At 61.9% G+C, this 54,231-nt stretch carries 61 protein-coding genes and 1 pseudogene (2 of these 62 running past the window's edge); 47 read left to right on the top strand and 15 right to left on the bottom strand.

What is annotated here, in order from left to right; genetic code table 11:
* The 10 genes from FHT76_RS10390 to FHT76_RS10345 all read left to right on the top strand — a co-directional run.
* Positions 1-2,330: the 3' portion of a putative monovalent cation/H+ antiporter subunit A gene (locus tag FHT76_RS10390; protein WP_183859664.1), read on the top strand. 49 nt of this gene lie to the left of the window's left edge; only the last 2,330 of its 2,379 coding nucleotides appear in the window; the start codon falls outside the window, past its left edge; it ends in the stop codon at positions 2,328-2,330.
* Positions 2,327-2,746, top strand: coding sequence for a Na+/H+ antiporter subunit B (locus tag FHT76_RS10385; RefSeq protein WP_113574883.1), 420 nt, complete (start codon positions 2,327-2,329; stop codon positions 2,744-2,746). Before FHT76_RS10390 ends, FHT76_RS10385 begins: the two co-directional genes overlap by 4 nt.
* Positions 2,746-3,123: a Na+/H+ antiporter subunit C gene (locus tag FHT76_RS10380; protein WP_112660994.1), complete on the top strand. Its 378-nt coding sequence runs from the start codon at positions 2,746-2,748 to the stop codon at positions 3,121-3,123. The genes FHT76_RS10385 and FHT76_RS10380 overlap by 1 nt, the downstream gene beginning before the upstream one ends.
* On the top strand, positions 3,124-4,680 hold the full coding sequence (locus tag FHT76_RS10375) for a Na+/H+ antiporter subunit D (RefSeq protein ID WP_183859662.1): 1,557 nt from the start codon (positions 3,124-3,126) through the stop codon (positions 4,678-4,680).
* Entirely contained in the window at positions 4,677-5,150 is a 474-nt protein-coding gene (locus tag FHT76_RS10370; protein ID WP_183859660.1) for a Na+/H+ antiporter subunit E, read from the top strand. Before FHT76_RS10375 ends, FHT76_RS10370 begins: the two co-directional genes overlap by 4 nt.
* On the top strand, positions 5,147-5,524 hold the full coding sequence (locus tag FHT76_RS10365) for a cation:proton antiporter (RefSeq protein ID WP_183859658.1): 378 nt from the start codon (positions 5,147-5,149) through the stop codon (positions 5,522-5,524). The genes FHT76_RS10370 and FHT76_RS10365 overlap by 4 nt, the downstream gene beginning before the upstream one ends.
* Positions 5,521-5,853 carry a monovalent cation/H(+) antiporter subunit G gene (mnhG, locus tag FHT76_RS10360; protein WP_016553259.1) on the top strand — a complete coding sequence of 111 codons (333 nt, stop codon included), beginning with the start codon at positions 5,521-5,523 and terminating at the stop codon, positions 5,851-5,853. Before FHT76_RS10365 ends, mnhG begins: the two co-directional genes overlap by 4 nt.
* A gap of 443 nt (positions 5,854-6,296) precedes the next feature.
* Positions 6,297-6,728, top strand: a complete 432-nt coding sequence (locus tag FHT76_RS10355) for a MucR family transcriptional regulator (RefSeq protein WP_016553260.1) — start codon at positions 6,297-6,299, stop codon at positions 6,726-6,728.
* A 216-nt stretch (positions 6,729-6,944) separates the two neighbouring features.
* The gene (locus FHT76_RS10350; RefSeq protein ID WP_183859656.1) at positions 6,945-7,373 is read left to right on the top strand and encodes a helix-turn-helix domain-containing protein; all 429 of its coding nucleotides are present in this window, start codon (positions 6,945-6,947) and stop codon (positions 7,371-7,373) included.
* Entirely contained in the window at positions 7,366-8,166 is an 801-nt protein-coding gene (locus FHT76_RS10345) for a DUF6456 domain-containing protein (RefSeq protein ID WP_259185584.1), read from the top strand. Before FHT76_RS10350 ends, FHT76_RS10345 begins: the two co-directional genes overlap by 8 nt.
* A gap of 115 nt (positions 8,167-8,281) precedes the next feature.
* Here the strand turns inward: FHT76_RS10345 and FHT76_RS10340 are convergent, their stop codons facing one another.
* Both FHT76_RS10340 and FHT76_RS10335 read right to left on the bottom strand, forming a co-directional pair.
* The gene (locus FHT76_RS10340) at positions 8,282-8,704 is read right to left on the bottom strand and encodes a SufE family protein (protein ID WP_183751876.1); all 423 of its coding nucleotides are present in this window, start codon (positions 8,702-8,704) and stop codon (positions 8,282-8,284) included.
* A gap of 205 nt (positions 8,705-8,909) precedes the next feature.
* Positions 8,910-9,398 carry a DUF5330 domain-containing protein gene (locus FHT76_RS10335; protein WP_183859652.1) on the bottom strand — a complete coding sequence of 163 codons (489 nt, stop codon included), beginning with the start codon at positions 9,396-9,398 and terminating at the stop codon, positions 8,910-8,912.
* A 461-nt stretch (positions 9,399-9,859) separates the two neighbouring features.
* On the opposite strand from FHT76_RS10335, the gene FHT76_RS10330 reads away from it, so the two are divergent.
* Genes FHT76_RS10330 through FHT76_RS10320 form a run of 3 tightly spaced genes read left to right on the top strand, consistent with a single transcriptional unit; the run spans position 9,860 to position 12,699 of the window.
* Positions 9,860-11,392 (top strand): HAMP domain-containing sensor histidine kinase, encoded by a 1,533-nt coding sequence (locus FHT76_RS10330; RefSeq protein ID WP_183859650.1) that lies wholly within the window; start codon positions 9,860-9,862, stop codon positions 11,390-11,392.
* The gene (locus FHT76_RS10325) at positions 11,364-12,293 is read left to right on the top strand and encodes a peptidoglycan-binding domain-containing protein (protein ID WP_183859648.1); all 930 of its coding nucleotides are present in this window, start codon (positions 11,364-11,366) and stop codon (positions 12,291-12,293) included. The genes FHT76_RS10330 and FHT76_RS10325 overlap by 29 nt, the downstream gene beginning before the upstream one ends.
* 49 nt (positions 12,294-12,342) lie before the next feature.
* Positions 12,343-12,699, top strand: a complete 357-nt coding sequence (locus FHT76_RS10320; protein ID WP_183859646.1) for a DUF1491 family protein — start codon at positions 12,343-12,345, stop codon at positions 12,697-12,699.
* Positions 12,700-12,705: 6 nt separating this feature from the next.
* On the opposite strand, the gene FHT76_RS10315 is transcribed toward FHT76_RS10320, so the two are convergent.
* Positions 12,706-13,719 carry a DUF2336 domain-containing protein gene (locus tag FHT76_RS10315; protein ID WP_183859644.1) on the bottom strand — a complete coding sequence of 338 codons (1,014 nt, stop codon included), beginning with the start codon at positions 13,717-13,719 and terminating at the stop codon, positions 12,706-12,708.
* A 200-nt stretch (positions 13,720-13,919) separates the two neighbouring features.
* Complete coding sequence (locus FHT76_RS10310; RefSeq protein WP_016553269.1) at positions 13,920-14,126, bottom strand: hypothetical protein; 207 nt, start codon at positions 14,124-14,126, stop codon at positions 13,920-13,922.
* A gap of 519 nt (positions 14,127-14,645) precedes the next feature.
* Between FHT76_RS10310 and FHT76_RS10305 the strand changes: the two genes are divergently transcribed.
* On the top strand, positions 14,646-14,813 hold the full coding sequence (locus FHT76_RS10305) for a hypothetical protein (RefSeq protein ID WP_016553270.1): 168 nt from the start codon (positions 14,646-14,648) through the stop codon (positions 14,811-14,813).
* 10 nt (positions 14,814-14,823) lie between these two features.
* Here FHT76_RS10305 and FHT76_RS10300 read toward each other — a convergent pair whose 3' ends face one another.
* Both FHT76_RS10300 and FHT76_RS10295 read right to left on the bottom strand, forming a co-directional pair.
* Entirely contained in the window at positions 14,824-15,378 is a 555-nt protein-coding gene (locus FHT76_RS10300; RefSeq protein WP_016553271.1) for a DUF1254 domain-containing protein, read from the bottom strand.
* The gene (locus FHT76_RS10295) at positions 15,371-15,958 is read right to left on the bottom strand and encodes a DUF1214 domain-containing protein (protein WP_183751860.1); all 588 of its coding nucleotides are present in this window, start codon (positions 15,956-15,958) and stop codon (positions 15,371-15,373) included. The genes FHT76_RS10300 and FHT76_RS10295 overlap by 8 nt, the downstream gene beginning before the upstream one ends.
* Before the next feature lie 239 nt (positions 15,959-16,197).
* On the opposite strand from FHT76_RS10295, the gene FHT76_RS10290 reads away from it, so the two are divergent.
* The 3 genes from FHT76_RS10290 (at position 16,198) to FHT76_RS10280 (ending at position 19,723) form a co-directional block, all read left to right on the top strand.
* Positions 16,198-17,220 (top strand): DUF1254 domain-containing protein, encoded by a 1,023-nt coding sequence (locus FHT76_RS10290; RefSeq protein ID WP_259126768.1) that lies wholly within the window; start codon positions 16,198-16,200, stop codon positions 17,218-17,220.
* Between the two features lie 77 nt (positions 17,221-17,297).
* Positions 17,298-18,704, top strand: a complete 1,407-nt coding sequence (locus tag FHT76_RS10285; RefSeq protein WP_183859640.1) for a DUF1254 domain-containing protein — start codon at positions 17,298-17,300, stop codon at positions 18,702-18,704.
* Between the two features lie 296 nt (positions 18,705-19,000).
* Positions 19,001-19,723 (top strand): DJ-1/PfpI family protein, encoded by a 723-nt coding sequence (locus tag FHT76_RS10280; RefSeq protein WP_183859638.1) that lies wholly within the window; start codon positions 19,001-19,003, stop codon positions 19,721-19,723.
* A gap of 108 nt (positions 19,724-19,831) precedes the next feature.
* On the opposite strand, the gene FHT76_RS10275 is transcribed toward FHT76_RS10280, so the two are convergent.
* The gene (locus FHT76_RS10275) at positions 19,832-21,532 is read right to left on the bottom strand and encodes an adenylate/guanylate cyclase domain-containing protein (protein WP_183859636.1); all 1,701 of its coding nucleotides are present in this window, start codon (positions 21,530-21,532) and stop codon (positions 19,832-19,834) included.
* A gap of 150 nt (positions 21,533-21,682) precedes the next feature.
* Here FHT76_RS10275 and FHT76_RS10270 point away from each other — a divergent pair.
* A pseudogene (locus tag FHT76_RS10270) lies at positions 21,683-21,858 on the top strand (DUF1214 domain-containing protein); the annotation flags it as partial.
* A gap of 57 nt (positions 21,859-21,915) precedes the next feature.
* On the opposite strand, the gene FHT76_RS10265 reads toward FHT76_RS10270, so the two are convergent.
* Together FHT76_RS10265 and FHT76_RS10260 are read right to left on the bottom strand one after the other, a co-directional pair.
* The gene (locus tag FHT76_RS10265) at positions 21,916-23,601 is read right to left on the bottom strand and encodes an arylsulfatase (protein ID WP_183859634.1); all 1,686 of its coding nucleotides are present in this window, start codon (positions 23,599-23,601) and stop codon (positions 21,916-21,918) included.
* Between the two features lie 378 nt (positions 23,602-23,979).
* Positions 23,980-26,118 (bottom strand): transglycosylase domain-containing protein, encoded by a 2,139-nt coding sequence (locus FHT76_RS10260; protein ID WP_183859632.1) that lies wholly within the window; start codon positions 26,116-26,118, stop codon positions 23,980-23,982.
* Positions 26,119-26,301: 183 nt separating this feature from the next.
* Between FHT76_RS10260 and FHT76_RS10255 the strand changes: the two genes are divergently transcribed.
* Entirely contained in the window at positions 26,302-26,790 is a 489-nt protein-coding gene (locus FHT76_RS10255; RefSeq protein ID WP_183860723.1) for a YcgN family cysteine cluster protein, read from the top strand.
* A gap of 7 nt (positions 26,791-26,797) precedes the next feature.
* Here the strand turns inward: FHT76_RS10255 and FHT76_RS10250 are convergent, their stop codons facing one another.
* The gene (locus FHT76_RS10250; RefSeq protein WP_183859630.1) at positions 26,798-27,352 is read right to left on the bottom strand and encodes a TetR family transcriptional regulator; all 555 of its coding nucleotides are present in this window, start codon (positions 27,350-27,352) and stop codon (positions 26,798-26,800) included.
* A gap of 102 nt (positions 27,353-27,454) precedes the next feature.
* Between FHT76_RS10250 and FHT76_RS10245 the strand changes: the two genes are divergently transcribed.
* Positions 27,455-28,366 (top strand): SDR family oxidoreductase, encoded by a 912-nt coding sequence (locus FHT76_RS10245; RefSeq protein ID WP_259126772.1) that lies wholly within the window; start codon positions 27,455-27,457, stop codon positions 28,364-28,366.
* A gap of 6 nt (positions 28,367-28,372) precedes the next feature.
* On the opposite strand, the gene FHT76_RS10240 is transcribed toward FHT76_RS10245, so the two are convergent.
* The gene (locus tag FHT76_RS10240; protein ID WP_183859610.1) at positions 28,373-28,717 is read right to left on the bottom strand and encodes an MmcQ/YjbR family DNA-binding protein; all 345 of its coding nucleotides are present in this window, start codon (positions 28,715-28,717) and stop codon (positions 28,373-28,375) included.
* A 253-nt stretch (positions 28,718-28,970) separates the two neighbouring features.
* Between FHT76_RS10240 and FHT76_RS10235 the strand changes: the two genes are divergently transcribed.
* Together FHT76_RS10235 and FHT76_RS10230 are read left to right on the top strand one after the other, a co-directional pair.
* Positions 28,971-29,540, top strand: coding sequence for a hypothetical protein (locus tag FHT76_RS10235; RefSeq protein ID WP_183859608.1), 570 nt, complete (start codon positions 28,971-28,973; stop codon positions 29,538-29,540).
* Between the two features lie 43 nt (positions 29,541-29,583).
* A complete protein-coding gene (locus FHT76_RS10230) occupies positions 29,584-31,050 on the top strand; it encodes a DNA-packaging protein (protein ID WP_183859606.1) in 1,467 nt (488 codons plus the stop codon).
* A 4-nt stretch (positions 31,051-31,054) separates the two neighbouring features.
* Here FHT76_RS10230 and FHT76_RS10225 read toward each other — a convergent pair whose 3' ends face one another.
* Positions 31,055-31,186 (bottom strand): hypothetical protein, encoded by a 132-nt coding sequence (locus FHT76_RS10225; protein WP_259126774.1) that lies wholly within the window; start codon positions 31,184-31,186, stop codon positions 31,055-31,057.
* A gap of 150 nt (positions 31,187-31,336) precedes the next feature.
* Here FHT76_RS10225 and FHT76_RS10220 point away from each other — a divergent pair, with 150 nt between their 5' ends.
* Complete coding sequence (locus FHT76_RS10220) at positions 31,337-32,023, top strand: glycoside hydrolase family 19 protein (RefSeq protein WP_183859604.1); 687 nt, start codon at positions 31,337-31,339, stop codon at positions 32,021-32,023.
* A 19-nt stretch (positions 32,024-32,042) separates the two neighbouring features.
* On the top strand, positions 32,043-32,351 hold the full coding sequence (locus tag FHT76_RS10215; RefSeq protein WP_183859602.1) for a Dabb family protein: 309 nt from the start codon (positions 32,043-32,045) through the stop codon (positions 32,349-32,351).
* A gap of 52 nt (positions 32,352-32,403) precedes the next feature.
* Here FHT76_RS10215 and FHT76_RS10210 read toward each other — a convergent pair whose 3' ends face one another.
* Positions 32,404-33,384, bottom strand: coding sequence for an SDR family oxidoreductase (locus FHT76_RS10210; protein ID WP_259126775.1), 981 nt, complete (start codon positions 33,382-33,384; stop codon positions 32,404-32,406).
* A 235-nt stretch (positions 33,385-33,619) separates the two neighbouring features.
* Between FHT76_RS10210 and FHT76_RS10205 the strand changes: the two genes are divergently transcribed.
* The 8 genes from FHT76_RS10205 (at position 33,620) to FHT76_RS10170 (ending at position 39,987) form a co-directional block, all read left to right on the top strand.
* On the top strand, positions 33,620-34,876 hold the full coding sequence (locus tag FHT76_RS10205) for a sensor domain-containing diguanylate cyclase (RefSeq protein ID WP_183859598.1): 1,257 nt from the start codon (positions 33,620-33,622) through the stop codon (positions 34,874-34,876).
* 72 nt (positions 34,877-34,948) lie between these two features.
* Positions 34,949-36,106, top strand: coding sequence for a phage portal protein (locus FHT76_RS10200; protein ID WP_183859596.1), 1,158 nt, complete (start codon positions 34,949-34,951; stop codon positions 36,104-36,106).
* 172 nt (positions 36,107-36,278) lie between these two features.
* Entirely contained in the window at positions 36,279-36,596 is a 318-nt protein-coding gene (locus FHT76_RS10195) for a DUF6107 family protein (protein WP_259126776.1), read from the top strand.
* Positions 36,597-36,631: 35 nt separating this feature from the next.
* On the top strand, positions 36,632-37,216 hold the full coding sequence (locus FHT76_RS10190) for an HK97 family phage prohead protease (RefSeq protein WP_183859592.1): 585 nt from the start codon (positions 36,632-36,634) through the stop codon (positions 37,214-37,216).
* 11 nt (positions 37,217-37,227) lie between these two features.
* Entirely contained in the window at positions 37,228-38,487 is a 1,260-nt protein-coding gene (locus FHT76_RS10185; protein WP_259126777.1) for a phage major capsid protein, read from the top strand.
* A 75-nt stretch (positions 38,488-38,562) separates the two neighbouring features.
* The gene (locus FHT76_RS10180) at positions 38,563-39,132 is read left to right on the top strand and encodes a head-tail connector protein (RefSeq protein WP_259126778.1); all 570 of its coding nucleotides are present in this window, start codon (positions 38,563-38,565) and stop codon (positions 39,130-39,132) included.
* Entirely contained in the window at positions 39,132-39,467 is a 336-nt protein-coding gene (locus FHT76_RS10175; RefSeq protein WP_259126780.1) for a phage head closure protein, read from the top strand. Before FHT76_RS10180 ends, FHT76_RS10175 begins: the two co-directional genes overlap by 1 nt.
* Before the next feature lie 100 nt (positions 39,468-39,567).
* The gene (locus tag FHT76_RS10170) at positions 39,568-39,987 is read left to right on the top strand and encodes a DUF3168 domain-containing protein (RefSeq protein ID WP_259126782.1); all 420 of its coding nucleotides are present in this window, start codon (positions 39,568-39,570) and stop codon (positions 39,985-39,987) included.
* Between the two features lie 4 nt (positions 39,988-39,991).
* Here FHT76_RS10170 and FHT76_RS10165 read toward each other — a convergent pair whose 3' ends face one another.
* Entirely contained in the window at positions 39,992-40,384 is a 393-nt protein-coding gene (locus FHT76_RS10165) for a GFA family protein (RefSeq protein ID WP_259126783.1), read from the bottom strand.
* A 98-nt stretch (positions 40,385-40,482) separates the two neighbouring features.
* Positions 40,483-41,697 carry an MFS transporter gene (locus FHT76_RS10160; protein ID WP_259126824.1) on the bottom strand — a complete coding sequence of 405 codons (1,215 nt, stop codon included), beginning with the start codon at positions 41,695-41,697 and terminating at the stop codon, positions 40,483-40,485.
* Positions 41,698-41,935: 238 nt separating this feature from the next.
* On the opposite strand from FHT76_RS10160, the gene FHT76_RS10155 reads away from it, so the two are divergent.
* The 15 genes from FHT76_RS10155 to ccmI form a co-directional block, all read left to right on the top strand.
* Positions 41,936-42,580 carry an HAD family hydrolase gene (locus FHT76_RS10155; protein ID WP_259126785.1) on the top strand — a complete coding sequence of 215 codons (645 nt, stop codon included), beginning with the start codon at positions 41,936-41,938 and terminating at the stop codon, positions 42,578-42,580.
* 79 nt (positions 42,581-42,659) lie between these two features.
* Complete coding sequence (locus FHT76_RS10150; RefSeq protein ID WP_259126786.1) at positions 42,660-43,067, top strand: phage major tail protein, TP901-1 family; 408 nt, start codon at positions 42,660-42,662, stop codon at positions 43,065-43,067.
* Entirely contained in the window at positions 43,064-43,423 is a 360-nt protein-coding gene (locus FHT76_RS10145) for a gene transfer agent family protein (RefSeq protein WP_259126826.1), read from the top strand. The genes FHT76_RS10150 and FHT76_RS10145 overlap by 4 nt, the downstream gene beginning before the upstream one ends.
* Positions 43,345-43,668: a rcc01693 family protein gene (locus tag FHT76_RS10140; RefSeq protein ID WP_210296583.1), complete on the top strand. Its 324-nt coding sequence runs from the start codon at positions 43,345-43,347 to the stop codon at positions 43,666-43,668. Before FHT76_RS10145 ends, FHT76_RS10140 begins: the two co-directional genes overlap by 79 nt.
* Positions 43,658-44,203 carry a phage tail tape measure protein gene (locus FHT76_RS10135; protein ID WP_183859575.1) on the top strand — a complete coding sequence of 182 codons (546 nt, stop codon included), beginning with the start codon at positions 43,658-43,660 and terminating at the stop codon, positions 44,201-44,203. Before FHT76_RS10140 ends, FHT76_RS10135 begins: the two co-directional genes overlap by 11 nt.
* Positions 44,204-44,210: 7 nt before the next feature.
* Positions 44,211-44,852, top strand: coding sequence for a TIGR02217 family protein (locus tag FHT76_RS10130; RefSeq protein WP_183859573.1), 642 nt, complete (start codon positions 44,211-44,213; stop codon positions 44,850-44,852).
* Positions 44,849-45,733 (top strand): DUF2163 domain-containing protein, encoded by an 885-nt coding sequence (locus tag FHT76_RS10125; RefSeq protein ID WP_183859571.1) that lies wholly within the window; start codon positions 44,849-44,851, stop codon positions 45,731-45,733. The genes FHT76_RS10130 and FHT76_RS10125 overlap by 4 nt, the downstream gene beginning before the upstream one ends.
* Positions 45,730-46,179 carry an NlpC/P60 family protein gene (locus FHT76_RS10120; RefSeq protein WP_183751800.1) on the top strand — a complete coding sequence of 150 codons (450 nt, stop codon included), beginning with the start codon at positions 45,730-45,732 and terminating at the stop codon, positions 46,177-46,179. Before FHT76_RS10125 ends, FHT76_RS10120 begins: the two co-directional genes overlap by 4 nt.
* A 33-nt stretch (positions 46,180-46,212) precedes the next feature.
* The gene (locus FHT76_RS10115) at positions 46,213-50,046 is read left to right on the top strand and encodes a glycoside hydrolase/phage tail family protein (protein WP_183859569.1); all 3,834 of its coding nucleotides are present in this window, start codon (positions 46,213-46,215) and stop codon (positions 50,044-50,046) included.
* A 22-nt stretch (positions 50,047-50,068) separates the two neighbouring features.
* Positions 50,069-50,284, top strand: a complete 216-nt coding sequence (locus FHT76_RS10110; RefSeq protein WP_114712099.1) for a hypothetical protein — start codon at positions 50,069-50,071, stop codon at positions 50,282-50,284.
* A 169-nt stretch (positions 50,285-50,453) separates the two neighbouring features.
* The gene (locus tag FHT76_RS10105; RefSeq protein ID WP_016553306.1) at positions 50,454-50,702 is read left to right on the top strand and encodes a hypothetical protein; all 249 of its coding nucleotides are present in this window, start codon (positions 50,454-50,456) and stop codon (positions 50,700-50,702) included.
* 53 nt (positions 50,703-50,755) lie between these two features.
* Complete coding sequence (locus FHT76_RS10100; protein ID WP_183859567.1) at positions 50,756-51,427, top strand: response regulator transcription factor; 672 nt, start codon at positions 50,756-50,758, stop codon at positions 51,425-51,427.
* The gene (locus tag FHT76_RS10095) at positions 51,417-52,820 is read left to right on the top strand and encodes a HAMP domain-containing sensor histidine kinase (protein ID WP_183859565.1); all 1,404 of its coding nucleotides are present in this window, start codon (positions 51,417-51,419) and stop codon (positions 52,818-52,820) included. The genes FHT76_RS10100 and FHT76_RS10095 overlap by 11 nt, the downstream gene beginning before the upstream one ends.
* Before the next feature lie 117 nt (positions 52,821-52,937).
* Complete coding sequence (locus FHT76_RS10090) at positions 52,938-53,360, top strand: hypothetical protein (protein WP_183751792.1); 423 nt, start codon at positions 52,938-52,940, stop codon at positions 53,358-53,360.
* 108 nt (positions 53,361-53,468) lie between these two features.
* Positions 53,469-54,231 carry the 5' portion of a c-type cytochrome biogenesis protein CcmI gene (gene ccmI, locus FHT76_RS10085; protein ID WP_183751790.1) on the top strand. It continues 359 nt past the right edge of the window, so the window shows 763 of its 1,122 coding nt (coding positions 1-763); the start codon lies at positions 53,469-53,471; its stop codon lies off the right edge, out of view.

Genomic DNA, 54,231 nt, shown 5'->3' with positions numbered 1-54,231 from the left:
TCGGCGCCGTCCTCGCTCCCTTTGCCGTCCGCGCCTTTGGTGCAAACGCCGCCTGGCCATTGGCGCTTGCGCCGTTGCTCGCCTTTGCGCACTTCGCCAGCCTGTTGCCGGTCATCGCGGGCGGCGAGGTGATAACAGGCGGCTATGCCTGGGTGCCAAGCTTTGACCTCCGCTTTTCCTGGCTGCTCGACGGTCTTTCGCTGACTTTCGCGCTGCTGATCACCGGGATCGGCACGCTCATCGTCCTTTACGCCGGCGGATACCTCAAGGGGCACCCGGATCAGGGGCGTTTCTTCTCGTTTATCTTCCTGTTCATGGGCGCCATGCTCGGCCTCGTCGTCTCGGACAGCCTGCTGATGCTCTTCATCTTCTGGGAACTGACGTCGATCACGTCGTTCCTCTTGATCGGGTTCGACCATGAGCGCGAGGCCGCCCGTCGTGCCGCCCTGCAGGCGCTCGTCGTCACCGGCGGTGGCGGCCTTCTGCTGCTGGCCGGCCTGCTCCTGATCTGGAGCACGACAAACGCGACCGACCTGTCGACGCTGCTGCAGTCCGGCGATCTCTTGCGCGCCAATCCATACTATCTGGCGATCCTGATCCTTGTTCTCGGCGGCGCGTTCACCAAATCGGCGCAGTTTCCGTTTCATTTCTGGCTGCCGAACGCGATGGAGGCGCCGACGCCGGTCTCCGCCTACCTGCATTCGGCAACGATGGTGAAGGCGGGCGTCTATCTTCTGATGCGGCTCAATCCCGTCATGGGCGGGACATCGGCCTGGGAGACCTTGCTGCCGCTCTTCGGCGGCGTGACCTTGATCGTCGGTACGCTGCTTGCGATCCGCCAGACCGATCTCAAGCTGCAACTTGCCTATACCACCGTTTCCTCGCTCGGGCTGCTTGTGCTGCTGACCGGCTTCGGAGCGCCCTATGCCGTCGAGGCCGCAGCGCTCTACCTCGTGGCGCATTCGCTCTTCAAGGGCGCGCTGTTCATGGTTGCTGGCATCATCGACCATGAAACCGGCACGCGCGACATCACAAAGCTGCGCGGCTTGCGGACGGCGATGCCGCTGACCTTTGCGGCCGCACTTGCCGCGGCGATCTCCATGGGCGGTCTGCCGCCGTTCTTCGGCTTCCTCGCCAAGGAGGAAATCTATGCCGCCCTGGCACATACGGACCCACGGTCGATCGTCTTTACAGTGGTTGCGGTAAGCGGCAATACGCTGATGTTTGCGATCGGCTTCGCCGTGGCGCTGAAGCCGTTCCTCGGGCCGGTCCTTGCAACGCCCAAACATCCGCACGAGGCACCGCCGTTGCTGTGGGTCGGCCCAGTCGTGCTGGCGCTGTTGGGACTGATGGCCGCGGTGTTCTCCGCGACTGCGCATCACTACATCTCGTCTCCGACGGCATCCGCCGTTCGCGGAACGGCGAGCGTGATCGAGATTTCCCTGATCCCGCATGTCGGTGTGCCGTTGCTTCTGTCGGTTCTAACGATCGCGCTCGGCACTCTTGTCTATTGCCGGATAGACCAGGCGCGTCTGCTCATGGCGAGTGTACTGCGCAAGCTCGGACCGGGACCGGATCGTGGGTTTGACGCCTTTATCACCGGCCTGACCAGATTGGCGGTTCGCGTAACGCGGTTCATCCAGCCGGGCCGGCTTGAACTCTACATCACCTGCACCTTCCTCTGCCTCGCCGCGATCCTGCTCGTTCCGCTCTGGCTCTACGGCGAAATGCCGGCGTTGCCTGTCTGGCCACGTGAGGTCCAGATCCACGAAGGGGCGATCTTCCTGCTCGCCGTCCTTGGTCTGTTAAGCGTCGTTGTCGCGCGCGACCGGCTGACGGCGATCGTCTCGCTCGGCATCCAGGGCTTCTCCGTCGCCATTATATTCCTGCTGTTTGGCGCGCCCGACCTGTCTTTCACGCAGTTCATGGTGGAGACGCTATCGGTCGTCATCCTGGCGCTGGTCATGACCCGCCTTCAATTGTCGCCGACCGACCGGAGACCGCTTGGCCAGAAGATATTCGACGGCTGCATCGCGATTGCCTGCGGCTCCGGCTTCGCGCTGCTCCTGATGAAAGCCACGCAGACACCGTTCAACAATGCGCTGACCGAGTTCTTCAACACCTACTCGAAGACCATCGCTCACGGCGCCAACGTCGTGAACGTCATCATCGTCGATTTCCGCGGTACCGACACGCTGGGCGAGATCGCCGTTGTTGCCATCACCGGCCTTGCGATCCTCGCCCTCATTCGCATCCGCGCGCAGACCGAGCGCAAGCTTGCCGAAAACGATCCTGATGCTCCTGAGGCTCTCGGAGTCGAGCGCCCATGAACACGCTGATCTTCCGTACGATCGCGCCGGTGCTGACGGCCCTGATGCTGCTGTTTTCCGTCTTCGTCCTGCTGCGCGGCCACAACGAGCCGGGCGGCGGCTTCATCGGCGGGCTGATTGCCGCCTCGGCGCTGGCGATCTTCGGCATTGCCCGCGGTGTCGGCGCCGTGCGCCGCGCCATCGTCTTCCATCCGCTGTCGATATCGGGCGCCGGTCTTCTTATGGCGACTTGCGCCGGCCTGCTGTCGATCGTCTTTGCAGTGCCGTTCATGACCGGGCTTTGGATCTATCCTGAAATAGCAGGTGTCGAAGTACCGCTCTCGACCGTCATGCTGTTTGATATCGGGGTCTATCTGGTCGTCGTCGGCGCCATCACGTCGATCGCATTGGCGCTTGAGGAAAGGGAGGTCGAGTGATGGAGCCGCTGTTTGCAATTCTCGTCGGCCTGTTCTTCGCTGCCGCGATCTATCTGATGCTGTCGAAATTCTCGATCCGGATCATGCTCGGCATCGCCGTCCTCGGCAACGCCGTGAATCTCTTGCTGTTTACGGCTGGGCGGTTGACGCGAGAGGTGCCGCCGATCATCCCGGCAAACCTCGATACGCTCCCGGACGGCGCCGCCAACCCACTGCCGCAGGCCCTGATCCTGACGGCGATCGTCATCTCGTTTTCCTTCCTCGCCTTCCTGCTGGTGCTGACCTATCGCGCCTATCAGGACATCGGCACCGACAACACCGACGAAATGCGTGTCGCCGAACCCGTCGATCCACCGCTGCCGCCGATGGGGTACTAGATGGCGGCTCCGTCAAGCACGATCACCGATCTCTCGGCTGCGATGGTCACGGCACCATTGCCGCTCGCCAGCTGGCTCGTCATTGCACCCGTGGCGCTCTGTATTACACTCGGCGCCGCGCTGCTGATGATGCGCGGTTCGCTGCGGCTGCAGGCGCAGGTCGCCATTCCGGGCCTCGCCGTTCTGGTCCTGCTGGATGCCGCGCTGTTGGCAGAGGTCGTCGCGCATGGTCCGCTGACCATGGTCATGGGGCGTTGGCTTCCGCCGTTCGGCATCGCCTTCACGGTCGATCTCTTTGGCGCTTTGATGGCCCTGGCCGCTGCCATCGCCGCGCTTGCCGGCGGCCTCTTCGCACTGAAGGACGTGACCGAAAGCGGCCGCCGATACGGTTTCTTTCCCTTCCTTTTGCTTCTGATGGCAGGCGTTTCCGGTGCGTTCCTGACAGGCGACGTCTTCAACCTCTATGTCTGGTTCGAGGTGCTTCTCATTTCGTCCTTCGGCATGTTGATCCTCGGCTCCGAGCGCGGGCAGATCGATGGAGCCATGAAATATGCGGTGCTGAACCTGATCGGCACGACGCTGTTCCTGATCTCGGTCGGCATCGTCTACGCTGTCTTCGGCACGCTCAACATGGCCGATATCGCTGGCAAGGTGGAGAGTGTGCGCGACACCGCGCCGCTGATGACCCTGTCGGCCCTCTTGCTGCTGGCCTTTGCCATGAAGGCCGCTGCCTTTCCTGTCAATTTCTGGCTGCCGGCCTCCTATCATACCCCGCGCATCGTCGTGTCGGCACTGTTTGCCGGTCTGCTGACCAAGGTCGGCGTCTACGCCCTCATTCGCGTCATGGTCATGCTGCTGCCGATCGAGCGCGAACAATTGAGCCTTCTGATTGCGGCAACCGGGGCAGCGACCATTGTCGTCGGCGCACTTGGGGCGCTGGCGCAGGACGATATCCGCAAGCTCCTCGGCTACGTCGTGATCTCGGGCATCGGCAACATGCTGGTCGGGATAGCGCTCGGCACGCCGGGCGGCCTGTCCGGCGCAATCTTCTACGCGCTGCATTCGATGGTCCTGATGACGGCGTTATACCTTCTGGCTGGACAGGCGGCCGCCCTTGCCGGCGGTTTCTCGCTGGCCGGGCTCGGCGGCCTCTACCGTCGCAGTAGCGGTTTTGCGGCGATCTCTTTCATCCTCTTCGTCGCCGCGTGCGGATTGCCGCCCTTTTCCGGCTTCTGGCCGAAGGTGATTTTGGTCAGAGCATCGATCGACGTCGGCGCCTGGTGGCTGGCCGCCGCGATCCTCATCGGCGGCTTCCTGCTGACCGTCGTATTCGGACGCGTCTTCCTGCTCGCCTACTGGCGACCGGCAACGGCACCGCCGGCTGCAGCCTCCATCCGCTGGCAAACGGGACTGCCGCTCATCATCCTGACCGCTCTTGTCGTCGCTTTCGGCATTTTGCCCGAGCAGTTGTTGGAGATGGCACAGGCCGCAGCGACCGGCCTCATTGACCCGACGTCCTATCTGCAATCGGTCTTCCCGGACGGAGGGATGCCATGATTGCCCTGCTGTTGAACGTCCTTTTGGCCATCGCCTGGGCTACCGTCACCGGCAGTGCCTCGCCGCACAATCTCCTGTTCGGATTTGTTGTGGCCGCCTTGTGCCTGTCTGTCGTTCGCGAACCCTACGGCAGCCGGGGGTATCTTCGCCGCTCACGGTCGATCATGCTCCTCGGCCTGCTGTTTCTGAAGGAACTGGCGATCTCGGCGTTGAAGGTCGCCGCTACGGTGCTGACGCCCACTATGCGGCTGCAGCCTGGCATTTTTGCCTTTCCGCTCACCGTCGACCGCGATTTCGAGATCACGCTTCTCGCCAACATGATTACGCTGACGCCGGGTACGCTGTCCGTCGATGTGTCAGACGACCGCAAGACGCTATACGTCCACGCGCTGGACTGCTCAGATCCGGAGGGAACCAAGCGCGACATCGCCAACGGCTTTGAGCGGCGGATCCTGGAGGCGTTCCGATGATTTCCCCTGTTGCCATCGTTTCTACCGCCGCCGCGATCGCCCTCATCATCCTCGGCGTCGCCTTTCTGCTGGCGGGCTGGCGGGTCGTTGCCGGCCCGACACTGCCCGATCGGATCCTGGCTCTCGACACGCTCTCGGGCACGGCGATCGGCTTCATCGCTGTATTGGCGGTCAAGACCGGCTTCAGCCTCTACATCGACATCGCCATCTCGCTAGGTCTGGTCGGCTTTCTGGCGACGGTCGCCTTTGCGCGTTTCGTGATGTCTCGCGGCACTGTTGCAGGACGGCACAGCGAAAAAACGGTACGTGCCCCGAAAAAGCCCCAAGTGGCAGCCAAACGCAGCCGCGCGAACGGAAGAAAGGGTAGGGCATGATGGACTATGCGGTAGCACTTGCCGTCACATTCCTGCTGCTTGCCGGCTCCTCTTTCGCACTTGTCGCCGCTCTCGGCATCGTGCGCCTGCCCGACCTCTATACGCGGATGCATGCCGCTTCCAAGGCGGGAACGGTCGGTTCCGGCATGCTGCTCGTTGCTGCGGGGATCGCCTCGGGCGAGGTTGCAGTCTTTGCGCGAGCGCTGGCCGGTTTCGTCTTTTTTCTGTTAACGGCACCGGTCGCCGCACATCTTCTGGCGAAGGCAGCACATCAAACAGGGTACCGTCTCGGGCCTCAATCGGTGCGTGATGATCTAGTTGAAAGATGAGAGCGCTTCCGATTCAGTATTTTAAGTTGATTTTTGCACCCTTTTGCAGATTTCTTAATGGTTAATGTTTGGGTCTTGTGCAGACAATTCTTGCGAGTTGGGCATTTTTCGGTAGATATATACGAAATAATAATTGGCGTTTTCGCAAAACGGTGATATTTGGATGTCCAAGTAGAGTTCTGATATTGAATTAGAATCACGTTGCTTATTTCCTCGTTGGCTTTGCATTTCACTGTTTAATTGAGGAAGTAGCCTGCGTGACAACGTACTAATTCGAAATCGGGCAGTATAAGAAACGGGTTTCGGCCTCAGGAATCTAGGGGTGGATTTCAGTTTTTCGAAACAGGTAGCCGTAGCCTGAGTTTTTTGCTGTTGGCTCTACGATGACGGTCTTGGCTGACGAGGCTTGGACCTTTGGAGCATTGAAACAGGAGAAACGTATTATGACGGATACTGCAGCCGGTAGCGGGCCGGAATTGCTGGTGGAGCTTACCGCAGATATTGTTGCCGCCTATGTCAGCAATCATGTGGTCCCAGTTGGCGATCTGGCTAACCTGATCTCGGATGTGCATTCAGCACTGAGCAATACGTCGGCGCCAACACCTGCAACGGCCATTGTCGAAAAGCAGAAGCCGGCGGTATCGGTGCGTAAGTCTGTTCAGGATGAGCAGATCACCTGCCTGGAATGCGGCGGCAACTTCAAGTCGCTGAAGCGTCACCTGATGACCCACCATAGCCTGTCGCCCGAAGAGTACCGCGAAAAGTGGGAACTTCCTGTCGATTACCCGATGGTAGCTCCAGCTTATGCTGAAGCGCGTTCGCGCCTCGCAAAGGAAATGGGGCTCGGCCAGCGCCGCAAGCGCGGCCGCGTCTGATCGTTGCCAAGGATTGATTTAATCCTGTAGAGCCGGGCGGAAGCCCGGCTTTTGTGCTTTTGGGATGGGAATGAATGTGGAAAATAATCCTATTTATTCCGCCTCTTAAGGAAATCGACGAGGAAGATCAACAGAAAGTTGCGCGATAACGCTTTTGTTCGTTCTCGTTGCCGTGTAAGGTGTATGAATTAATTCCTATTTTATGGGAGTATTCATATGCCGATTGCCAATTTCACTTTGCCGGGCGCTTCTGCGCCGTCCTTCCCCGAGGCGATAACAAGTCAAAGCGCTTCCGGTTTCGTTCCCCCTCCCGCAACGGTGCCGGTCCGTATTGTCTGCCGCATCTGCGCACAGATCACCACCGAGATGGTCATGCTTGCCAGCCATCGCATCCAGATGCGTCGGGATCGCCGCCGCACGCTATGCCATATCAGGCAGATCGCCATGTATGTTTGCCACGTCGCCCTTCAGATCCCCCTTTGCGAGATCGCCAAAGCCTTCGGACGCGACCGCACGACGGTCGGTCATGCCTGCCACGTGGTCGAGGATCGTCGTGATGATCCGGCGTTCGATGAATTCGTCGCTGTCGTCGAACGGACGGTCGTTTCTGTTTTCCGATCGAATGGAGTGTTTGGAAATGAGTGATGCGCATAAGGCCATGGTGAAGCTTTTGAGGTTCCTTGCGCGTGGCGAGGCCCGTGAGCAGGCATGCGAGGGCTCGGCCCTGTTGCTGCATTTGGGCGATGGCGCGCTTCACATCGTGTCTCAATCCCTGTTGGCTGCGGCGGTGTCGGCAGGGCTCGTTAGCCGGACGGGCGGTTGGATTTGCCTCGCCCCCGCCGCGCGCTCTTATCTTAGGCGGGCCGCGTCCCTGAGAGAGGAAGCCTTCATCGAACAACACGGCGCAATCGACCATGCCGTGGCCGAGGTCGGCGACGGACGGCGGCAGCCAGTACGGATCAATCGGGAGGAATCGCCGCTATCGGGCCTTGCGCGGTTGAAGGAAAAGACCGGCGGGCCTTTCCTGTCGGCGGCGGCACTCGCCGCCGGCGAGCGGCTGCTTGCGGATTTTACGCGCGGTCAGTTGCAGCCGCGGGTCACCGCTTCCTGGGAACCGCACCACGCAAGCCGCGCGAAAGGAGAGCGTGGCGGCATGGCTGATCTGACCGACAGTGCAATTGCCGCGCGGGTCGCGGTCAATCGTGCGCTCGAGGCCATGGGACCGGAGCTTGCCGGAGTGGCACTCGATGTCTGCTGCTTCATGAAGGGGTTGGAGACTGTGGAGCGAGAGCGTCAGTGGCCGGCACGCTCCGCCAAACTGATGCTGCGCACCGCGCTGATGGTGCTCTCACGGCACTACAATCCGCCCATGCCCGCACGCCGGGCCCGCGTGGAGCATTGGGGTGCCGAGGGATATCGACCCGAACTCTATTCGTGATGAGGAGGTCGCAGCTAAAGCGCGTCGCGATCTTTCGGATTCGCTCATGCGCTTCAGCCAGTTGTTTCTCGCATGTCTTATCCCGAAACCGGTGACCACTTTCGGGAGGCATGCTTTAAGCCACCGCGCGCACGCGCGCTTCCTCGCGGATGCGGTTGACCATCGAGCGCAGGCCGTTGGCGCGCTGCGAGGAAAGGTGCTCGACAAGGCCGATCTTCGAGAACACGTCGAAAGCGTCGAGCGCGGCGATCTCGGAGGCGGTTTTGCCGGAATAGGTCGCCAGCACGATCGCCACCAGCCCGCGCACGATATGCGCGTCGGAATCTCCCTCGAAGGTCATGAGGGGATTATCAGGGTCCCCATCGGTGTGCGTAACGAGCCAGACTTGGCTGGCGCAGCCCATCACCTTGTTGGCCGACGTCTTTTTGTCGTCGGGAAGGTCGGGAAGCGCCTTGCCGAGCTCGATCACATAGCGATAGCGGTCTTCCCAATCGTCGAGGAAGGAGAAATCTTCGAGGATCTGCTCGAGGGACGTCATGCATTCTGGCCTTTCGTTATCAGGATTTCATATAGGTGAAACGCAGCCAGATTTGAACCATTAAAAAGAAACGCCGCGAAGGATGGGCATCCTCGCGGCGCAGCAAAAGCTGAAAATAAACAGGGCAGGCACGTCAGGCACGGGACTTTCCGCAGCTTCGCGGATCGCCGGTGCAAGCTTGGTTGCGGGAAAGCCCGCGAAATTCTCAGGTGGCCGGGCGCGGTGTCGGCAGCGGAATCGTGCCTGTCGTCACGGTGTCGGAAAGGCCTTCATCGGCATCGTCAAGCGGCGGGCGGTAAGGCATCGGCTGGTTCAGCGCTGCCGTCCGTTCCTGCACCTGCGATTCCGTATGCGACGGCGCCAGTGCCACGACAGGAGCGACCGGGGCGTTCGCAGCGACAGCAGCCTTGGAGGTCGTGTCGTCGCCAAAGCGGCTGTCGAGGAGTTCGTAGGCAACACGGGCGCCTTCACGGGCCCGCTGACCGAGCGCGGCCATTGTCTCAGCACCCTTGACGCAGACCTCCGGCTTCTCGCCGCACATGCCGGTCACGTAGTCATAGGCGCCAGTCGCAGCGACAAAGGCGTCGGAAAACTGCAATTTCGGTTGCGAGCTGGTCGGGCTTTCGCCGCTGAAGAACGACAAGAGCACGAGCACAAGTCCGAACCAGAATGATCCTTTGATCAGAAACCACATCGTCGTTGCCCATCCTGTTTTCCCGTTCGGTCTTGCTGCCGAATCGGTCCGGCCTTCCGGTGTGCTTTGACCTTAGAGCAGAGTTGCGAATGCCAGTTTTCGAAACTCGTCGGCATTTGCGGCAAATTTAGCTCGAATTTTAATGAACGGGATTTGCGCCGCATTTCAGTCAAATTGTAGCGACCCTCGTTAAGCATGTAACGGGCCACCTCCTGTAATTGCAGGCAAACCTTGCGGCGAAGCTGCCACAAAGGTTAACGACGAGCTGAAATATGAGCGAAATCCGTCGCTTACCGCCCGTTAACCGTAAAAATCAAAGCCGCCTCCAGATGCTCGAAAACGGGACATTTCGCCCTTTTGAGGTGTGGAGGCGGCTTTTCCCTTATCCTTTCCTTAAGCGCCCAAGGCCTATTGTCCGCCTTGGTAAAGAGCCTTTTTTGGGCGGGTATTGCGTGCGTGTAATGAGTAAGATCGCAGAGCGGGCGGCAGCCCTCGTGGACCGGGCGGCTGGAAGCTGGCTCTCCCGGACGGGAGGCGGTGCAGCCGCGCGCCAGCGCGAACTGATGATCCTGCGCCGATTGGCGTTGCTCTCGTCGGCCGCTCTCGTTGCGGCGCCCTTTGGACTCTCCTTCGTTACCAGTCCCGCGATCGCGCTGCCTGTCGGCGTCACGACGGTTTGCGCAGCCTTCCTGTTCTCCGCTGTGGGCAGCATTGCCCTGTCGCGCCAGAGCACCGCAACGGCGGCAGCCGCCGCGCCCGTTGCCGAAGAATTCTTCATGGAGGCAATCGCCGGTCTTGCCTTCTTCATGGATCCGCAGGGCAACGTCACCACTGTTGGCGGTCGCGACAAGCGGGAGTATCTCGCCTGGATGCGCGATCCGATCGGCAAGGGCTTTGTCGATCAGATCCATGTCTCCGACCGCATCCTCTTTCTGCAGGCGCTGGACCAGCTCCGCCAGGGCGAGGAGGCTGCGACCGTCGACGTGCGCCTCGAACGGCCATCCGTTTCGCGCGACAACAGACAGTTTGCCTACCTGCGTATCGACCTGACAGCGCGTCAGGATAGTGACGGCGTGCTCTTCAGCGTGATTGCCCAGCTGCGCGATGTCTCGTTGGAGCAGCAGTTGCGGCAGGAGGCGCAGAACCGCGCCGCCGACGCCCGCTCGGCCAACGATGCAAAATCGCGGTTTCTTGCCGCCGTCAGCCACGAACTGCGCACGCCGCTCAATGCCATCCTCGGCTTCTCCGACATCCTGCTCGGCGAGTATTTCGGCAAGTTCGAGAACGAACGTCAGCGGGAGTATGTCGGCCTTGTCCGGGATTCTGGCGCGCATCTGCTCTCGGTCGTCAACACCATGCTGGATATGAGCAAGATCGAAGCCGGTCGCTACGAACTCTGCCTCGAACCGTTCGACATTGCGTCGGTCGTTCGTTCCTGCGAGGCGATGCTGGCGCTGCAGGCGAAAACCAAGGGCGTATCGCTGACGAGCCGCGTCCAGCGCGGTCTTGACGAGGTGATCGCGGACCAGCGCGCGATCCAGCAGATCCTCATCAATCTCGTCGGCAACGCCGTGAAATTCACCGATGCGGGCGGTGCGATCTCGATCGATGCGTCGATGCGCGACGGCGTTCTGAACCTCTGCGTCAGCGACACCGGCATCGGCATTCCGGGCGACAAGCTGGAAATGCTCGGCCAACCTTTTGTCCAGATCCAGAACGACTATAGCCGCAGATTCGAAGGGACGGGGCTCGGTCTGTCGCTGGTGAAGGGCTTGGTGGCGCTGCATGGCGGCGACTTCGCAATCGCCAGCACGCCGGGCGCCGGCACCATCATCACGATTTCGATTGCAGCGGACGGATCCGGCATTCCGGCTGCGGGCACGGCCCGCAACGATCTTGTCGAGTTCCCGCCGCGACTGAAGGCTGCACCGACGTCGGTCGGTGTTTTGGAAGAGGGGCTTTTCGATGGCCACGAGCAAGCGAAAATCGCCTAAGGGAAGGCGGGGCCGGCAAAAACGGCCGGGCCTGCTTCTCACCGGGGCGTCCGTCGTTGGCGGATTGGGGCTGCAGGGCGCAAGCGCGCTTGGCGGCGTGATTGGCCGCAACCCGTCGGTCGCCGGCGGCACCGCAGCCTTCCTGGTCATCTTCAGTTTCGTTGCTGCCAACGCCCTCTGGTATCAGCCGGGCGCGCACCCACACCCCTTTCTGCGCACACGCGATCCGCTGTTCCCGAACGTGCTCGGCGCGCGTCCGGCCGTTGAGGAGCACAGCGGCAACGTCACCACCTTCAAGATCGAACGACAGGACGAGGCCGACGCCACGCAGACGAACGCGACGCCGGTAGCGCCTGGTGGTCAGCAACCGAGCCAGATCGTCATGGACATCCAGACTGAGCTGGTGCGGCGAGGACTCTACAACGGCACGCCGGATGGGGTCATCGGTCCACGCACCAGCGCGGCGATCCTGTTCTTCGAGGAAACCGTCGGCATGCCGCAAACGGGCGATGCGACGCCCGTGGTGCTGGCAGCGCTCAGGACCGACTCGGTCGGGCCCTCTGCGGTGCCGCTGGAAAAGCCGCCCGCGGACGTCACGTCGAAAGCGTCGGCCGAGGATCCGGTCGCCGCTGCCATCCGCAGCGCCGAGAAGACCATCAAGACCGCTCCGACACCGGCGAAGAAAATGGCGCAGTCGGCCGAGCTGTCGACCGTCGATCTCGTGCTGAAGATCCAGAAGGGTCTGAGCAACATGGCCTACGCCAACGTCGGGGTAGACGGCGTGCCCGGCGAACAGACCCGCACCGCCATCCGGCATTTCCAGAAGCACTACAACCTGCCGGAGAATGGCGAGCCAAGCGAGGCCGTTCTGAAGAAGCTCAAGGAAATCGGAGCACTCTGAAGGGCCGTCGCAGCATTGCGGCCGGCGGTTTGTCTGCTATAGCTCGCGAATGAGATTGCGCACCGACATCTTCGTTTCCGCCCTCGTGCGTCGTGTGTTCGGCAAGGGCGACTTCGCCGCTGTCGAGGCAAAGGGCGCCGACGAGGCAGGCGCCGTTTTTATCCGCCAGCATTTTCGCGATGGACTCGAAACGCTTTATGGCCCGGCGCCGCAAAGCGTCTTCGACGACGAAACGAGCGGTGAGCGACTGTTCGAGCAGCGCTTGATGCGGGCTGAGCCTGATAAGGTGAGGGAGATGCTTGAGCGGGAACGGAAGTTCGACCCGGATCTCTGGATTGTCGAGCTTGAAGCCGAAGACCTCGGAGATATCGTCCCACTCGCCGGCGGGCGCGAGAACCCGCTATAGCCAAGATCAGCGGGTGCGGCCGATAACGCGCCGGTCGCGGGTGGGAGGAACCTCGTGGCCCGAGCGGGCCGTTTCTGCCTCGTCCGGCAGGTAGGTATAGCTGTCTGCGCGGCGCCACGCTTCGACGCGGGCATTGCACTCTTCCGGATCGAGTCCGTCCAGCACCATCCAGGCCCGCGTTACACCATGCTGCGGTTCGGCGAGGTGCGGATACAGCTTCTCGAGAACGAAGACGGCGTCGAGGAAATCCATGCCGAGACTGATAAGCGTGGTCGCAAGCTGCTGTCCCGAGATATCGAGCAAGATGCGCTCGGCTAGCCAGCGGCTGGCGGAAAGCCCATCGGCGAGCGCCTTGGCGAAAAGCGTTGCCTCCCGGTTGCGGGCAAAGCGGACGAGGAGGGCAGCCTGGATTGGGGAGAGGTGCCGCAGTCCGAGCCGATCGCCTTCAGGGCTGGCGACGTGACGAGCGAGCTCCCGGATCCGGTTGCGCATTTCCTCTTCGCTGGCGCGGCGGGCGGCAGCTTCGATATCCTCGAGCGAGGTCGCAGCCGGTGGTTCCGGCGCCACACTGGGTGGTTCGGCTTCCGGCGGGGCCGCCAGCCGCTGTTCGGCTTGCCGCAGCCCGACCAGGGCATCGATGACCCGCGGGGAGAGAGCCTCTCTGCTGACGATGGCCTTCATGTGCGCGCTGCCCTGCGTGCGCGCAATCGTGATCAGGGTTTCGTCGTCAATCGCCGGCGAGGAGGTGAGGAAAGGCGCGGCGATATCGATCGCCTGGCAGCCAACGAAGAGCGCAACGGCTGCCGGAATCTGCGGGCATTGCGAAAGGGCGGCCACTGCCTGCCGCCGCGCCTCGTCGGAGGAAGCCTGAAACAGTGGCGTGAAGAGTTCGGCGAATTGGCGCAGTTCCGAACGGGTGGGCGGCTGCAAGCCCTCGAAGCTGCTGACTGTCGCCATGAGCACCACGTCCTTCTTCCGGCTGGCGGAGGGGGTCTCTAGGTCTCTGAACCGGTCACGCACAAGAACACACCCTGGAAACGCAAAAAGGGATGTCGCAGGACTGGACGCGGAGGGACGCCCCTTACCCCACATAGGTTATGAACAAATCCTACACGGGCAGGGTTAATGGTTACTGAAGACTTTATTAAAATTGTGCCAGAAGGTGCCACGTCGTCCGGCGCGCGACAGTGGCCTTCATTAGGTTCGATATCTGAGGGAAACTACAATCCCTTATGCCCGCGAAGCGCCGCCAGAAGTCTTTCGGCGCTGTTATTTCCGGACTGATAGAGGTCCAGTGCCGCGGATGCTGCCAACTGGGCTTCGGCGCTCTTGATGTCGATCCGCTTCTCCAGGCACCAGGCATCGAGTGCATGGCGAAGCACATCCAGGTCCTCGGGGGAAAATGTCGAACCGATAAGCAAAGACATTTCAGCCCCTTCCTTGTTCGCTGTGAATGGAACAGTGCCCAGCCGGCCGGCTCAGATTTGCCGACGATGCCACAACCATACCGGTATTGCCGGCGACCGCAATTGATATTTTCGTGACACGAATCCGTCGACGGAGGTCGAACCGGCCTTGCCGGCACAACCTGCGTTAAGTATATGAATTAATGCTAATATCATTGCGCCGTTGTGGACCGAATCTTCTTGTGCGACGTTTGAAACCAAAACACGGCACAGCGCGTTTATATCGTGTCGTAGAAGAAGCTAATGTTCACGCATGAAATTAACCATCTGTTAACCGTCATATGTCTCAATTCGGAAATGAACACGGCGGTCGAGTGCTTCGGTCGTCGAGTTTCACATCACGGTATTTCGAACAGTGCCGTGAGAAAGGCGCGGATGCCTCGGGGGCCTGATCGGGCTTTATAGGACGCGCTGGCTCGCATAGGCGGGCAGGGTGAGATTTCGCAGTTCATCCGTCTCGGGCCGTGCATGGAGACGAGAATGGCAATAGTCGTCGCATTGGCGGACCGTCTGTCCCAGACGCGCCGCCGCAAGGGCAGAAAACCAGTCGAGGCGCAGATCCTGCTTTTCACCGGCGTTCGCTACGAGCGCCTGACCGAGAGTTCGAAGCGCGCGTCCGGAGATCGGGTTTCGCGAGTCAAGAAATAGCTAGATTGCTTCAGTTCGAGGAGCCGGCATATTCGTCGCAGCCGGCCTCCGCGAGGAAGTTGCGCGCGGCTGCATCGAAGCTCGTCTGGGGCGCCAACGTCCTCAACACCGCATAGCCCTCTGAGCGAGGGCTTTCCACGAGAATGGTCTTTTGCAGATCCGGCGGCAAAGCCTTGCGAAGCTCGGTCAGCTGGATCGGCGTTCCGATCAGAATATCGAGCGCGCCTCCCACCGACGTCCTGTCATTCATACTGAAGACCTCGTTCGACGCGCCATCATAGAGTGCGATCGACCAGAACGGCACGTTGCCTCTGGCGGTCAGCCGAACCGGCGCCTCCTCGATGTCGAACGAGCAGACGGCGGTGCGGACAAAGGGATCGTCGTTGGAAAGGCCCGCGGCGTCATCGGTGGCGCCAAGCAGGTAGAACTTGTCGAGGTCGCCCTCGGAGGCGACGCGGGTCGCGGCGTCCTTGCCGGTAAAGTGCGGCAGTGACAGGATGATCACCAGGTGCAGCAGCGCCGCCCCGAAAAGTCCCGCAAGGATGGCGAACAAGATCCTAAGCATTACCGCACCCGGTCTTCTCTAGCTTGGGCATCGCAAGGTCGATGACACCGGAGCTGCCGGCGGTCGGGGTATCGAACAGGGTCAGGACGAGTTGGAAGGTGCCCGCGGCCGGCAGCGCCAGCCAGTTTCCAGGGCGCGCATGCGCTGATATCTCGACCGTAAAGCTGCTGTCGGCCTGCCGCAGTACCGTCCAGGAATTCATCGCACCCGGAAGCCCAGGTCGCAGCGACGCCGGGTTGCCGCTGTTGTCGGCAGTAAACAGCGTCCAGATACGGGCGGGCGGCGTCTGTCCCGTAATGCGGTAGCTGCAGGCGGCGTTCAGCCGGTCGCCGTTATCGTCGACCTTGGCGGTGAACATCAGGCCTTCGGCATTTCCATAAAGCAGGCGCCCGGCACGCGCCCGGTGCGACTTCGCATAGGGGTCGGCGCTTTCTGTTTGCAGTTCGGGAAAAGCCTCCCAGGCGCCGAGCTTGATCGCGCCGAAACCGGCCGTCGCGTTCAGCGCGTAGAGCGAAATCATGATCCCGCCACCAAAGGCGATAATCAGCGTCATCGCTATGAAGAGAGGAAACCGAAACACTATGCGCCCTTGAGAAACAAATCAGTTGAAAGGGTTACCACTGATTCTAGCTATGCGGAATGCCGCAGGCGGAACGGGGCGGCATATCCCAGCCAAAACGAACTGGCGGGCTGCCCTTGCGCGGCGTGGCTGAATGGTCCCTTGAGGTTGTTGCGTCGAATTTACCGTAACGTACTTCCAATTCCCTTATCTCGGTGGAAGGCTTGCTCCGAGTGAAGAACCAATGGAGGAACTGACATATGGGGCAGCAGGCAGTCATCACGGCGTTGCTTTTGGTGCTGGGCACCAACGGCGTTCTCGCGCAGGCCGCTACCAAGGACGCCGTTCCGGTGACGCCCGACAACTTCCCGCGGGCTGAATCTGATCTCTATTTCGGGAACATCGTCAAGGACGACGGTTTCGCAAAGTTCAAGCATCATCGCGAACTCAGTCCGATCGATCATCAGCTCGTCATCCGGACAAACCGCGACACGCTCTATTCGGCCGCTGTCTTCGATCTCGGTGCCGGGCCAGTAACGGTAACACTTCCGGGCGCCGGCAAGCGCTTCATGTCGATGCAGGTCATCGATGAAGATCAGTACACGCATGATGTCATTTACGAACCGGGGAGTTACACCCTCGTCAAGGACAAGATCGGAACGCGATATGTGGTTGTCGCCGTTCGGACGCTTGTAAATCCGCATGACGCCGAAGACGTAAAACAGGCGCATGCCCTCCAGGACGCGATCAAGGTGGAACAGAAGTCACCTGGCAGTTTCGAGGTTCCCCATTGGGATCAGGCAAGCCAGACGAAAGTGAGAAAGGCGCTGCTGGAACTGGCTGCCACGCTGCCTGACACAAACCGGATGTTTGGGACGAAGGAAGACGTTGACCCGGTTCGACGCCTTATCGGCGCAGCTTCGGCCTGGGGCGGAAATCCACAGAAGGATGCGACCTATCTCAATGTCACGCCCGAGAAGAACGACGGCAAAACCATCTACAAGCTCGAGGTCAAGGATGTGCCAGTTGAAGGATTCTGGTCCATCAGCGTCTACAACGAGAAAGGCTATTACCAGCCGAACAAGCTGAACGCCTACACGCTCAACAATGTCACCGCCAAGAAGGACGATGACGGCTCCGTGCATGTTCAGTTCGGCGGATGTGACGGAAAGACCGCCAACTGCCTGCCGATAACAGAAGGCTGGAACTACATGGTTCGCCTGTATCGGCCGAGCGCCGATATCCTGGACGGAAAGTGGCAGTTCCCAAAGGCAATGCAATAGCGGATCGGGTCGTCACGACCGCGCGGGGATAGATGGCAACATCCGTCACCCGCAACATGTGCTGGAGGAATGACGCCATGAGATTCGTCGCGTTGCTGTGCCTGTTGCTGCTTGGGGTTCCTGCCATTGCAGCGGACCGAACCACGCAGCAGGTGTTCGACAGGGAGATCGAGCGAAAGGCCGTGCAGGCGGTCGTCTGGGGTATGCCTGTGGTCAACTATGACCTGATGCGCCAGGAAATGCTGGCCAAGACACCGGGGAAGGTGGGCCAGGTCATCTACTGGGGTCGCCCGCTGGATTGGCGGAACCAGACCCTGACCCCCAATCCGGACGCGCTCTACTTCATGGTGTTCTTCACCACCAAGGATGGCCCGGTGGTTCTGGATCTGCCGCCTGCGGAGGCCAAAGCATCCTTCAACGCCAACATCGTTACGGCATGGCAGTTGCCTTTGGAGGATGCCGGCCTGCTCGGCATCGACAAGGGCAAGGGCGGGAAGTTCGTGGTGCTGCCGCCGGGCTACAAGGAAAAGCTTCCGGACGGGTTCATTCCGCTTCAGTCTGAGGTGGACGGCGGCTACATGCTGCTTCGCTCCAACCTTCCGAGCCACGCCGATGCGGATGTTCAGGCTTCAATCGAATATGGCAAGAAGCTGAAAATCTATCCGCTGTCGGCCTCCGGCAATCCGCCGGAAACGGTCTTCAGCGACGTAAAGGATGTTCTGTTCGATTCCACGATCAAATGGGATACGAGCTTCTTCGAGAACCTCAACCGCGTCGTTCAGGAAGAACCATGGATCGTGCGCGATCGCGTGATGATCGACCAGCTGAAATCCCTCGGTATCGAGAAGGGCAAACCGTTCGAACCGGATCAGCATATGAAATCGCTGCTGAGCAAGGGCATGAAGGACGCGCAGTTGCTGCTCGAAGCAAAGTATGATGCCGGATTTCCACCGTTCTTCAGCGACAAGAGCCGCTGGACCTTTCCAACCTATCCGGACCTGATCCAGGCGGGCGGACGTGGCTTCGACGAGGAAAATGCCTATCCGGTCGATCATCGCGGCGTCGCCTACAGCTACGCCTATATCGGTCTCAAACGGCTTGGCGCGGGGCAATTCTATTCGATCTCGATCCGCGACAAGGATGGCCGCGAGTTCGACGGTCGCGCCACCTATCGGCTGAACGTCCCGCCGCATGTCCCTGTTCAGCAGTACTGGTCGGTGACGGCCTATGACCGGCAGACGCACGCCTTGATCAAGAACGTGTCGCGTGCCAGCCGCTCGTCGCAAATTCCCGAGCTTGCCAAGAACGGCAACGGTTCCATCGATCTCTATTTTGGTCCCAAGGCGCCGAAAGGCAAAGAGGCGAACTGGGTCCCGACGGATCCGAAAAGGAGGTTCGAGCTGATGTTCCGCGCCTATGGCCCGACCAAGGAGTTCTTTGACAAGAAATGGGTACTGGCGGATGTCGTCCGCGTGGACAAATAGTGTCGTTCAAGGCATGCGGATGGCTCACCTCGCTTGGAGGATGGATGCATGACCAATGGATTCAGGTTCGCAAAATGGGGACTTGGTCTCTTCATCTCCTGTGCGCGGGTCTAACACAGACGGGGCCGCCCGACCGTGGCGGTGAGTGTCGGGCCCTCTTCGAACGGTCTGGCGTGGGCGCGGTTGCCCTGGCGCACCAAATGTCATGGCTGGGGAGCGGTTAATTCTCCGCGGTTGCAGGCGTGTGTAGAGTGCTATGATCGCCATTGTATGTACCTATGGGGGGAGAATGCAGCATGTCCGATTTCAACCTCGGCTTCGTGATCTTTCCCGGGATTACGCAGCTTGACTTCACCGGGCCGTTCGAGGTCTTGAGCAGGCTCGGAACTCCGCCCTCGCTTTCAGTCCCAAGCAAATTCCCTGACGTTAAGGCCCACGTTGTCGCAAAGACCTTGCAGCCGATTTCGAGTGATCGCGGTCTTGCTTTCTTGCCGACCGACACATTTGAGACTTGCCCCGCGCTCGACTTGCTTTGCGTGCCGGGTGGCTCCGGCGTCATGGAGGCGCTTGCGGATTCCGAACTGGTCGATTTCGTTGGGCGGCAGGGGAGGCAGGCAACCTACGTAACGTCGGTCTGCACCGGCGCCTTTCTGCTCGGCGCAGCCGGATTGCTGGAGGGGCGGCGGGCGACGACGCATTGGGCCTATGTCGACCTGCTTCCACTGGTCGGCGCGATCCACGAAGAAGGGCGTATTGTGCGCGATGGCAACGTTGTCACCTCAGGCGGTGTCACGGCGGGGATCGATTTCGCTTTCAGTGTCGTTGCGGAAGTCGCCGGGCCCGAGGTCGCCCAGGCCATTCAGCTGGGGATCGAATATGATCCTTCACCCCCGTTTGACGCGGGCCATCCCGACAAGGCAAGCGCAGCGGCAACGTCGCTGATGGTGCAGCGAAATGAGAGCAGCCATACGGCGATCAGAAAGGCACTGGAGAAGCGGGCAGCGACGGGCGTTCCCTGAGGCGGCGCCCTTTCCGCCGAAGTTTTGCCAACGCCTGCCGGATGCTTTGCGGTAATGCATGCGCAGACCCAAGAGCGCTGACGGGCGGCCCGTTCGGGCCACCTGTTGTCACCGTTCCGGCAGGCCGGCCCTTCGGAAGCCGTCGACAAAGTGGTCTCGTACAGATGCATCGCGTAGCGGCTGGGAGTTGAGCCAATGGCTGATCGTGAAATGAGGGTGGGCGATCAGGAACAATTCTGCTTCTCGTCGCGCCTCTTCACGGTGGCCCAACTGCGCAAGCGTCGCAGCCAGGAATTTGCGTGAGTTGGTACGATACGTGTCTTCCCTGCGGAGTGTAGCGGCTGCCGCCTCATAGTCACGCGCGGCGTATTGCGCCTGCCCGAGATGACAGAGATACCAGCAGGTTGGATGGGGATTGAGCCGCAGAGCTTTTTCGATCTGCGCTAGTCCGTCGGCAACCCTGCCGTCCAGCACGGACACGTCCGACATGGCGGCCCAGGTGTCGGCGTGGTTGGGGTCCAGCTCCAGGGCCTTGGCGAAGGCGGCCTCCGATTCTTCCCATCGCTGCTCATAAGCCAAAATGGTCCCCAGAACGTAACGGCAGCCGGCATCGTTGGGATCTAGTTCGACCGCCTCCTGTGCGAACGTCGCCGCCATCCGACGGTTAGGATCTTCGGGCTCGCCGAAATGAGTCCAGGCAAGCCAACGGTTATAGGCGAGCAGGCCGAGGGCCTCAGCATATGATGGCTCGAGCTCAACCGCGCGTTGGAGCAGCATATAGGCCTCACGCTCGGTTTGCGGCGATTCTTCCGTCAGGCGGCGGGCGCGCACGCATAGATCGTAGGCCTCAAAGTTCTTCGGCCGATTACGCTGCGCCGGGATGGTCAGCCGGCCGACGAGGGCTTCAACAATCTTGGCGTTAACTTCATCCTGTAGTTCGAAAACATCTTCCACCGTCCTGTCAAACCGGTCGGCCCACAATTGCTGGCCGCCAAGCGCGTCGATCAATTTGGCATTGATACGGACACGGCCCATTGCACGTCTGGCGCTCCCCTCAAGGATGTAGCGGACGCCGAGCTCCTGGGCGACCAACCGTACATCAACCGGCTTGCCCTTGTAGCCGTTCACGGAATTGCGCGCGATGACGAACAGGCCAGCCGTACGGGAAAGGTCGATGATGAGGTCTTCGGTCAAGCCGTCGACGAAAGGCGCGTCCGCTTCATCCCCACTCGTATTCGTGAAAGGCAATACAGCGATCGAGGGACACTCGGGCAGCGGCAACATGCTCTGCAGCGCATCCGGCCAATGCCACACGTGGACCGGGCGGGTCAGGTTCTTCAGGTAGCGTTCGCCTCCATCAAAGAACCGATCGCCGATCTTGCCGACAATCTCGCCGTGAACGTTGGCTGAAATGCAGATACCTCCCGGTGCGGCCTGCGTCTCGAGGCGCGCCGCGACATTGACGCCGTCGCCGAGGACGTCTGAACCGTCGTCAACGACATCTCCCAGATTGACGCCTACACGCAAAAGCAAGCGCCGGTCACCGGAAACAGCAGAGGTGGCCCGCTGCATTTCCAATGCTGCAGCGACCGCGTGCACCGCGCTACTGAATTCGATTAGGAATCCGTCGCCCATGACCTTGAAGATGCGACCGTTGTTACGCATCACCGCCGGCTCGATGACGCCAGAACGAAGTTCCTTGAGGCTCGCCAGCGTTGCGACTTCATCAGCCTCCATCAGGCGTGAAAATCCCACCACATCGGCAACGACGATGGCGGCAAGGCGACGCTGAAGAGATTGATCCGTCATGTGAGGACAAGCCTAACGACTGAGTTAGCAAATTATTGTTCAACTGCGGGTGAGTCAACAAGTGGTAAGTGGCGATCTCCACCTCCATCGAGCCCTCATCCTTCTTGTGAACGACGGCGTCGAGGTGGACGACACGGACATGACTGTCCACGGAAAGCGGACGGTTCCATCGATCTCTATTTTGGTCCCTAGGCGCGCCGAAAGGCAAAGAGGCCAACTGGGTCCCGACTGATCCGAAAAGGAAGTTCGAGCTGATGTTCCGCGCCTGTGGCCCGACCAAGGAATTCCTTGACAAGAAATGGGTGCTCGCGGATGCCGTCCGGTCTGCTCGGATACAGACGGGTAGCCTGATTGGGGCCACCCGTCCTTTTGAGCAGGGTCGATCAGTTGCCCGGCTTGTTTTTGATCGCAGCGTCGATCTGCCGCTTTACAGCATCCAGATTGAACGAGGCCGGATCCTGCATCGGGGGATAGTCGACCGCCGTGAGAGCAAGCTTGGCGACTTCCTGCTGAACGCTGACGAACCGCCAGAACTCGCGCGCAAAGAAGTCGTTCATGTAGCCTCCACCTTGATCATTGAGGCTTTGCTGACCAATCGATGGTGTCCGCTCGAACGGATCCTGACGGATGTTGACCATGGTGGGCATGTCAGTCGTTACCTTGCCGCCGGGCCAGCCCTGCGGCTGTTGGAAGAACTGGAACTTGAAGTTATCGAGGCGAACTGCCCCCAGGGCAGGGCCACCGAAGTAGAAGAATTCATGTCGTGCGGAGGGTGATTTGCCCAGCAACAAGTCCAACTGATTGTAGCCATCAAGATGGTTCTTGTAGGTCTTGTCGCCGAGCTTCACACCCTTGAGCAACTGGTCGGTGATCTCGGTATTGCCGGCTGCTGCCGCTAGCGTCGGAAACCAATCCAGGGCCGAGAAAATGCCGTTCTCGACTGATCCCGGCTTGACCTTCCCCGTCCAGCGGATGATGGCCGGCGCGCGGAAGCCTCCCTCCATGACTGTGCCTTTGGTGCCCTTGAATGGCGTCATGCCACCGTCCGGCCAGGTAAAGACCTCCGCCCCATTGTCGGTCGTGAAAACGACGATGGTGTTATCGGCTTGGCCTGCGTCTTCGACACATTTCATGAGGGCGCCGACACTGTCGTCGAGCTGCGCCACGCCGGCTTCCTCAAGACCATAGTTGGTGTCGCTGTTCATGAGGGCCTGGTACTTGGGCGACAGATAGGTCCAGACATGCATGCGCGTCGTGTTGTGCCAGACAAAAAACGGCTTTCCGTCGGTCTTGGCCTTGTCCATGAAGTCGCACGAAGCCTTGACCAGCACTTCGTCGAATGTGCCCATGTCGTACTTGGCCTTGGGTACTATGTCATGCATGTTCGGGACGTTGGACATGTCGGGATATGGTGCGAGGGGACCCTCGTCTATGATCCGCTGCTTGCCGACCTTGCCCCAACGGGGCAGCTCGCTTGTATCGTCAGTGTCCGTTGCAAAGCTGTGGACCAAATTGCGCGGCCCGAATTTATCTCGGTACGATTGGTCATTAGGAAACGAATACCAATAGGGGTCTGACATCGCATCGAGGTGATAGAGGTAGCCAAAGAATTCATCGAAGCCATGCAGCGTCGGCAGATACTTGTTCAGATCGCCAAGATGGTTCTTTCCAAATTGGCCGGTAGCGTATCCTTCGGCCTTCAGCACGGTGGCCAGGGTGGCAGCTTTGTCGGGCATGCCGACATCGGCGCCCGCCTGGCCGACGGTCGTCAGGCCGGTCCGCAAAGGAATTTCCCCGGTGATGAAGCTCGCCCGGCCGGCAGTGCAACTCGCCTCCGCATAATAGTCGGTGAACATCATGCCCTCAGACGCCAGCTTGTCGAGGTTAGGGGTCTTTCCGGACATGATTCCGCGGTGATAGGCGCCTAGGTTGAACCAGCCGACATCGTCACCCATGATGACGACAATGTTCGGCTTTGGCTGCTGTTGCTGCGCAACTGCTGGCGGGGCCAGCGCGGTCGCCAACGCGGAAGCCAGCAGACCAAAGCAAAGGTTTCTCGTGCTACTCATGATTGATGCCCTCCGTTTCACTGATCTAATCGCGATTGTTTTCTCACAGCAAAAGGGTGCCCTCATGCCTGTGACGATCTGAGTTTGTGAAACTGCGCGGCACGACGCCGCCACAGCGGGATATGCTGAGTTGTGTGAATGCAGCTCTGATTGCTCGCCATAGGGTGACGAGAGGCCCACCCGCCATCGAAACGTCAATGGCTAGCGATGAAATGCTCGCTCTGGCGTTTGCCTGAGTGTTGGCAACCGTCCCGGGCGCGAATATCGCATATCTTCACTTTCGCCGCCAGATTGAAGTGCGACGCCGACACTAGGCCCCAATGCGCAAGACGCGTGTTCCGGATTGTCCGGCGGCGGCTAAGGTCAAGCCAGTGGATCTCAGTCGGCGCTCGCCACCTTCTGCGCCGCCAGCGGCGGGGCCGTCTTCAGCGCTTGCCCAAGATCCTTGATAATGCGGGTTGACTCGACCGAGAGCATCCGCGGACGAACGAGGGGAGCCGGGCTGCCTTCCTCCGGCTTGGCTGCGGCAACGGTCTTGGCGTTCTTGTCGGGCGGCAGCGGCTGCGTGCCGGGGATCTGCCGAAGCGTGATGCCCTGATGGGCATAATCCATGGCGCGCTTGAAGGTCATGGCGGGCAGCGAGCCGCCGGTCATCTTGTTGGTCGAGGTGTAGTCGTCGTTGCCGAACCAGACGGCGGCCGTGTAGTTGCCGGTATAGCCGATGAACCAGGCGTCACGATAAGCCTGCGTCGTGCCGGTCTTGCCGGCGGTGAGGATGCCGTTGTCGAGCGCGGCCTTTCGCGCCGTGCCGACATAGGGCACCCGCGACAGCATCTGGTTCATGTAGGTATCGGCCTTTTCGGAGAGCACCCGCTTGGCGGGCGGCTCGTCACGGTCGAAGTCGTAGAGAACGTCGCCGCCGTAGTCGAGGACCTGGGTGATGCCGTGGCGGCGAGACTGGTAGCCGCCTGCCGGGAAGACGGCATAGGCGGTCGCCTGGTCGAGCACGGTCACCTCGGAGGTGCCGATCGGGATGGTCACGTCGTCACGCACCGGCGATTCCACGCCGAGGTTCTTCGCCATGGCGCGGATCGGCTGGATTCCGAGCTTCTCCTTGGCAAGCCGCACCGGAATGGTGTTGATCGACTGGGCGATGGCGGTCGCGATGGTGACGCGGCCGGCATATTTGTTGGCGTAGTTGTGCGGGCTCCAGTTGCCCCAGTAGATCGGCGCATCGACGACGATGGTATCCGGCGTCATGCCGCTCTCCATCGCCACCGAATAGGTATAGACCTTGAACGACGAGCCCGGCTGGCGCAGCGCCTTGGTGGCGCGATTGAACTGGCTCTCGCCATAATCACGGCCGCCGACCATGGCGCGCACAGCGCCACCGTTCTCGAGCACGACCATCGCGCCCTGCTTGGCGTGGTAGCTCTCGCCATATTCACGCAGCGACGTCTCGACGGAATCTTCGGCCGCGCTCTGCAGGCCCATGTCGATCGTGGTCCGAACGACGAGCGAATGCTGGTGGAAGCGCGGCGATAGTCGCATCACCTCGTCGAAGGCCCAGTCGAGGAAGAAGTCGGGCGATTCCACCTGGTTGCGGTCGACGACTGTCGCCGGGTTGCGTCGGGCGGCGATCACCTGGCCCTCGGTCATCAACCCGCTTTGCACGAGGTTGGTCAGCACCTCGTTGGCGCGGCCGCGCGCTGCCGGCAGGTTGACGTGCGGCGCGTATTTGGCCGGCGCCTTGAACAGGCCGGCGAGCATGGCGGATTCGGCCAGATTGACGTCGGTGATGCTCTTGCCAAAATAGAACTGCGCCGCCGCCGCCGCACCGAACGTGCCGCCACCCATATAGGCGCGGTCGAGATAGGTGGAGAGGATCTCCTTCTTGGAAAGGTTGGCTTCGAGCCACAGCGCCAGGAAGGCTTCGGTGATCTTTCGGTCGATCGAGCGTTCGTTGGAAAGGAACAGGTTCTTGGCGAGTTGCTGCGTGAGCGTCGAACCGCCCTGCACGACTTCGCCGGCCTGGGCGTTGGTCACAACCGCACGGAAGAGGCCGATGACGTCGATGCCGAAATGGTCGAAGAAGCGCCGGTCCTCGGTTGCAAGCACCGATTTGATCAGCGCGTCAGGCAACTCGTCGATCGGCACGGAATTCTGGTGGATGACGCCGCGATGGCCGATGACGTTGCCATAGCGATCGAGGAAGGTAACGGCGTAGTCGCCGCGATTGCGCCAATCTTCCTTGGTAGCCTCGAAGGCAGGCTGGGCAAGGGCAAGCATCAGCACGGCGCCGACGGAGCCCCATGTCAGACCTTCGCCGGCCAGTTCGAAGACGATGCGCTTCCAGCCGCGAACGCGGAAGCGGCGGAAGAAGATGGTGATGTCTTCCCAGATCTCGGCGGAGCGGAAACCGGCGTTCCAGATGGTCGAATCGATCCACGAGTCGATCTTCAAAAGCAGGTGGCGTTGCTTGCGCGGCCGTTTTTCTGGATTGTCCGGATCCGTCACGTCTTATATTCCCGCCCGATCAGTTCGACGCCGGACGAACCTGACGCCGGACTATGGCAAATCTGCCGACAGTGCCCCGGAGTAACCGGAGCTTGGTGAATCATTGGTTGATTTGCCTGACAAGAACAAGAGAAATGGAAGCTCTCACGCGATTTTGCGCGGAGCTGTTGCAAGAACGGAATGATGGACGAAATACCCTTCTGGAAGACGAAGACGCTCGCCGAGATGACGATGGCCGAATGGGAGAGCGTATGTGACGGCTGTGGCCTCTGTTGTCTCAACAAACTCGAGGAGTGGGATAGCGGCGATATCTACTTCACCTCGATCCGCTGCAAGCTGCTCGACGATCAAAGCTGTCGCTGTTCGTCCTACGAGAACCGGTGGGACTTCGTGCCCGATTGCGTCCAGCTCACCAAGGAAAACGTCGACGAGATCGCCTGGCTGCCGCCGACCTGCGGTTACCGGCTGATCAACGAGGGCCGCGATCTCTACTGGTGGCATCCGCTGGTGTCGGGCGATCCCGAGACCGTGCATGCCGCCGGTATTTCGGCGCGAGGCCGGACGATCAGCGAAACCGAGGTCAAGGTCGACGACTTCGAGGATTACGTGGTGGATTGGCCGCTGACGGTGGGCGACGAAGTGCAAGCGCAGGCGCCGGAGACTGCCAAGTAGCACCGAGCTAGGTGAGCGAGCTAAGAAATCGCCTTAGCTCGCCGCGCACATAGTCCTCGATCGAGCCCTGTGGCTCGAAACCCCACCAGAGCAGGCAGCCCTGCCATTGGGAGAGCATCAGCCGTCCAACACGAGTTTTACCTTGGGCGCCGAGGCATCGGTCGAGCGCTGTGGCCAGTGTCTTTCCCCAGGCCGCGCCGCGGGCGCGCAACGCGGGATCGCGCAGATCCTCCCTAAGGACGAGCAGGCCTTCCGCGTAAGATGCGGCATCCTCGCCGTAATCCTTGGAAAGTCCGGCGAGCAGGTCGATGGCGCCCTCGGGCGTTTGGGGAACAGACTGGACCAGCCGGGCCGTTTCCATGTCCAGCCGGTCCCAGGCACGCAACAGGCAGGCCCGCAGCATTGCTGCCTTGGTGCCGAAGCGCTGCACCAACGTCGAGCCCGAGAGACCGCTGATCTTCGCCACCGCGCCGAAGCTTGCCGCATCGGGGCCTTCCGCATGGACGAGCCCGAGCACCATGTCGAGAAGCTGTTCGTCCGAAAGCGTGCGGGGGCGCGGCATGAAGTTTCCTCTTGCGTTCACGATGAATATGAACGAACGTTCGTTTATATTCAAGCTGAATGGTGAAAATCCAGTGGCGTGCTCTGGTGTGGAGGACAAGCAATGGCAGTGCTTTCAGGAAAGATTGCCCTCGTGGCCGGCGGCACGCGCGGTGCCGGTCGCGGCATTGCCGTGGAACTCGGCGCCGCCGGCGCCACCGTCTACGTTACCGGCCGCACGACGCGGGCACAGCAGTCGGAATATGGCCGCCCGGAGACGATCGAGGAGACGGCGGAGATGGTGACCGCTGCGGGCGGGGAGGGGATCGCCGTTCGCGTCGATCATACCGTGCCGGCCGAGGTCGAGATGCTGGTCGAGCGCATCCGCCGCGAACAGGGTTGGCTCGATATCCTGGTCAACGATATCTGGGGCGGCGAGCACCTGACGGAATGGAACAAGCCGGTCTGGGAGCACTCGCTGGACAAGGGGCTGCACATGCTGCGGCTGGCGATCGACACGCATCTGATCACCGCGCATTTTGCGCTGGCGCTGATGATCGAGCGTCCCGGAGGGGTGCTGGTCGAACTGACCGACGGCACCGCCGAATACAACGCGACCCACTACCGCCTCTGCCCCTATTACGATCTCGTCAAGACGGGCGTGATCCGCATGGCCTGGGCGCACGCCAAGGATCTCGCCCCGCATGGCGCAACCGCGGTGGCGTTGACGCCCGGCTGGATGCGTTCGGAAATGATGCTCGATATCTTCAGCGTCACCGAGGAGAACTGGCGCGACGCGACATCAGTGCAGCCGCATTTCGTCATCTCCGAGACGCCGCGCTTCACTGGCCGGGCGGTGGCAGCCCTTGCCGCCGATCCGGAACGCGCGCGTTGGAACGGCCAGTCGCTGTCGAGCGGCGGGCTTGCGAAGGTCTACGGCTTTGACGACCTGGACGGCTCCAGACCGGACTGCTGGCGCTACATGGAAGAGGTGATGGAGGCGGGCAAACCCGCCGACGCCACCGGCTACCGTTGAATCAGTTTAGCCGGAGGGGATGATAACGAACTGTCTTTGCAGCGTTTTCGGCGCCGCGTTCTGCCACGACCTGCGTACCAGATCCTGCACCAGTTCGTCGCTCGCCTTGCCGTAGAAGAGCCGGGTCGAGCCGCGCTGCCCCCAGCCGCCCGGGACGGCGGCCGTATCGTCGGGCGCCACCGCTAACGTCATATGCTGCTGGTCCGGCGTCAGGCGGACGACACAGTAGTCCTGCTCCGGCATCGTCAGGAATATCTTGCTGCGCACGCGGAAATCGCGGGTGCCATGATGCGTGCTCTCCACCGCCTCCGGCAGGCTGAGCGCAAAGGAAATGAGCTCTTCCTGGTTCATGACGTTAAAATTAGCACATGCTGATGGAGGCAGACCAATCAGAAAAACTCAAGCAGCCGGTACTTTCGGAAAATTTTCAGCAGATAGGAAAATAATCCTTGACGGCGTGACGGTCGCTTGATAGGGTTATGGCATAGTCGGAAAGTTGCGGGCGCGGCGAAGTGCTGGCCCCAAGCTTTCCGGATCTGCAAGCCGGGCGTTCGACCCGGCTTTTGTATTTCTGGCCGCCAGGCAGCCGTCAGCGAGGGTCCCGATGATCGATATCGAGAGTTTCGAACCAGAGCTTTACGGCTTCTGGCCGCAGAGACGTGCTTATGGCGATCTGCTGCATCATGAAGCGGATGACGCCCAGGCGAGGGCGGCGGCTGAGGCCTATTTCCTTGAGATCAAGTCCGGTCCGGCCTCACCTGCCGAGGAGCTGCGGGTCCTGCTCAACGAGATGACGGCGGAGATGCGCGACCAGTTCATCGCTTTCCGCGAATTGCGACGGGCTGCGGAAGCGACTTGCTCAGGCGGCGACGAGGCAGCGGCAAAGCTTGCGCGGGCCGATCTGAAGGCGGCGACCGATGCGATGTCGCTGATCGTGCGCACGCTGGAGAAGGTCGATCAGCTGCAGCGGCAGACCGCGCGCGACCGCGAGCTGGCCGCGGAAGAGAATGACGCTGCGATGGGGCTTGAAGATGCGAAGAAGCGGTTTCTTGAGCGCATCGACGAGCTGGCGGAACAGCGGGCGCGGCAACTGCTTGCCGAGTGGCAGGTTACCGGTCCTCCCGGTCAAGGTGACGCCGCTGCCGGCGACGCTCGCCAAGCCGATACCGGCTAAGGGTCAAGTGTCGCGGTCTCTCCGGCGCCGGCTTGAGAAAACCATGGCACGGCATGGCAAGGAGATGACCTTCATCGCAGCGGAACGGACAACGGTTCGGACGGTCGTGGCGGCCGGTGTGCAGCAGGGCGCGACCCTGGCGACGGAGATGAGCCCAGCGGCGATGCCGCTCGCAACCTCCGGGCCCTCGTGTCCGACCGAGGTTGATCGGCTGGACGGGGCTGCGGGACCGGCGGAGCGGATGCCCATGGATGACCCCCTGGTTCGCTTTGCCGACGAGCGTGGGCTCTGGAACCCGCTCGACGGTCTCTGGAGTTTTTCCGGCCGTCTCGAACAGCAGCCGCCGGCGGGCGACTGGCGCACCTGGCTGATCCTCGGTGGGCGCGGCTCCGGCAAGACGCGGGCAGGGGCCGAATGGATTCATGCGCTGGCGAGCGCGGAACGGCGTTCCGATCTGCGCATCGCCTTGATTGCCGAAACGCTCGGCGACGCGCGCGAGGTGATGATCGATGGTGTCTCCGGTATCTGCCGAATCGCGCGGCGGGGATGCCCGGAGTTCGAGATTTCCCGGCGCAGGCTCGTCTGGCCGAATGGCGCGGTGGCACAGATCTTCTCGTCCGAGGATCCGGAAAGTCTGCGCGGCCCGCAATTTCATTTTGCCTGGTGCGACGAGCTGGCGAAATGGAAGCATGGGCAGGAGACATGGGACATGCTGCAGTTCGGCCTGCGCCTCGGCAGTTTTCCGCGCCAGCTGGTGACGACGACGCCGAGGCCGGTGCCGCTGCTGAAGGAATTGATCGCTGATGCAGGCACGCGGCTGACACGGATCAGCACGCTTGCCAATGCGGCCAATCTGGCGCCGGGTTTTATCGATGCGCTGGCGCACCGCTACGGCGGCACGCGGCTCGGGCGTCAGGAACTCGACGGTGAACTGATTGAGGATCGCGAAGACGCGCTGTGGCGGCGCGAGATGATCGAGGCTGCCACGATCCGCTTCACTGGAGAGTTGAGACGTGTCGTGGTGGCGGTCGATCCGCCGGCGGCGGCCGGCGCGCAGTCCTGCTGCGGCATTGTCGTGGCGGGGCTGGAGGCGTCGGGGCGTGCGGTGGTGCTTGCCGATTGTTCGGTTCAGGGCGCAAGCCCGGCCGGTTGGGCGAGCGCGGTGGTCCGCGCCTACAGGCGCTTTTCGGCGGACCGGGTCGTGGCCGAAATCAACCAGGGCGGTGACATGGTGGCATCGATGCTAAGGAGTATCGACGAGAGCCTGCCGGTCTCGACCGTGCGCGCGACGCGCGGTAAATACTTGAGGGCTGAACCAGTCGCGGCACTCTACGAGCAGGGGCGGGTTGCCCATGCCGGGAGGTTTGTCGCGCTGGAAGACCAGATGTGCGACTTTGGTCCGGACGGGCTTTCGTCGGGCCGTTCGCCAGACCGGCTGGACGCGCTGGTCTGGGCGTTGACGGCACTGATGCTGGAGGGACATGGAGAGCCCCGGGTGAGGGGCGTCTGAAGGACTAGCGTTGAGGTTGCTGTTGTGCCGGGCGCGGCGCTTGCTGCTCCGGGCGAACCTGACGCCATTCGTTTTCGAGCTGGTCGACGACATGCTGGGGAATGGTCGGCTGATTGCTGTTGGCCGGCTGCTGCATGCTCTCCTCCAAGGGCTTGATTTAACGGTGAGTTAATCACTGGCACGGCTTAAACTGCGTGTAAATCAGGCGCTTAAACACTTTAAACGATTGAATTAATTTTAATCGATTGAGGCGTACAACGCCGTACCACTTTTTGAGGCGGTTACTATGGTTATCCACATCGACAGGCCCTTCTTCTTCGACACGGTGCGCGACGCGCTGTTCAAGGGAACGCTTAATCAGCCTCAGGTGGAGGGGATGACGGCGATTCTCGATTTCTGGGAATCGCGGATGCCGGATGCCGATCCGCGTTGGCTCGCCTACATCCTGGCGACGGCCTACCACGAGACGGCCTTTACGATGCAGCCGGTGCGCGAGACACTGGCGGCTACCGACGCCCGGGCGATCGAGATCCTGGAGAACGCCTATGCGTCAGGCAAGCTCTCCTGGGTGAAGACGCCTTACTGGCGCCCTGACGAGGACGGCAAGAGCTGGCTTGGCCGCGGCCTGGTGCAGCTCACTCACAAGCGGAATTACGAGGCCATGAGCAAACTGACAGGCATCGACCTGGTCGCGGAGCCGGACCGGGCGATGGAGATGGATGCCGCCGTTTCGATCCTGATCGAAGGCATGGTGCGGGGCTCCTTTGCCAATCACAAGCTCGCCGACCACCTGAACGAGACGACGGATGATTGGGTTAATGCCCGCCGCATCGTCAATGGCACCGATAGGGCGGAAAAGCTCGCCGGCTACGGCAAGACGTTCCTTGCTGCCATCCGCCACGAACAGCCGGCGGGATGGCTTGCGCGGTTGAAGGGCTGGCTCCCGCGTGCTATCGCGCGGGTCTTCGGCTAGACCCTGACAGGAGTTCCGCGTGATCCGCCACATCGTCTTCTTCACAGCGCCCGCGGAGCAACTGGAAAAGGTGCGCGCCGGCCTGTCGATCCTGACGGCGATCCCGCATGCGCGGCTGCTGGAGATCGGAACCAACATCAAGACCGACCAGCTCGGCACTGACGTCGACCTCGTGGTCTACGGCGAATTCGACGATGAAGCCGCGCTTGCAGCCTACAAGGCGCATCCAGACTACCAGCGCTCCATCGACCTCGTGCGCCCGATCCGCGAAATGCGGATGGCGGCGGATTACGAGAGCGACGCGGCGGTGAAGCGGCCGCTGCGGTAATGCCGCTGCGGCCTGCTCTTCACGTTACAGAGGCGGAAGGCAACAAACGAGCCTAGCCAAGAGCACTCTGCTCGGCGCAAATCCTGTCGATCAGAACATCGAGTTCACCCTTCGGCGGGCGATTTTGGGCGAGGCGCTGCTTCAGGTGCATGATCGGTTCCGCAAGGATCTCATCCAGACTTTCGGCACAGGTGAAGTCACCCGCCACCTTCTTGACCTTGGAGTTGTCGAAGATCGCAGTCCAGGCCTTGTCGCCGATCAGGGGACCTTCCCAGGCCGGATTATACTTGATCAGGGTCTCGGTCGGTACGTGAACGATCTTGGCCTCGACGCCGAGCAGTCTGCCGATCGCCCTTTGGATATCGTTCCAGATGTGCGCACGGTCGGACGTAATGTGGAAGATCTCGCGAAGTGCGGCCTGCTTGCCGAAAAGTCCGACGAAAGGTACCGCGAAATCGACAGAGCGGGTCAGCGTCCAGGGCGTGTGGCCATCGCCGGCGACAATGGTGGGGTCGCCGTCCAGCATGCGTCTTGCCATGACGTCGCTATCGCCCATCATGATCGGCAGTCCGGTGCGGACGGTGTGGCTGGGGCGAACGATCGTCCAGGCGAGGTTCTCGGATTGCTTGAGCAATTCCTCACAGGCGATCTTGGCCTGGCTGTAGGGCCAGTACGGATTGATCGCCGGCGTCTTCTCGGTGATCACGTAATGACGAGCCGGCTTCTCGTAGACCGAGGCCGAGGAGATGAAAATGTACTGGCCGCAATGGCCTGAAAACACTTCGATATCGCGCGCAATCTGGTCGGGCGTGAAGGCGATGAACTGGCACACGACATCGTAGTTGGCCTTGGCGAGCTCCGCGTATTCCGGCGACCCAAGTTCGCCGACGATCGAGGTCACGCCTGCAGGCAAGGGGTCTTGTCTCAGGCCGCGGTTGAAGATGCTGACATGATGACCCTCGGCAACGGCGCGCTCGACGCACGGGTAAGAGATTTGGCCGGTGCCGCCAATGAAAAGAACATTCAAAGCCATGTGGGGACCTCAGTAGGTGACGGGCGGGATCAGGGTCACCTTCATAGCGCGAAAGGGCGTGGGCGTCTTGCGCAAATCTGGCGAGGCTATGGCGTCCCGGACGGCAAGCAGGCAGGCCTGCCTCTCCCGTCCCACTCTGACAAGCCATCGATATTGTGATGGGGAAAGCGGTATTGAATTTCTTCACGAATGTATGAGACGCATGCTATCTCAGCTGGGCTAGGAGCGATGCTGCATGGTGGTTGTGAGGGCTTTCGGGACATCGTCCTTGGACGCGAAAAAGCGGGAAATCGAGCGTCTCGCGGCGCTGGAGCAGCTTGACCTCCTCGATACCCCGAAGGACGAAGGCTTCGAGCGCATCGTGCGCCTGATAAAGGAGATCTTCGCGGTCGACATCGGCCTGGTGTCTCTCATCGACGCGCATCGGCAATGGTACAAGGCGTGTTCCGGTCTGGCGGCGGACGAGGTTCCGCTTGAAGATACCTTCTGCCGCTACGTGGTCGACCGCGAGGAGCCGATTGTCGTGCAGGACGCTACGCGCGATCCGCGGTTCGCGCACAATCCGGCCGTAACGGGAGAAAGCCACGTTCGGTTTTACGCTGGCGTGCCTTTGAAAACCAAGGGTGGCCACGTTATCGGAACGGTATGTGCGATCGATCGCCGCCCCAGATCATTCAGTTCCAGGGACCTTTTTGTTCTCCACGAACTGGCGGGCGTCGCGATGGACCGGATCGAGCTGCTGCAGTCGGCAGCAACCGACAGCCTCACGGGCACGCTTACCCGCCGCGCCTTCCGGCAGGAGGCCGATCAACTTCTGTCGCTTGCCTTGAGACATCAGCATGACCTGTCCTGCATTGTTCTGGACATCGACCGCTTCAAGAGCGTCAACGACACCCATGGCCACGCCGTGGGGGATCAGGTGCTTCATGCGGTCACTGAAACGTGCAAGGCGAACCTGCGGGTGGGAGATCTGTTCGGCCGGCTCGGGGGCGAGGAGTTTGCCATTCTCCTTCCGCATATCAATCGCGAAGGGGCAGTCGCCGTCGCCGAAAAGGTAAGGATGGCGATCGCGTGCCTGCCGATCCGAGGAGCTTTCGGCGAATTGAACGTGACGGCAAGTTTCGGCGTTTCGGCGCTTTCGATCATCACCAGGGATATCGAGACGCTGTTGGCTCAGGCCGATGCCGCGATGTACCACGCCAAGCACAACGGTCGAAACCGATGCGTGTCGTGGAACTCCATCGGTGCTGATGGTCCGACCGGCTCTCGCCGTCGCGTTCTGAAAGCAGGGTCCATCATGTTCAATGACCGCCGCTCGACGATCGATTGCACCATAAGGTCGCTCGGCACCGACAGCGCGGGGCTCTCCGTCTCCAGTTCCGCTGGCATACCTCCGGAATTCGTCCTGATGATCAAGGGCGAGGGTTTCGAGACCAAATGCCGGATCGTGGCGCAGGACCGGCAAACCATAGAAGTCGCCTTCAAGGCCTGATCGGGCTTCACCTGCGATTGGCTGTCATCACGCCACAGGCTCGAGAGTCCGCCTAACTCCAGGATACCAACCATGAGATTGAGATCATTGCTGCCGTGGGGCTCCGCGGCGGGTCGCAAAGCCGTGCCTGAGACGAAGACCGCGGGCGGCTTCATGTCGTTGACCGCGGAAGGGCGGGCGAGCTGGACTGGCCGCTCATACGCCGCCCTGTCGCGCGAGGGCTTCATGAAGAACCCGGTCGCGCATCGCAGCGTCCGGCTGATTGCTGAAGCCGCCGCCTCGGTGCCGTGGCTGCTCTACGAGGGCGATCGCGAGCGACCGGATCATGCGGTGCAGTCGCTGCTTGGGCAGCCGAACGGGCGCATGAGTGGGCCTGATTTCTTCGAGGCGCTCTACGGACATCTGCTTCTGTCAGGCAACGCCTATGTCGAGCCGCTGCTGGTCGGCGGCAGCCTGCGCGAACTGCATCTGCTGCGGCCTGATCGCATCGGCATCGTCGAAGGCAGGGACGGGTGGCCCGAGGCCTATGATTATCGTGCCGGCGGTTCCGTGCGCCGATTTCCGGCCGAGACGGAAGGGCTGGGTCTGCTGCACCTGAAGCTCTTCCATCCGCTCGACGATCATCTCGGTTTCCCGCCGCTGGCAGCGGCTCAGGTGGCGCTCGATCTCTCCAATGCAGCCGCGACATGGAACAAGGCGCTGCTCGATAATTCGGCCCGCCCGTCAGGCGCGCTGGTCTACCAGCCGAAGGAGGGCGGCAATCTCTCGCCCGACCAGTACGAGCGGCTGAAACAGGAACTCGACGAGGGCTATTCCGGCCCGATGCGCGCCGGACGTCCGCTGCTTTTGGAAGGCGGGCTCGACTGGAAGTCGATGGGGTTGTCACCGAAGGACATGGATTTCGTCGAGGCGCGCAATGGCGCCGCCCGCGACATCGCACTCGCCTTCGGCGTGCCGCCAATGCTGCTCGGCATTCCCGGCGACAACACCTACGCCAATTATCAGGAAGCGAACCGCGCCTTCTACCGGCTGACGGTGCTGCCGATGCTGACGCGCACCGCCGCCTCGCTCTCGGCCTGGCTCTCCGGCCACTACGAGGATCGTCTGCGGCTGGAGCCCGATCTCGACAAGGTCGCCGGGCTGGCGGCCGAGCGCGATCAGCTGTGGACGCGGGTGGGAAGCGCAGCCTTCCTGACCGACGAGGAGAAGCGGCAGGCAGTGGGGTACTGAACGCCTGCGCCGGCGCATGAATCAAACTCTGAGCGCCTGGACTCAATATTCAAACAAACCCACCCAAGCGGTTCAAAAGATTCGCTGAAATGCGGGGACGACACGCTGAAATCGGCGGCGCCAAGTCGCGACTGCGGCTGATTTTTCCTGCCTTCAACCAAGGATCCCTGCGATGACAGACCTTTCCAACGATGCCGGGCTCTGGGCGACCAGGGCGCTCGGTGCGTCGGCGGGGGCGGCGGTGTCGCTCGTCTACCTCCTGCCGAAAAGCCGGCGGGAGGCCGCCAGCCGCTTCTTCACCGGCCTTGCCTGCGGCACGATCTTCGGCGGGCCGACCGGTATCTGGATTGCCGAAAGGCTGGCGCTGGCGGATCGCCTCTCGGCCTCCGAGATCGTGCTGTCTGGATCAGCGGCGGCAAGCCTCTGCGCCTGGTGGGGTCTCGGCATCCTGTCGCGCATCGCCGGGCGATACGGTGCCCGCGGGCGCTAGCCCGCAAGCCCATTCCAACAAACGAGGAGAGCATCATGACCGCAAGCCGCGCGCTGGCGCGATCACCCATGGGCGCGGATACGCGCAAGTTCGCCAATCTGGAGCTCAGGGGGCTGAAGCGCGACGGCAGCTTTTCCGGCTATGCCAGCGTCTTCGGCGAAGTCGATCTCGGCAAGGATGCGATCGAGCGCGGCGCCTTTCGCAAGTCCTTGGCCGAGCGCGGTGCGGGCGGGGTGCGTATGCTCTTCCAGCATGACCCGGCCGAACCGATCGGCGCGTGGAAGACGATCCGCGAGGACAGCCGCGGCCTCTATGTCGAGGGCATGCTCGCCGAGGGTGTCTCCCGGGCACGCGAGGTGCATCAGCTCCTGAAGAACGGCGCGCTCGACGGGCTTTCGATCGGTTTCCGCACCGTGCGCGCCAAGACCGATGCGAAGTCGGGCGTGCGCCGCATCCTCGAAGCCGACCTCTGGGAGATCTCTGTTGTGACTTTCCCGATGCTGCCTTCGGCGCGCGTCCAGAACATCAAGAATGCGCGGTGGTTCCGCGACAAGGAGACCGAGCTTGTCCGCGCCATGCGCCGGGCCGCCCGGATGATGCTGACAGAAACCTTCAGATAGGAAAACGGGACATGACCGACATGCATGAGACAGGTTCGCGGATCGCGCCGGAGATCAAGGCGGCGCCTGAGATGACGGCTGCCTTCGACGAGTTCATGGAGGCGTTCGAAGCCTTCAAGGATACCAATGACCGCCGCCTCGGTGAGATCGAGGAAAAGCTGACGGCCGATGTCGTCACCCGCGACAAGATGGACCGCATCACGAGGGCGATGGACGAGCAGAAGAAGGTGCTCGACCAGCTGGCGCTGAAGAAGGCGCGGCCGCCGCTCGGGCGTGGCAGCGCAAACGGCGTCGAGGCCAACGAGCACAAGGCGGCGTTCGAGCAGTATATCCGCCGCGGCGACGAGGCCGGCTTGCGCGAGCTCGAGGCCAAGGCGATGTCGGCGGGATCAGGGAGCGACGGCGGCTATTTCGTGCCGCCCGAGACGGACACCGAGATCGGCCGTCGCCTCTCCGTCGTCTCGCCGATCCGCTCGCTTGCGACCGTCCGCCAGGTCTCCTGCTCGGTTCTGAAGAAGCCGTTCGCGACCTCGGGCATGGCGGCCGGCTGGGTGGCCGAAGCGGCGGCCCGCCCGCAGACATCAAGCGCGCAGCTTGCCGAACTCTCCTTCCCGACCATGGAACTGTACGCCATGCCGGCGGCAACGCAGGCGCTGCTCGACGATGTCGCCGTCGATATCGAGGCCTGGATCTCGAGCGAGGTCGATACCGTCTTTGCCGAGCAGGAGGGCACGGCCTTCGTCAATGGCGACGGCACCAACAAGCCGAAGGGCTTCCTCGCCTATACCGCGGTCGCCGACAGCGCCTGGAGCTGGGGCAATCTCGGCTATATCGCGACGGGTGCCGCGGGCGCCTTCAAGACGACGGGTGCCTCCGACACCCTGATCGATACGATCTACTCGCTGAAGGCCGGACATCGCCAGAACGCCAACTTCGTCATGAACCGCAAGACGCAGGCCGAAGTCCGCAAGCTGAAGGATGGCGACGGCCGCTATCTCTGGCAGCCGCCGGCAACGGCGGGCGAGGCGGCTTCGCTCGTTGGCTTCCCTGTTGTCGAGGCCGAGGACATGCCCGATATCGCAGCCAATGCGCTGTCGATCGCCTTCGGCGACTTCCGCGCCGGCTATCTCGTCGTCGACCGCACCGGCGTTCGCGTGCTGCGCGATCCCTATTCCGCCAAGCCCTATGTGCTCTTCTACACGACCAAGCGTGTCGGTGGTGGGGTGCAGAACTTCGAGGCGATCAAGCTCATCAAGTTCGCCGTGAGCTGATCCTAGGCAAGGCGGGTGCGGCTGCCCGCATCCGCCTGCCGAAAATGCCTGCGCCACACCAATCCAGGATCGTCAATGACCTATGCACTGATTACCCCGCCTGACGCGGAAGCGCTGACGCTTGCCGAAGTGAAGGCCCATCTGCGGCTCGACGACGGCAGCGAAGACGCGCTGCTGGCCTCGCTGATCCGCGTCGCCCGCGAGCATCTGGAGCGCACGACGGGCCTCTGCCTGATCACGCAGGTCTGGCGGCTCCATCTTGAATCGATACATGAAGATCGTGTGATTCAGATTGCCAAGGGGCCTGTGCAAGCCATTGAAAGCCTGAATGTTTACGATGAAGCGGGCGAGGAAGTGGTCTTGCCCGCGACCGGCCATGTGCTCGACGGCAATGCCCGGCCGGCGCGTCTGGTGCTTGATCGGAATGTGGATTCTGCCATCGCCGCGAACGGCATCGAGATCGATTTTTCCGCCGGCTTCGGCGAGAGCGGTGCCGAGGTGCCTGATACGCTGAAGCGGGCGATGCTGATGCATGTCGCCCAGATGTTCGCCTTCAGGGGTGCCGTGGCAGTCGAGGATCAGCCGGCGGACATTCCTGTCGGTTATGACCGGCTGGTCGCACCGTTCTTGATCCGGAGGCTCTGATGCGATCCGTCTTCTTCGATCCGGGGCAGATGACGGCTCGGCTTGAACTGGAGGCACCGGAAGAAGCGCCGGACGGACAGGGCGGTGCCAACGTTGCCTTTACCGCTGTTGCCTCGGTGTGGGCGCGGATCGAGCCGCTGGCCGAAGTACGGGAAGAGCGGGCCGGTTCAGATGTCTTCACGCTGACACATCGCATCTGGCTACGGTTCCGCACCGACATAAGGGCCGGGATGCGACTGCGCAAGGGCGACCGGCTGTTCGCCATAGGCACCTGGCGCGACCCTGATGAAACCGGCCGCTATCTCTGCTGCCTCTGCGAGGAGGAAGGACGATGAACACCGCCATGGCGATCACACTCCGCGATTTGGCGGAGATCCTGGCGCGGCTGTCGCGAGGGGGGTGCCGCAAGGCCGCGGGCAAAGAGAGGTGGGAGCGATGAGCGCAGCCAATGAACTGCTGACGGCGATCCATGCACGCCTGACCGGCGATGCCGAGCTTCTCGGCATGATCGGTGAGGACGGTATCCGCGATCGGCTGGTGACCGGACGAAAGCTTCCTTGCGTGCTGATTGGAGAACTCGTCAGCAACGACTATTCGACCTCGACCGAGAGAGGCGAGGAGCATCTGTTGTCGCTCGAAATCTGGGTCGACGTGGGTGGGCGAAGGCAGGCGCAGCTGGTGGCCTCGCGTCTCCACGCCCTGCTGCAGGATGCGGCGCTCGATCCTGGCGAGCACCACCTCGTCAGCCTGTTGCATGTCAGGACACAGAGCCGGCGGGAACCGAAGACGAAGCTGTATGTTGCCGAACTGCGCTTTCGGGCTGTCACGGAGCCGATTGCCGCCGTTACGGCGTAGCGGGCTACTCCTCGAAACGGCTCGTGGCGTCGCGATCGCGTTCGTAATGTCTCGACAACGGAAAAGGTGGCAGCCACGACTCGCGGCGGATGGTCCAGAGTTCGTAAGTTGGCTGCAACTGGTCGGGAGCATCGAGCGATCCGAGGTTCACCTCGACTTCATCTCCGGAGCGCCCGAAAACCGGGGAGCCGCAGTGGGGGCAGAAGAACCGCCCGTCGTACGCACCTGTTTCGCCTTCGATCGTCACCGCATCTTGGGGAAAGATCGCCGATGCATGGAAAAGCGCGCCGTGATGCTTGCGGCAGTCGAGACAATGGCAAATGCCGACCCGATAGGGGCGTCCGGTTGCGACAAGGCGGACATTGCCGCAGCGGCAGCCGCCGGTGAAACGGTCCATGTTGCTTCTCCTCCACGATCAGGCGGTGGACCGCCTTGCAATGAAGATGGAGTGGCGGCTGCAAATGTCCCGTCCATTGCGGCAGCTGCCTTCATCACTCAGGCCGGTTGGTACACCCTGGTCGCCGCTTTGACCTGTGCAGCCAGCATCAGCACGAAGCCCAGCGAGATGACGGCGAGCGCGGCGCAGGTGGCGATTGCGGTTCCGGCACCGGCGCGATCGAGGATCGCCGTGAAAACGACGGGCGCGATGGCGTTGGCGAGGTTCTGCGGCAGCGACAGGCGGGCCGATTGCAGCCCGAATTCGCGCGGCGAGAACAGCGCGAGCGGCAGCAGCGCGCGGGCGACGGTCATGACACCGGAGCCGAAGCCGTAGAGCAGGATGAAGCTGATCAGAAGCGGCGTCGAGGGCGGTATCACCAGCATCATCAGGAAGCTCGATACCATCAGGCTCACGCCCATCGCGGCGCTGAGGATCGGATTGCCGCGACGCCCGAGGAGCATGTCCAGAAAGCGGGCCGAGACGCCGATCACGCCGCGCGCCGAACCGAGCTGCAGCGCCAGCGCCGGTGAGGCGCCGGACTGGCGCAGTATTTCAAGCAGCGATGGCGATACGCCGAAAGTCACGAAAGTCGATATCGTCGTTGCGGCGGCAATCAGCAGGAAGGCCTTGCGTTGTCCCGCTGGCGAAAGCGGCACCGGCGTTTCCTGTGCGGCGGCGCCGTCGGCGGTGAAGGCGATCGGCTTCGGCAGGGCGAAAACATGCAGCGGCAGGCAGACAAAGAGCTGCAGAGCCGCGCAGATGAGAAACGTCATGCGCCAACCGGCGGTCGCGTTGAGCTGGCTGAGGATCGGCCAGAAGATCGCGCTCGAAAGGCCGGTGAACAGCATCAGGATGGCAATCACCCGTTTGCTGTCGGGGCCGGCGCGCTCGACGACGGCGGTATAGGCCGGAGCGGAAAGGCCGAAGGCGCCACCGGCGCCGATGGCGATCCAGGCAAGCCCATAGAGGACGATGCCGTGCGCGGCTGACAACAGCAACAGGCCGATCGTGAAGGTAATCGAGGCGGCGGCGAGCACGCGCGCGGCTCCATGTCGGACGAGCAGGCGGCCGGTCGTCGGGCCGGCGAGGGCACTGACAACCATCATGATGCTGAGCCCACCGAAGACCACCTCGTTCGGCAAGCCGAGATCCGGCGCGATGACGCGCCCCATGACACCGAGCATGTCGAAGGTGGTGCCCCAGCCAATCAGCTGCGTGACGGCAAGCACGGCAATCGTCTGCACCGAGCGCAGGGGGATGGATCGAGACATGAGGCGGGCTTTGACGCGAATGGGGTAGGGGCGGGCAAGGTCGTAGCAGCTTCGCCGACTGGTTGAAAGTGACAAGTGGATGACACCTACGGGCGCCGGCTGCGCCTGTTTTCTCTGTCGGAGCTGCCGCTCAGGAGGGAACCGATCGCAGCGTCGAGCACAATCGACCATTGTGGTTGCGTGGCGGTACTATTGGCGTAAGTTGTGTTGGATTGCGATTCAACAAAGCGAGTGGGCGGTGAAAATCTTCTTCGATGTCGACGGTGTGCTGATCGATGGATGGCACGCCAATCCGGAACTGCGCAAGCCTTGGGATATGACAATCGAAGACGATCTGGGTGTGGATCGCGATGCGTTCCAACAGCTCTTTTTCGGAACGCCTGGCGATCGCTCCCAAAGCCGGATGTTTGCATGCGTGACTGGGCAAAGCGATTTGAAGACAGCGCTTGCCGAAGTGCTTCCGCAGGTTGGCTATGCCGGCAGCGTGAGCTCTTTCATGCCGTATTGGTTTGAAAAAGATTCAAATCTCAATGCATCGGTTATTGAGCTGGTGTCCGAGCTGCGCCGGGCAGCCGATATGAAGCTGTATCTGGCAACCGGCCAGGAACATTTCCGCGCACGATATTTGTGGAACGACCTTGGCCTTTCCAGGCTCTTCGACGGCATTTTCTACAGCGCCGAGATCGGTCATCCCAAAAAGGATATCCGTTTCTTCGAGGCTATCAACGCCGCATTGGGGATTTCCGGCGATGAGCGCCCGCTGTTTTTCGACGATCAGCCCGAGATTGTAGCGCTGGCGGCGCAGGCGGGATGGGACGGCACGGCCTACTGCAGTGAGCAGGACATCCGGCGCCATCCGCGCCTGCGCGAATGGTGGCTGTAAGGGACAACACACCGGAGCGAGGCTCCCATTTGGAACTGCACGACGGCGCCTTCGGGCGCCATGTCGAAAGGATCGGACGATGGTGGCGCAGAAGGGCAAGGACCTGCTCCTGAAGATATTCAACGGCACGGCTTACGAAACGGTAGCAGGGCTGCGGTCGAAACGGCTGGCATTCAACGCTGAAACCGTCGACGTCACCGACGCCGAGAGCGCCGGGCGCTGGCGTGAGCTGCTGGGTGGCGCCGGCGTGCAGCGCGCGTCGGTCTCGGGCGCCGGCATCTTCAAGGATGCAGCCTCCGATGGCCTGGTGCGGAATGCCTTCTTCAACGCGTCGATCCTGAGCTGGCAGATCATCGTCCCCGGTTTCGGCATGGTGACGGGACCGTTCCAGGCGAGCGCGCTCGAATATTCCGGCCAGTATAACGGCGAGGTGATGTTCGAGCTGGCGCTGGAGTCGGCCGGCGCCATCAGCTTCGAGGCGCTCTGACGCGGGCGGCGGGTGCAAGGGCGAACCGGCGCCGCGGCGAGATCGAGGCTGTCATCGATGGTGAACAGCGGATCCTTTGCCTGACGCTCGGCGCGTTGGCGGAACTGGAGACAGCGTTTTCCGCGGACAATCTCGTGGGTCTGGCCGAGCGCTTCTCGCGCGGACAGCTGAAGGCAGCCGACATGATCCGCATCATCGGCGCCGGCCTTCGCGGCGGCGGCAATCTCTATTCCGATCAGGAAGTGGCGGAGGCCAGCATCGATGGCGGCATTGCCGGTTGCGCTGTTGTCGTCGGCAACCTGCTTGCCGCGACATTCATCGGGGAGAGCGCGGAGATTGCCGCGCGCCCCCTTTAGCCGCAGCAGATATCGAGGCCGATCGCGCGACGCCTTTCCCCTGGGCGCGCGTCCTCCACGTCGGCCTCTGTCTGCTGCGGCTGCCTCCCGCAATCTTCTGGACAATGACACCCGTCGAATTTCACGCCGTTGCCGGTGGATTGGCGCCGCGCAGCGCCGTCGCCCGGGCCGATCTCGGCGCGCTGATGGCGCAATTTCCGGACGGCCTGACACCCTCGAAACGAAGGAACGATCATGGAGACTGACGACGCCGACCTCTCCGCCATGGCCGTGCAGGCCGAAACCCTGCAACGTACGCTCGATGGCCTAGAGACCCGCTCGCGCTCGTTCGGCTCGGCGCTGTCGAGCGCGCTGCGCAGTGCTGCCGATGGCGGCAAGGGCCTCGATGATGTGCTGCGCAGCCTCGGCAATCGGCTCGCCGATATCGCGCTGTCGGCCGGATTGAAGCCGCTGGAGACGATGATCTCGGGCGCTGCGTCGAACCTTCTCGGCGGTTTCGGCAAGCTCCTGCCTTTCGCCGATGGCGGCGTGGTTTCGCAGCCGACCTACTTCCCGATGGGCGGCAACATGGGCCTGATGGGCGAGGCTGGCAGCGAGGCGATCCTGCCGCTGAAACGGGGCGCCGATGGTGCGCTCGGCGTTGCTGCGTCAGGCGGATCGGCCGGCCCGCAGATCGTCTTCAACGTCACGACTTCGGATGCGCAGAGCTTTCAGAAGAGCGAAGCGCAGATCTCTGCGATGCTGGCGCGCACGGCGATGCGCGGCCAGCGCAACCTTTGAGGCAATCATGGCAAACGGCTTCCACGAGGTGCGCTTTCCGCTGCGCCTGTCGCTCTCGACGAGCGGCGGCCCTGTCAGGCGCACCGACATCGTCAACCTTTCCAACGGCCGCGAAAGCCGCAACAGCCGCTGGCGCGATGCGCGGCGCAGCTACGATGCGGGCTCTGGGCTGCGCTCTTTCACCGATCTCTATGAGGTCCTGGAGTTTTTCGAGGCGCGCAGCGGTGAACTCTATGGGTTTCGCTTTCGCGATCCGGTCGATTGGACGACTGGGCGACCGGATGTGCCGGTGACGGCATTCGATCAGCTTATCGGCACCGGAGACGGCACGACGGCGAGCTTTCAGCTTGCCAAGACCTACGGAGACGCGGCCGCGAGCACCGTTCGAACCATCCGCAAGCCGGCGGCAGACTCGGTGATCGTTGCCGTGGATGGCGTCGAGCAAGGCCCTTCCGCCTTTGCCTGCGATGCCGCGACTGGCCTCGTCAGCTTTGCTGCCGGTCATATTCCTGCTGCGGGTGCTGCCATTACCGCAGGCTTCGAATTCGATGTGCCGGTTCGCTTCGCGACGGGTCGGATCGACGTCAATCTGTCGGCCTTCAACACCGGACGGATCCCGACAATTCCGCTGACGGAGATTGTACCGTGAGAACCATCGACCCATCTCTGGCGATGCATCTCGATTGCGACGCGACGACACTTTGCCATGCCTGGCGAGTGATGAGGCGAGATGGCGTCGTCCTCGGTTTTACCGAGCATGACCACGACCTCGCCTTCGCCGATACCAGCTTCACCGCTGCCAGTGGCTTCTCTGCAAGTGCGACCGAGGAGGAGGCCGGTCTCCCGGAGGCGACCAGCGACGTTGCGGGCGGCTTCTCCAGCGATGCGATCACCGAGGACGACCTTCAACGCGGCGCCTATGACGGCGCCCGCGTGGAGGTTTTCCTCGTCAACTGGTCGGTGCCCGCGCAGCACTTGCTGATCAAGGTGCAGGAAATCGGCGAGGTCGTTCGCGATGCCGGTCAGTTTCGTGCCGAGCTTCGAAGCTTTGCCCATCGCCTGAACCAGCCGCAGGGGCGCGTCTACGGCAGGCGTTGTGATGCGGCGCTTGGGGACGGCAGGTGCGGTGTCGATCTGGCCCAGCCGCAGTTTCGCGCTGAAGGCATCGTGGTGCTGGTGCGTGATGAAAGCCATATCCAGGTTTCCGGTATCGGCAGCTTGGGCGACGGCTTCTTCCGTTTCGGGGAACTGGCTTTTCTTGATGGCGTAGCCGAGGGGCAAGGCGGGATCGCCGAGTCGTATTCTGAGACGGAAGGCGAGGTGACATTGTGGCTGCCGCTGACCGTCCTGCCTGAGATCGGCGACCGGGTCCGGTTGACGGCCGGATGCGACAAGGCTTTTGCCACCTGCCGAACAAAGTTTTCCAACCAACTGAATTTTCAAGGGTTTCCGCACATACCAGGTGCAGACTTCGCGTACACCTACGCCGATGACGAGACCGTTCACGACGGGAGCGCGCTGTTCAAATGAGACCCTTTGCAGAGAAGGTGCTGAACGCTGCCGAGAGCTGGATCGGAACGCCCTATCGCCACCAGGCGTCGACCAAAAGCGTCGGGTGCGATTGTCTCGGCTTGATCCGTGGCGTGTGGCGGGACGTCTATGGCGACGAACCGGAACTCCCGCCGCCCTATGCGCCTGACTGGGCCGAGCGCAGCGGCACGGACCGCCTGATGGCTGCGGCGCTGAAACACTTCGGAACGCCGCTGCCGCTGACGCAAGCGCAGCCGGGCGATGTGCTGCTGTTCCGCTGGCGGCCGGATATGGCGGCGAAGCATGCCGGCATTCTCGCCGGCGAACGGCAATTCATCCATGCCTATGAGCAGGCTTCGGTCGTCTGTTCGCCGCTGGTGCCGAGTTGGCGCAGGCGGATTGTGGCTGTGTTTCGCTTTCCCGAACGTTGCTCCGTTTCCGGCTGAAGCCGGCAATTCCTCTTCATTTTCCGGTGGTTCATGGCAACACTTCTCTTTCAAGCGGCCGGCGCTGCTCTCGGCAGTGTCTTCGGCCCGGTTGGCGCTGTCATCGGCCGCGCAGCCGGCGCGCTCGCCGGAAGCGTCGTCGATCACGCCTTGCTTTCCCGCAGCTCGACGGTTCGCGGGGCGCACCTTTCGACGGCGCGCATCCCCGGCGCAGACGAAGGGACGGCGATCAACAGGGTTTACGGAACGGCACGCGTGGGCGGAACGCTGATCTGGGCGACACGCTTCGAGGAGCAGGTGACGAGCGAGCGCAGGGGCGGAAAGTCGTCGAGTGGCGCGCGGGTCGAGACATTCCGCTACTTTGCCAATCTGGCGATCGGGCTTAGCGAGGGACCTGTCGCCTGTGTTCGCCGGGTCTGGGCTGATGGCAAGGAGCTCGACCTGACGCAGATCGAGATGCGGTTCTATCCCGGGGATCGTGATCAGCAGCCGGATCCCTTGATCGAGGCGAAGCAGGGAGCGGGCATGGCGCCCGCCTATCGCGGGCTTGCCTATGTCGTCTTCGAGCGGTTGCCGTTGGATTCCTATGGTAACCGCATTCCTTTGCTGCAGTTCGAGGTGATCCGCCCGATCGGCACGCTGGAAAACCAGATCAAGGCTGTCTGCATCATTCCCGGCGCGACCGAGCATGGTTATCGCACGGTCGCCGTCTCCGAAAGCACCGGGGCAGGCAGCGCGCGAGTCCTGAACCGCAACAGCCTGCAGGGGCTGACCGACTGGGAGGTCTCGATCGACGAGCTGACGGCGCTCTGCCCAAATCTCGAGCGTGTTGCGCTTGTCGTCTCATGGTTCGGGACCGACCTGCGCGCGGGCGAATGTCAGATCCTGCCGGGCGTGGAAGTGTCGGCGCGCAACGAAAGCAGCCCATGGTCGGTCTCCGGCTACTTGCGCGGAACCGCTCACCTTGTCAGCAGGAGCGGCGGCGGTCCCGCCTATGGCGGCACGCCCGACGACGCGAGTGTTGTCTCGGCAATTGCCGATCTCAAGGCGCGTGGGTTGGCGGTCTACCTCTATCCCTTCGTGATGATGGATATTCCAGCCGGCAACAGCCTCCCGGATCCCTATGGGGCTTCGGCTCAGCCTTCCTATCCCTGGCGAGGGCGGATCACCTGCTATCCGGCGATTGGCCAGGTGGAAACCGTGGACCGGACCGCAGAGGCTGCAGGCCAACTGTCCGCCTTCACCGGGGCGGCGCAGGCAACCGATTTTTTCGTTGACGGGCAGCGTGTGACCTATGTCGGCGGCGAGGCCAGTTACCGCCGCTTCATCCTGCACTACGCGCAACTGGCAAAGGCGGCGGGTGGTGTCGACGGGTTCATTGTCGGATCGGAATTGCGCGGGCTGACGCAGGTGCGCGATGGAGCCAACAGCTTTCCATTCGTCGCGGCGCTGACGGCTCTCGCAGCCGATGTGAAGTCGCTCCTGCCGGCGACGAAACTGACTTACGGTGCCGATTGGAGCGAATACTTCGGCTACCATCCGCAGGATGGAAGCGGCGACGTCTATTTCAACCTCGATCCGCTCTGGTCGTCGCCGGCGATCGATGCCATCGGCATCGACAACTACATGCCACTGGCGGACTGGCGGGACGACGATCTCGCGAACGCCAATCCTGATGGTTTCCGGACCGGCGATGACTTCCGGGCGTTGACCACCGCGATCACTGCAGGCGAGGGTTTCGATTGGTATTACGCGAGCGATGCGGCTCGCCGGGCGAGGCAGCGTAGTCCGATTTCGGACGAGCTTGTCGGAAAGCCTTGGGTTTTCCGCTACAAGGATATCGCGGGTTGGTGGTCCGATCAGCATCATGAGCGGATCGGCGGCGTGGAAATCCCGACGCCGACATCGTGGCTTCCGCGCAGCAAGCCTGTCTGGTTCACCGAACTAGGCTGCGGTGCCATCGACAAGGGCGCAAACCAACCGAACATCTTTGCCGATCCCAAGTCCGCGGAAAGTGCTGTTCCCTACTTTTCCAACCGTACGCGCGCCGACACCATGCAGCGGCGTTTTCTGGAGGCCCATCACACGTGGTGGGGCGGTGGCGGTCCTCTGGCCGGAATGGTCGATCCGGCGCACCTTTTCGTCTGGTCGTGGGACGCGCGGCCCTTTCCTGCCTTTCCGCAGAATACCTCGACATGGAACGACGGTGCCAACTGGCGTATCGGACATTGGCTGAACGGCAGGCTCGGCAGCGGCACGCTGGCTGAGGTGGTGGCTGCTCTGCTGCGAGATCACGGCTTTGACAATTTCGACGTGTCTGAGGTGAGCGGCGATCTGTTGGGATATGTGCAGGGGGATATCGCATCCGCGCGCAGGCTGATCGAGCCGCTCCTGGAAGCGTTTCAGATCGATGCGATCGAGGATGCGGGGCGTCTGCGCTTCCGGTCGCGCATGTGGGCGAGCCTGCCGGCGCTGCCGGTCGACATTCTTGTGGACCGCGAAGACGAGCCGCTATGGCAGGAAACGCGTGGTCATGACAGTGATTTTGCGGCTGAAGCCCTGCTGAGCTTCTACAATCCCGACCTCGATTACGAGCAGGCAAGCGCTCGCTCCCATCGCGTGTCGCAATCGACAAATCGGATCATTGAGCAGGACCTCAATGCCGTCATGCCCGAGGAGACGGCGCTTGCCGCCGCCGAGGCATTGCTGCGCGACAATCGCGTTGCCCGGCGGTCCATCCGGTTCTCGCTTCCGCCGAATGAGGTGCGTATCCAGACTGGCGACGTAATTGCGCTGCCCGGACCACCGGGCCGGTTCCTGATCAGCCGCGTCGAGGATGGTGAGGCACGCCGGGTGGAGGCGCGCGAATTCGCCTCGTCTGTCGGCAGTACGGCGGGGACGATTGCCGCCGGAAAGCCGAGCGGCGAGGGCGGCTCGAACCTGTTTTCCCCGATCGTCCACTTGATTGACCTGCCGCGGTTCGATGGCAACGATCCGTCGAGCTATGCCCGGGGCGCAGTCTTTGCAAAACCGTGGACGACGGTCGGGCTGTCGTCGTCTCCCACGAGCGAAGGTTACAAGGGTAGGGTGCTGCTCGATCGGCCGGCGCGGATCGGCACGTTGACAAGTGCGCTTGCGGCAGGGGTTATCGGCCGCTTCGACTGGTCGCGACCGCTTGAACTCGATCTGTCCTATGGCGGCCTCGCCTCGGCACCTGCGACTTCAGTCCTGAACGGCGCCAACCTTCTGGCGGTCTTGTCGGTCCGCAATGTCTGGGAAGTCCTGGCGTTCCGAGAGGCCGAGGAGATATCGCGCGGGCGTTGGGCGCTGCGCGGCTTGCTGCGGGGGCTTGCCGGCACGGAGGATGCGATGTTTTCGGGGGCAGCAGTCGGATCGGCCGTTGTGCTGCTCGACGAGGCGGTGAAACCGCTTGGCCTCGGCAGCGACGAAATGGGCCTGCGATTGAATTGGATTGCCGAAACGGCCTCATCGACGGGGAAGACAGGTCCCTTCGCCTTCGAGGGCGGGTTGCGGGCGCAGACGCCGCTTGCCCCCGTCCACATCCGATGCGCACGCGGCGACAACGGCGTGAAGATCACCTGGATCAGGCGCGGGCGCGACAGCGCCGACAGTTGGCTCGCAGCCGATATTCCCCTCGACGAGCCGTTCGAGCGGTATCGTGTCGAAATTCTGGATGGCGACGTCGTTCTGAGAGCGAACGAATCCGACAGAGCGCAGTGGATCTATCCGTCCGCCGACGAACTTGCCGATTTCGGACAACCGCAAAACAGTCTCAGCCTGCGTATTCGGCAACTGGGCGAACGCGTGCCGCTCGGCATTCCTGCACGCGTGACATGTGCTTTCTAAATTTCATCGTGAAGGAGAGAAGATGATAGATCTGAAGGATTGGTACAGTTCGAAGACCATTTGGGGCGCGCTGATCTCGATCGTCGCATCCGTGTTGCATTTTGCCGGTATCGACCTTGCTGCGGCAGACAAGAGCCAGTTGGTCGACTCGGTCGTCAACATAGCCGGCGCGCTGGGTGGCCTACTTGCCATTTACGGGCGTGTCACTGCCAAGGCGGCGATCAAATCCGCCCCTTAAAGCCGGCGCGGCGAGCGGAAGACATCGTTCGCCGACCCACAGTTTTGAACACGCGTGGCGCGAATTCAAAACTGTTCTAAACATCAGGGATTACAAGGCATTCATTTGCCATTCAGGTGGCTTGAGTACATAGTCTGGGCCAAGTTGGTATCCATTGAAAGCATTGCACATGGCCTCTCCCTTGAGCGTCGCAGCGCTAGCCGCAGGGCTGGCGGTAACGTCGCCCTCACCGGATAATCCGCGTACCCTGACGGTGCGCGTTGCAGGCGATTGCAGCGAGGCCGCACGCGAGGTTGTGGAAAAAACGGGAGGGCAGCTCCTTTCCGTCCAGCCTCTGGGCGATAGCTGCATTATCACCGTCCTCGTCCAAGGTAACGGACAGCGCCCGCGCAAAGTAACCGTCAAGGTTCCGATGTAGGCAGAATCGCCCTATCTAGACGCCGAAGAAATCAAGCGGAGCAAAGCGGACCGATGCGCATTCTGGTAGTCGAAGACGATGTCAACCTGAACCGGCAGCTCAGCGACACGTTGAAGGAAGCCGGTTACGTCGTCGATCAGGCCTTTGATGGCGAGGAGGGCCACTTCCTTGGCGATACCGAGCCTTATGACGCGATCATTCTCGATATCGGCCTGCCGGAACTGGACGGCGTGACGGTGCTCGAGAAGTGGCGCGGCGCAGGGCGCGGCATGCCGGTATTGATTCTCACCGCGCGCGACCGCTGGAGCGACAAGGTCGCGGGCATCGACGCCGGTGCCGACGATTACGTCACCAAACCTTTCCACGTCGAGGAAGTGCTGGCGCGCATCCGTGCCTTGATCCGCCGTGCGGCGGGGCATTCGTCCTCCGAGATCATTTGTGGCCCGGTGCGCCTCGACATCAAGAGCTCGAAGGCGACAGTCAATGGCGTCGCGTTGAAACTCACCTCGCACGAATACCGGCTGCTTTCCTATCTCATGCACCATATGGGCGAAGTGGTTTCGCGCACCGAGCTGGTCGAGCACATGTACGACCAGGATTTCGATCGCGATTCCAATACGATCGAGGTTTTCGTCGGGCGCCTTCGAAAGAAGATGGGCGTTGATTTGATCGAAACGGTGCGCGGGCTTGGCTACCGCATCCAAGCGCCGAAAAATGCGAATTAAGTCGCTTACTGCACGCGTTCTACTGCTGACCACGATCTGGTCGACCGTCGCGCTTGTCGTCATCGGGTTGTTGATCTCGACGCTTTACCGGAAAAGCGCTGAGCGCGGCTTTCAAGACCTGCTGCGCGCCCAGCTCTATAATGTTGTCAATTCGGTGACGATCGGCGACCAAGGGGCGTTGAACGGCAGTCCGCAGCTCGGCGACCTGCGCTTCGCGCAGCCAAAGACCGGCTGGTATTGGCTCGTAGAGCCGCTCGGCACTTATACCGCGCAACCGCTGGTCTCACCCTCGCTTGGTTCGGCTTCGATCCCTGTTCCGTCCGTTCTCGAAGCGCCCTTCGACAAGAACTATGAGCGCTACTATCAGGTGACTGATGCCTCGGGGAACCGGATCCAGGTTGCTGAAACCGAGGTTGTGCTGGATACCGACGGTCGTGCCGCGCGCTTCCGCGTCAGCGGCAACGTCGACGTGGTCGAGGATGACGTCCGCAATTTCTCCCACAGTCTCTATCTGGCGTTGGCTGGCTTCGGCGTCGGCAGTCTGATCGTCAACGCCTTGGCCATTCTCTATGGCTTGAAGCCGCTCGACAAGGCGCGCGCGGCGCTTGAGCGCATTCGCGCCGGTGAGAGCGAGGCTTTGAAAGGCGATTTTCCGCGCGAAATCCTGCCGCTCGCCAACGAAGTCAATGCTCTGATCGACAGCAACCGCCGTATCGTCGAGCGGGCGCGCATGCAGGTCGGCAATCTCGCGCATTCTCTGAAGACACCGATCGCGGTGCTGCTCAACGAGGCACGCGTGCTGGAACGTTCGCACGGCGATCTCGTGCGCAACCAGGCTGAGGCGATGCAGGGGCAGGTGCAATCATATTTGAACCGCGCCCGCATTGCCGCGCAGCGCGAATCCGTGCTCGCCCGCACCGATGCCGAGCCCGCTCTCGAACGGCTCGTGCGCGTTATGCGGCGTTTGAACGTCGACAAGGAATTCGAACTGACCGTGACACCGCCGCACCTCGCGGTCGCGATGGAACAGCAGGACCTTGAAGAGGTCGTCGGCAACCTGCTTGAGAACGCCGCTCGTTTTGCTGCCACCAAGGTTCGCCTCTCCGTTTCAGAGGCGCCCGATGAGGTGAAGGGCGCGGAAGGCAGCGGGCGTCGCCATTGGGTCGAGCTCGTCGTCGAGGACGACGGACCGGGGCTGGAGCCCGATCAGATTCGCGAGGCGCTGAAGCGCGGCAAGCGGCTGGATGAAAGCAAGCCCGGCACGGGGCTCGGACTCTCGATCGTGACGGAGATTTCCAATGAATACCAAGGGCGGCTCGAATTGTCCCGCGGCGAATGGCAGGGACTGAAGGCCCGCCTTATTTTGCCAGGCATCACAAAGGATGTTGCGTGAGCAACTGCTTGATGTCACATAGACCCAGGCGTTTGCATAGCATGCTTTGCCTTGTTGCCGACACGGCGTGGTGCGTGTGTGGCTGCGTTGATTGACACCTGATTCTGGTTCGGCTGAATGATGCTACGTTCGCAAGGCATGATCGTTTCCTCGCTTCTCGTCGCCATGACGCTTTCCGGGTGCCAATCGACGAAAAGCAGCTCGGGCGGTCTTTTCTCGAGGAAGCCGCCAGCTTCGGCTACATACATTGCTGCTTTGCAGGGCGGTATCATCGGTCGCAGCGGTGTGGAACTCAGCAGTAGCGACCGTCAGCGTGCACTTGAGGCGGAATATCGTGCTCTGGAAGGTGCCGCTGTGGGGCAGCCGGTTGTCTGGAGCGGACGCAACGTCAGCGGCAGAGTGGTGGCGGCTGCGCCCTACCAGGTAGGCTCGCAGAATTGCCGTCAGTATACCCACAGCGTCACGATCGACGGCAAGGAGACGGTGGCGCGCGGTTCCGCCTGCCGAAACGACAATGGCAGTTGGTCGCCCCTCGGCTAAGCTGCGTAGAATTGACCGCCGGCGAAATGTTGCGGCCAAACGCCTCAAATAATCGTCATTGCGGCTTTGCTTGTTGGAATAGACGTTTGCTTCGAGTATTTGGCGGCTATGCTTTTCTGGATTCTTGTGGCCGTTCTGACGGCGGCAATTGCCGCCATTCTGCTTTACCCGCTTTTGCGTGGCGCAAGAGCGGTTGATGACACGCGCGCCGGGGAGTCCGCGGTCTATCGCGATCAATTGCGAGAACTCGATCGCGACCTCGCCGGCGGGCTGATTTCCGCCGACGAAGCGGATTATGCGCGGGCCGAAATCGGCCGGCGCCTGATTACAGTCTCCACCGCGCCTGTCGCCGATCGGAAGGTTTCCAAGCACCACCGTCTGTCCGAAGCCTTCGTGCTGCTGCTCCTGCCGATCTTGGGGCTCTGTCTTTACATTCTGGTAGGGCGGCCGGATTTGCCGTCACAGCCGCTGCAAGCTCGACTTGAGAACCCCGGCAACGATATGGCGATCCTCGTCGCCAAGGCCGAGCGCCACTTGGCGCAGAATCCTGAGGACGGCAAGGGCTGGGACGTCCTGGCGCCGATCTACTTCAACACCATGCGCGTTGACGACGCAGAGAACGCGTATCGGAATGCGATCCGGCTGCTTGGCCCGAGCGCCGCACGCCTCGATGGGCTCGCCGAGACGCTGATGGCGACCTCGAACGGTGTCGTCACCGAGGATGTGCGCAAAGTGCTGGAGCAGTCGCTTCAGTTGCAGGCGGACAATCCAAAGGCAAGCTTCTATCTGGCGCTCGGCTTGGAGCAGGCCGGTCGGACTGCTGATGCCAAGGCGGCCTTCGAGACGCTCGCCAAGCAGTCGCCGGCCGATG

The organism is Rhizobium sp. BK176 (assembly GCF_024808055.1).
Note: the sequence above shows the minus strand (reverse complement) of the source record. Positions and strands in the feature narration are given on the sequence as shown.

Excerpts from the sequence above, each read along its gene's own strand:
- FHT76_RS10375 (WP_183859662.1), top strand. The coding sequence starts at position 3,124 with ATGGCGGCTCCGTCAAGCACGATCACCGATCTCTCGGCTGCGATGGTC.
- FHT76_RS10200 (WP_183859596.1), top strand. The coding sequence starts at position 34,949 with ATGAGATTGAGATCATTGCTGCCGTGGGGCTCCGCGGCGGGTCGCAAA.
- FHT76_RS10220 (WP_183859604.1), top strand. The coding sequence starts at position 31,337 with ATGGTTATCCACATCGACAGGCCCTTCTTCTTCGACACGGTGCGCGAC.
- FHT76_RS10090 (WP_183751792.1), top strand. The coding sequence starts at position 52,938 with ATGATGCTACGTTCGCAAGGCATGATCGTTTCCTCGCTTCTCGTCGCC.
- FHT76_RS10290 (WP_259126768.1), top strand. The coding sequence starts at position 16,198 with ATGGGGCAGCAGGCAGTCATCACGGCGTTGCTTTTGGTGCTGGGCACC.
- FHT76_RS10170 (WP_259126782.1), top strand. The coding sequence starts at position 39,568 with ATGAGCGCAGCCAATGAACTGCTGACGGCGATCCATGCACGCCTGACC.
- mnhG (WP_016553259.1), top strand. The coding sequence starts at position 5,521 with ATGATGGACTATGCGGTAGCACTTGCCGTCACATTCCTGCTGCTTGCC.
- FHT76_RS10095 (WP_183859565.1), top strand. The coding sequence starts at position 51,417 with ATGCGAATTAAGTCGCTTACTGCACGCGTTCTACTGCTGACCACGATC.
- FHT76_RS10120 (WP_183751800.1), top strand. The coding sequence starts at position 45,730 with ATGAGACCCTTTGCAGAGAAGGTGCTGAACGCTGCCGAGAGCTGGATC.
- FHT76_RS10235 (WP_183859608.1), top strand. The coding sequence starts at position 28,971 with ATGATCGATATCGAGAGTTTCGAACCAGAGCTTTACGGCTTCTGGCCG.
- FHT76_RS10325 (WP_183859648.1), top strand. The coding sequence starts at position 11,364 with ATGGCCACGAGCAAGCGAAAATCGCCTAAGGGAAGGCGGGGCCGGCAA.
- FHT76_RS10355 (WP_016553260.1), top strand. The coding sequence starts at position 6,297 with ATGACGGATACTGCAGCCGGTAGCGGGCCGGAATTGCTGGTGGAGCTT.
- FHT76_RS10180 (WP_259126778.1), top strand. The coding sequence starts at position 38,563 with ATGACCTATGCACTGATTACCCCGCCTGACGCGGAAGCGCTGACGCTT.
- FHT76_RS10310 (WP_016553269.1), bottom strand. The coding sequence starts at position 14,126 with ATGTCTTTGCTTATCGGTTCGACATTTTCCCCCGAGGACCTGGATGTG.
- FHT76_RS10340 (WP_183751876.1), bottom strand. The coding sequence starts at position 8,704 with ATGACGTCCCTCGAGCAGATCCTCGAAGATTTCTCCTTCCTCGACGAT.
- FHT76_RS10175 (WP_259126780.1), top strand. The coding sequence starts at position 39,132 with ATGCGATCCGTCTTCTTCGATCCGGGGCAGATGACGGCTCGGCTTGAA.
- FHT76_RS10185 (WP_259126777.1), top strand. The coding sequence starts at position 37,228 with ATGACCGACATGCATGAGACAGGTTCGCGGATCGCGCCGGAGATCAAG.
- FHT76_RS10115 (WP_183859569.1), top strand. The coding sequence starts at position 46,213 with ATGGCAACACTTCTCTTTCAAGCGGCCGGCGCTGCTCTCGGCAGTGTC.
- FHT76_RS10250 (WP_183859630.1), bottom strand. The coding sequence starts at position 27,352 with ATGCCGCGCCCCCGCACGCTTTCGGACGAACAGCTTCTCGACATGGTG.
- FHT76_RS10230 (WP_183859606.1), top strand. The coding sequence starts at position 29,584 with ATGGCACGGCATGGCAAGGAGATGACCTTCATCGCAGCGGAACGGACA.
- FHT76_RS10160 (WP_259126824.1), bottom strand. The coding sequence starts at position 41,697 with ATGTCTCGATCCATCCCCCTGCGCTCGGTGCAGACGATTGCCGTGCTT.
- FHT76_RS10265 (WP_183859634.1), bottom strand. The coding sequence starts at position 23,601 with ATGAGTAGCACGAGAAACCTTTGCTTTGGTCTGCTGGCTTCCGCGTTG.
- FHT76_RS10345 (WP_259185584.1), top strand. The coding sequence starts at position 7,366 with ATGAGTGATGCGCATAAGGCCATGGTGAAGCTTTTGAGGTTCCTTGCG.
- FHT76_RS10135 (WP_183859575.1), top strand. The coding sequence starts at position 43,658 with ATGGAGACTGACGACGCCGACCTCTCCGCCATGGCCGTGCAGGCCGAA.
- FHT76_RS10365 (WP_183859658.1), top strand. The coding sequence starts at position 5,147 with ATGATTTCCCCTGTTGCCATCGTTTCTACCGCCGCCGCGATCGCCCTC.
- FHT76_RS10100 (WP_183859567.1), top strand. The coding sequence starts at position 50,756 with ATGCGCATTCTGGTAGTCGAAGACGATGTCAACCTGAACCGGCAGCTC.
- FHT76_RS10105 (WP_016553306.1), top strand. The coding sequence starts at position 50,454 with ATGGCCTCTCCCTTGAGCGTCGCAGCGCTAGCCGCAGGGCTGGCGGTA.
- FHT76_RS10320 (WP_183859646.1), top strand. The coding sequence starts at position 12,343 with ATGAGATTGCGCACCGACATCTTCGTTTCCGCCCTCGTGCGTCGTGTG.
- FHT76_RS10225 (WP_259126774.1), bottom strand. The coding sequence starts at position 31,186 with ATGCAGCAGCCGGCCAACAGCAATCAGCCGACCATTCCCCAGCATGTC.
- FHT76_RS10190 (WP_183859592.1), top strand. The coding sequence starts at position 36,632 with ATGACCGCAAGCCGCGCGCTGGCGCGATCACCCATGGGCGCGGATACG.
- FHT76_RS10380 (WP_112660994.1), top strand. The coding sequence starts at position 2,746 with ATGGAGCCGCTGTTTGCAATTCTCGTCGGCCTGTTCTTCGCTGCCGCG.
- FHT76_RS10350 (WP_183859656.1), top strand. The coding sequence starts at position 6,945 with ATGCCGATTGCCAATTTCACTTTGCCGGGCGCTTCTGCGCCGTCCTTC.
- FHT76_RS10275 (WP_183859636.1), bottom strand. The coding sequence starts at position 21,532 with ATGACGGATCAATCTCTTCAGCGTCGCCTTGCCGCCATCGTCGTTGCC.
- FHT76_RS10280 (WP_183859638.1), top strand. The coding sequence starts at position 19,001 with ATGTCCGATTTCAACCTCGGCTTCGTGATCTTTCCCGGGATTACGCAG.
- FHT76_RS10130 (WP_183859573.1), top strand. The coding sequence starts at position 44,211 with ATGGCAAACGGCTTCCACGAGGTGCGCTTTCCGCTGCGCCTGTCGCTC.
- FHT76_RS10150 (WP_259126786.1), top strand. The coding sequence starts at position 42,660 with ATGGTGGCGCAGAAGGGCAAGGACCTGCTCCTGAAGATATTCAACGGC.
- FHT76_RS10335 (WP_183859652.1), bottom strand. The coding sequence starts at position 9,398 with ATGTGGTTTCTGATCAAAGGATCATTCTGGTTCGGACTTGTGCTCGTG.
- FHT76_RS10385 (WP_113574883.1), top strand. The coding sequence starts at position 2,327 with ATGAACACGCTGATCTTCCGTACGATCGCGCCGGTGCTGACGGCCCTG.
- FHT76_RS10240 (WP_183859610.1), bottom strand. The coding sequence starts at position 28,717 with ATGAACCAGGAAGAGCTCATTTCCTTTGCGCTCAGCCTGCCGGAGGCG.
- FHT76_RS10330 (WP_183859650.1), top strand. The coding sequence starts at position 9,860 with ATGAGTAAGATCGCAGAGCGGGCGGCAGCCCTCGTGGACCGGGCGGCT.
- FHT76_RS10165 (WP_259126783.1), bottom strand. The coding sequence starts at position 40,384 with ATGGACCGTTTCACCGGCGGCTGCCGCTGCGGCAATGTCCGCCTTGTC.
- FHT76_RS10305 (WP_016553270.1), top strand. The coding sequence starts at position 14,646 with ATGGCAATAGTCGTCGCATTGGCGGACCGTCTGTCCCAGACGCGCCGC.
- FHT76_RS10285 (WP_183859640.1), top strand. The coding sequence starts at position 17,298 with ATGAGATTCGTCGCGTTGCTGTGCCTGTTGCTGCTTGGGGTTCCTGCC.
- FHT76_RS10210 (WP_259126775.1), bottom strand. The coding sequence starts at position 33,384 with ATGGCTTTGAATGTTCTTTTCATTGGCGGCACCGGCCAAATCTCTTAC.
- FHT76_RS10245 (WP_259126772.1), top strand. The coding sequence starts at position 27,455 with ATGGCAGTGCTTTCAGGAAAGATTGCCCTCGTGGCCGGCGGCACGCGC.
- FHT76_RS10195 (WP_259126776.1), top strand. The coding sequence starts at position 36,279 with ATGACAGACCTTTCCAACGATGCCGGGCTCTGGGCGACCAGGGCGCTC.
- FHT76_RS10205 (WP_183859598.1), top strand. The coding sequence starts at position 33,620 with ATGGTGGTTGTGAGGGCTTTCGGGACATCGTCCTTGGACGCGAAAAAG.
- FHT76_RS10370 (WP_183859660.1), top strand. The coding sequence starts at position 4,677 with ATGATTGCCCTGCTGTTGAACGTCCTTTTGGCCATCGCCTGGGCTACC.
- FHT76_RS10110 (WP_114712099.1), top strand. The coding sequence starts at position 50,069 with ATGATAGATCTGAAGGATTGGTACAGTTCGAAGACCATTTGGGGCGCG.
- FHT76_RS10300 (WP_016553271.1), bottom strand. The coding sequence starts at position 15,378 with ATGCTTAGGATCTTGTTCGCCATCCTTGCGGGACTTTTCGGGGCGGCG.
- FHT76_RS10255 (WP_183860723.1), top strand. The coding sequence starts at position 26,302 with ATGGACGAAATACCCTTCTGGAAGACGAAGACGCTCGCCGAGATGACG.